General features: G+C 65.2%; 54 protein-coding genes. 31 read left to right on the top strand and 23 right to left on the bottom strand.

Annotated elements, in window-relative coordinates; all coding sequences use genetic code 11:
* The first annotated feature begins 42 nt into the window (after positions 1-42).
* The 8 genes from folD to N5D45_RS10520 all read left to right on the top strand — a co-directional run bounded on the left by folD (position 43) and on the right by N5D45_RS10520 (position 9,807).
* A complete protein-coding gene (gene folD, locus N5D45_RS10485) occupies positions 43-918 on the top strand; it encodes a bifunctional methylenetetrahydrofolate dehydrogenase/methenyltetrahydrofolate cyclohydrolase FolD (RefSeq protein ID WP_111098732.1) in 876 nt (291 codons plus the stop codon).
* A 473-nt stretch (positions 919-1,391) separates the two neighbouring features.
* The gene (gene guaB, locus N5D45_RS10490; RefSeq protein ID WP_005416248.1) at positions 1,392-2,849 is read left to right on the top strand and encodes an IMP dehydrogenase; all 1,458 of its coding nucleotides are present in this window, start codon (positions 1,392-1,394) and stop codon (positions 2,847-2,849) included.
* A 107-nt stretch (positions 2,850-2,956) separates the two neighbouring features.
* On the top strand, positions 2,957-3,436 hold the full coding sequence (locus tag N5D45_RS10495; RefSeq protein WP_345782126.1) for a hypothetical protein: 480 nt from the start codon (positions 2,957-2,959) through the stop codon (positions 3,434-3,436).
* Positions 3,433-4,998 carry a glutamine-hydrolyzing GMP synthase gene (gene guaA, locus N5D45_RS10500; protein WP_005413109.1) on the top strand — a complete coding sequence of 522 codons (1,566 nt, stop codon included), beginning with the start codon at positions 3,433-3,435 and terminating at the stop codon, positions 4,996-4,998. Before N5D45_RS10495 ends, guaA begins: the two co-directional genes overlap by 4 nt.
* Before the next feature lie 95 nt (positions 4,999-5,093).
* The gene (locus tag N5D45_RS10505; RefSeq protein ID WP_279938862.1) at positions 5,094-6,035 is read left to right on the top strand and encodes a DUF5655 domain-containing protein; all 942 of its coding nucleotides are present in this window, start codon (positions 5,094-5,096) and stop codon (positions 6,033-6,035) included.
* Between the two features lie 340 nt (positions 6,036-6,375).
* Complete coding sequence (locus tag N5D45_RS10510) at positions 6,376-8,154, top strand: Eco57I restriction-modification methylase domain-containing protein (RefSeq protein WP_279938864.1); 1,779 nt, start codon at positions 6,376-6,378, stop codon at positions 8,152-8,154.
* 4 nt (positions 8,155-8,158) lie between these two features.
* A complete protein-coding gene (locus N5D45_RS10515) occupies positions 8,159-9,250 on the top strand; it encodes a BsuBI/PstI family type II restriction endonuclease (protein ID WP_279938865.1) in 1,092 nt (363 codons plus the stop codon).
* Between the two features lie 20 nt (positions 9,251-9,270).
* Positions 9,271-9,807, top strand: a complete 537-nt coding sequence (locus N5D45_RS10520; protein WP_279938866.1) for a hypothetical protein — start codon at positions 9,271-9,273, stop codon at positions 9,805-9,807.
* Between the two features lie 186 nt (positions 9,808-9,993).
* Here the strand turns inward: N5D45_RS10520 and N5D45_RS10525 are convergent, their stop codons facing one another.
* Positions 9,994-10,350, bottom strand: a complete 357-nt coding sequence (locus N5D45_RS10525; protein WP_279938867.1) for a hypothetical protein — start codon at positions 10,348-10,350, stop codon at positions 9,994-9,996.
* A 554-nt stretch (positions 10,351-10,904) separates the two neighbouring features.
* Entirely contained in the window at positions 10,905-11,822 is a 918-nt protein-coding gene (locus N5D45_RS10530) for a LysR family transcriptional regulator (protein WP_164194222.1), read from the bottom strand.
* Positions 11,823-11,918: 96 nt separating this feature from the next.
* Here N5D45_RS10530 and N5D45_RS10535 point away from each other — a divergent pair, with 96 nt between their 5' ends.
* From N5D45_RS10535 to N5D45_RS10550, 4 genes are all read left to right on the top strand, one after another.
* On the top strand, positions 11,919-12,758 hold the full coding sequence (locus N5D45_RS10535) for a type 1 glutamine amidotransferase domain-containing protein (protein ID WP_164194219.1): 840 nt from the start codon (positions 11,919-11,921) through the stop codon (positions 12,756-12,758).
* Between the two features lie 99 nt (positions 12,759-12,857).
* Entirely contained in the window at positions 12,858-13,589 is a 732-nt protein-coding gene (locus tag N5D45_RS10540) for a hypothetical protein (protein WP_164194217.1), read from the top strand.
* Between the two features lie 85 nt (positions 13,590-13,674).
* A complete protein-coding gene (locus tag N5D45_RS10545; RefSeq protein ID WP_239519209.1) occupies positions 13,675-14,154 on the top strand; it encodes a hypothetical protein in 480 nt (159 codons plus the stop codon).
* Between the two features lie 84 nt (positions 14,155-14,238).
* A complete protein-coding gene (locus N5D45_RS10550; protein WP_164194215.1) occupies positions 14,239-15,021 on the top strand; it encodes a 3-hydroxybutyrate dehydrogenase in 783 nt (260 codons plus the stop codon).
* Here the strand turns inward: N5D45_RS10550 and N5D45_RS10555 are convergent.
* From N5D45_RS10555 to N5D45_RS10580, 6 genes are all read right to left on the bottom strand, one after another.
* Positions 15,018-15,389, bottom strand: a complete 372-nt coding sequence (locus N5D45_RS10555; RefSeq protein ID WP_164194212.1) for a DUF4180 domain-containing protein — start codon at positions 15,387-15,389, stop codon at positions 15,018-15,020. The two genes, N5D45_RS10550 and N5D45_RS10555, sit on opposite strands and share 4 nt — an antisense overlap.
* A complete protein-coding gene (locus N5D45_RS10560; protein WP_164194210.1) occupies positions 15,382-16,248 on the bottom strand; it encodes an alpha/beta fold hydrolase in 867 nt (288 codons plus the stop codon). Before N5D45_RS10560 ends, N5D45_RS10555 begins: the two co-directional genes overlap by 8 nt.
* On the bottom strand, positions 16,245-16,664 hold the full coding sequence (locus N5D45_RS10565) for a helix-turn-helix domain-containing protein (RefSeq protein ID WP_164194208.1): 420 nt from the start codon (positions 16,662-16,664) through the stop codon (positions 16,245-16,247). Before N5D45_RS10565 ends, N5D45_RS10560 begins: the two co-directional genes overlap by 4 nt.
* 134 nt (positions 16,665-16,798) lie before the next feature.
* Positions 16,799-17,257: an SRPBCC family protein gene (locus tag N5D45_RS10570; RefSeq protein ID WP_164194206.1), complete on the bottom strand. Its 459-nt coding sequence runs from the start codon at positions 17,255-17,257 to the stop codon at positions 16,799-16,801.
* Positions 17,258-17,259: 2 nt separating this feature from the next.
* A complete protein-coding gene (locus N5D45_RS10575; protein WP_010484635.1) occupies positions 17,260-17,574 on the bottom strand; it encodes a metalloregulator ArsR/SmtB family transcription factor in 315 nt (104 codons plus the stop codon).
* A gap of 11 nt (positions 17,575-17,585) precedes the next feature.
* The gene (locus tag N5D45_RS10580; RefSeq protein ID WP_134958263.1) at positions 17,586-18,041 is read right to left on the bottom strand and encodes an SRPBCC domain-containing protein; all 456 of its coding nucleotides are present in this window, start codon (positions 18,039-18,041) and stop codon (positions 17,586-17,588) included.
* Positions 18,042-18,204: 163 nt separating this feature from the next.
* On the opposite strand from N5D45_RS10580, the gene N5D45_RS10585 reads away from it, so the two are divergent.
* The 4 genes from N5D45_RS10585 (at position 18,205) to N5D45_RS10600 (ending at position 21,900) form a co-directional block, all read left to right on the top strand.
* Positions 18,205-18,729: a GNAT family N-acetyltransferase gene (locus N5D45_RS10585; protein WP_010484639.1), complete on the top strand. Its 525-nt coding sequence runs from the start codon at positions 18,205-18,207 to the stop codon at positions 18,727-18,729.
* 141 nt (positions 18,730-18,870) lie between these two features.
* Positions 18,871-20,640 carry an oleate hydratase gene (locus tag N5D45_RS10590; RefSeq protein WP_164194204.1) on the top strand — a complete coding sequence of 590 codons (1,770 nt, stop codon included), beginning with the start codon at positions 18,871-18,873 and terminating at the stop codon, positions 20,638-20,640.
* Positions 20,641-20,726: 86 nt separating this feature from the next.
* The gene (locus tag N5D45_RS10595) at positions 20,727-21,314 is read left to right on the top strand and encodes a TetR/AcrR family transcriptional regulator (protein WP_043397084.1); all 588 of its coding nucleotides are present in this window, start codon (positions 20,727-20,729) and stop codon (positions 21,312-21,314) included.
* A gap of 91 nt (positions 21,315-21,405) precedes the next feature.
* On the top strand, positions 21,406-21,900 hold the full coding sequence (locus N5D45_RS10600) for a hypothetical protein (protein ID WP_057502644.1): 495 nt from the start codon (positions 21,406-21,408) through the stop codon (positions 21,898-21,900).
* Positions 21,901-21,934: 34 nt separating this feature from the next.
* Here N5D45_RS10600 and ftrA read toward each other — a convergent pair whose 3' ends face one another.
* Positions 21,935-22,936 (bottom strand): transcriptional regulator FtrA, encoded by a 1,002-nt coding sequence (gene ftrA, locus N5D45_RS10605; RefSeq protein ID WP_010484649.1) that lies wholly within the window; start codon positions 22,934-22,936, stop codon positions 21,935-21,937.
* Positions 22,937-23,275: 339 nt separating this feature from the next.
* Here ftrA and N5D45_RS10610 point away from each other — a divergent pair, with 339 nt between their 5' ends.
* The 9 genes from N5D45_RS10610 to N5D45_RS10650 all read left to right on the top strand — a co-directional run bounded on the left by N5D45_RS10610 (position 23,276) and on the right by N5D45_RS10650 (position 33,898).
* Positions 23,276-25,852 (top strand): TonB-dependent receptor, encoded by a 2,577-nt coding sequence (locus N5D45_RS10610; RefSeq protein ID WP_279938870.1) that lies wholly within the window; start codon positions 23,276-23,278, stop codon positions 25,850-25,852.
* Positions 25,853-25,933: 81 nt separating this feature from the next.
* Positions 25,934-26,515, top strand: a complete 582-nt coding sequence (msuE, locus tag N5D45_RS10615) for an FMN reductase (RefSeq protein WP_029379957.1) — start codon at positions 25,934-25,936, stop codon at positions 26,513-26,515.
* 157 nt (positions 26,516-26,672) lie between these two features.
* Positions 26,673-27,035, top strand: coding sequence for a DUF3088 family protein (locus tag N5D45_RS10620; RefSeq protein ID WP_010484654.1), 363 nt, complete (start codon positions 26,673-26,675; stop codon positions 27,033-27,035).
* A gap of 14 nt (positions 27,036-27,049) precedes the next feature.
* Positions 27,050-28,027: an MsnO8 family LLM class oxidoreductase gene (locus N5D45_RS10625; RefSeq protein WP_279938871.1), complete on the top strand. Its 978-nt coding sequence runs from the start codon at positions 27,050-27,052 to the stop codon at positions 28,025-28,027.
* An 18-nt stretch (positions 28,028-28,045) separates the two neighbouring features.
* A complete protein-coding gene (locus N5D45_RS10630) occupies positions 28,046-29,389 on the top strand; it encodes an LLM class flavin-dependent oxidoreductase (RefSeq protein WP_279938872.1) in 1,344 nt (447 codons plus the stop codon).
* 4 nt (positions 29,390-29,393) lie between these two features.
* Complete coding sequence (locus N5D45_RS10635) at positions 29,394-30,614, top strand: M20 family metallopeptidase (RefSeq protein WP_279938873.1); 1,221 nt, start codon at positions 29,394-29,396, stop codon at positions 30,612-30,614.
* On the top strand, positions 30,611-31,162 hold the full coding sequence (locus N5D45_RS10640; protein ID WP_019338454.1) for a GNAT family N-acetyltransferase: 552 nt from the start codon (positions 30,611-30,613) through the stop codon (positions 31,160-31,162). The genes N5D45_RS10635 and N5D45_RS10640 overlap by 4 nt, the downstream gene beginning before the upstream one ends.
* Complete coding sequence (locus N5D45_RS10645) at positions 31,159-32,904, top strand: amino acid ABC transporter permease/ATP-binding protein (protein ID WP_279938874.1); 1,746 nt, start codon at positions 31,159-31,161, stop codon at positions 32,902-32,904. The genes N5D45_RS10640 and N5D45_RS10645 overlap by 4 nt, the downstream gene beginning before the upstream one ends.
* Positions 32,905-32,920: 16 nt before the next feature.
* Complete coding sequence (locus N5D45_RS10650) at positions 32,921-33,898, top strand: ABC transporter substrate-binding protein (RefSeq protein WP_279938875.1); 978 nt, start codon at positions 32,921-32,923, stop codon at positions 33,896-33,898.
* 59 nt (positions 33,899-33,957) lie between these two features.
* On the opposite strand, the gene N5D45_RS10655 is transcribed toward N5D45_RS10650, so the two are convergent.
* Both N5D45_RS10655 and N5D45_RS10660 read right to left on the bottom strand, forming a co-directional pair.
* The gene (locus tag N5D45_RS10655) at positions 33,958-37,077 is read right to left on the bottom strand and encodes a discoidin domain-containing protein (protein ID WP_279938876.1); all 3,120 of its coding nucleotides are present in this window, start codon (positions 37,075-37,077) and stop codon (positions 33,958-33,960) included.
* 165 nt (positions 37,078-37,242) lie between these two features.
* The gene (locus tag N5D45_RS10660) at positions 37,243-38,319 is read right to left on the bottom strand and encodes an MBL fold metallo-hydrolase (RefSeq protein ID WP_279938878.1); all 1,077 of its coding nucleotides are present in this window, start codon (positions 38,317-38,319) and stop codon (positions 37,243-37,245) included.
* A gap of 104 nt (positions 38,320-38,423) precedes the next feature.
* On the opposite strand from N5D45_RS10660, the gene N5D45_RS10665 reads away from it, so the two are divergent.
* On the top strand, positions 38,424-39,035 hold the full coding sequence (locus N5D45_RS10665; RefSeq protein ID WP_279938879.1) for a TetR/AcrR family transcriptional regulator: 612 nt from the start codon (positions 38,424-38,426) through the stop codon (positions 39,033-39,035).
* Here N5D45_RS10665 and N5D45_RS10670 read toward each other — a convergent pair.
* Together N5D45_RS10670 and N5D45_RS10675 are read right to left on the bottom strand one after the other, a co-directional pair.
* Complete coding sequence (locus N5D45_RS10670) at positions 39,032-40,978, bottom strand: EAL domain-containing protein (protein ID WP_279938880.1); 1,947 nt, start codon at positions 40,976-40,978, stop codon at positions 39,032-39,034. The two genes, N5D45_RS10665 and N5D45_RS10670, sit on opposite strands and share 4 nt — an antisense overlap.
* Before the next feature lie 63 nt (positions 40,979-41,041).
* Positions 41,042-41,944: a LysR substrate-binding domain-containing protein gene (locus tag N5D45_RS10675; protein WP_057503530.1), complete on the bottom strand. Its 903-nt coding sequence runs from the start codon at positions 41,942-41,944 to the stop codon at positions 41,042-41,044.
* A gap of 120 nt (positions 41,945-42,064) precedes the next feature.
* On the opposite strand from N5D45_RS10675, the gene N5D45_RS10680 reads away from it, so the two are divergent.
* Positions 42,065-43,576 (top strand): MFS transporter, encoded by a 1,512-nt coding sequence (locus tag N5D45_RS10680; RefSeq protein WP_057503531.1) that lies wholly within the window; start codon positions 42,065-42,067, stop codon positions 43,574-43,576.
* On the opposite strand, the gene N5D45_RS10685 is transcribed toward N5D45_RS10680, so the two are convergent.
* Both N5D45_RS10685 and N5D45_RS10690 read right to left on the bottom strand, forming a co-directional pair.
* Positions 43,570-44,286, bottom strand: coding sequence for an SDR family oxidoreductase (locus N5D45_RS10685; protein ID WP_057503532.1), 717 nt, complete (start codon positions 44,284-44,286; stop codon positions 43,570-43,572). The genes N5D45_RS10680 and N5D45_RS10685 overlap by 7 nt on opposite strands.
* Positions 44,287-44,314: 28 nt before the next feature.
* The gene (locus N5D45_RS10690) at positions 44,315-44,497 is read right to left on the bottom strand and encodes a hypothetical protein (protein WP_057503533.1); all 183 of its coding nucleotides are present in this window, start codon (positions 44,495-44,497) and stop codon (positions 44,315-44,317) included.
* Between the two features lie 75 nt (positions 44,498-44,572).
* Between N5D45_RS10690 and N5D45_RS10695 the strand changes: the two genes are divergently transcribed.
* On the top strand, positions 44,573-45,376 hold the full coding sequence (locus N5D45_RS10695; RefSeq protein WP_057503534.1) for an APH(3')-II family aminoglycoside O-phosphotransferase: 804 nt from the start codon (positions 44,573-44,575) through the stop codon (positions 45,374-45,376).
* Here the strand turns inward: N5D45_RS10695 and N5D45_RS10700 are convergent.
* Positions 45,349-45,774 carry a DoxX family protein gene (locus N5D45_RS10700; protein WP_049436298.1) on the bottom strand — a complete coding sequence of 142 codons (426 nt, stop codon included), beginning with the start codon at positions 45,772-45,774 and terminating at the stop codon, positions 45,349-45,351. The genes N5D45_RS10695 and N5D45_RS10700 overlap by 28 nt on opposite strands.
* A gap of 143 nt (positions 45,775-45,917) precedes the next feature.
* Between N5D45_RS10700 and N5D45_RS10705 the strand changes: the two genes are divergently transcribed.
* The 3 genes from N5D45_RS10705 to N5D45_RS10715 all read left to right on the top strand — a co-directional run bounded on the left by N5D45_RS10705 (position 45,918) and on the right by N5D45_RS10715 (position 48,643).
* The gene (locus N5D45_RS10705; protein WP_057503535.1) at positions 45,918-46,508 is read left to right on the top strand and encodes a TetR/AcrR family transcriptional regulator; all 591 of its coding nucleotides are present in this window, start codon (positions 45,918-45,920) and stop codon (positions 46,506-46,508) included.
* Positions 46,505-47,539: a heparan-alpha-glucosaminide N-acetyltransferase domain-containing protein gene (locus N5D45_RS10710; RefSeq protein WP_057503536.1), complete on the top strand. Its 1,035-nt coding sequence runs from the start codon at positions 46,505-46,507 to the stop codon at positions 47,537-47,539. Before N5D45_RS10705 ends, N5D45_RS10710 begins: the two co-directional genes overlap by 4 nt.
* Positions 47,540-47,638: 99 nt before the next feature.
* Complete coding sequence (locus N5D45_RS10715) at positions 47,639-48,643, top strand: aminoglycoside phosphotransferase family protein (RefSeq protein WP_057503537.1); 1,005 nt, start codon at positions 47,639-47,641, stop codon at positions 48,641-48,643.
* A gap of 118 nt (positions 48,644-48,761) precedes the next feature.
* Here N5D45_RS10715 and N5D45_RS10720 read toward each other — a convergent pair whose 3' ends face one another.
* The 7 genes from N5D45_RS10720 to N5D45_RS10750 all read right to left on the bottom strand — a co-directional run bounded on the left by N5D45_RS10720 (position 48,762) and on the right by N5D45_RS10750 (position 55,425).
* A complete protein-coding gene (locus N5D45_RS10720; protein ID WP_019338467.1) occupies positions 48,762-49,649 on the bottom strand; it encodes a DMT family transporter in 888 nt (295 codons plus the stop codon).
* 32 nt (positions 49,650-49,681) lie between these two features.
* Positions 49,682-50,743 (bottom strand): UDP-N-acetylmuramate dehydrogenase, encoded by a 1,062-nt coding sequence (gene murB, locus N5D45_RS10725; protein WP_057503562.1) that lies wholly within the window; start codon positions 50,741-50,743, stop codon positions 49,682-49,684.
* An 8-nt stretch (positions 50,744-50,751) separates the two neighbouring features.
* Entirely contained in the window at positions 50,752-51,807 is a 1,056-nt protein-coding gene (locus N5D45_RS10730; protein ID WP_019338469.1) for a quinone-dependent dihydroorotate dehydrogenase, read from the bottom strand.
* An 8-nt stretch (positions 51,808-51,815) separates the two neighbouring features.
* Positions 51,816-52,586, bottom strand: a complete 771-nt coding sequence (locus N5D45_RS10735; protein ID WP_099589761.1) for a class I SAM-dependent methyltransferase — start codon at positions 52,584-52,586, stop codon at positions 51,816-51,818.
* A gap of 5 nt (positions 52,587-52,591) precedes the next feature.
* The gene (locus tag N5D45_RS10740) at positions 52,592-52,876 is read right to left on the bottom strand and encodes a DUF4190 domain-containing protein (protein ID WP_010484694.1); all 285 of its coding nucleotides are present in this window, start codon (positions 52,874-52,876) and stop codon (positions 52,592-52,594) included.
* A 166-nt stretch (positions 52,877-53,042) separates the two neighbouring features.
* Positions 53,043-53,852 carry an SDR family NAD(P)-dependent oxidoreductase gene (locus N5D45_RS10745; RefSeq protein WP_279938884.1) on the bottom strand — a complete coding sequence of 270 codons (810 nt, stop codon included), beginning with the start codon at positions 53,850-53,852 and terminating at the stop codon, positions 53,043-53,045.
* A gap of 40 nt (positions 53,853-53,892) precedes the next feature.
* Complete coding sequence (locus tag N5D45_RS10750) at positions 53,893-55,425, bottom strand: aldehyde dehydrogenase family protein (RefSeq protein ID WP_005413146.1); 1,533 nt, start codon at positions 55,423-55,425, stop codon at positions 53,893-53,895.
* Positions 55,426-55,894: the final 469 nt, after the last annotated feature.

The raw sequence follows: 55,894 nt of genomic DNA on the forward strand, positions 1-55,894 counted from the left end.
ATCAGGGACAATAGCGTCCCCGCCGCCCCACGCCTGCTCCCGATGACTGATTCCGCCGCCCCGCATCCTGCCCGCATCCTCGATGGCCGCCGTATCGCCGAGGACCTGCTCGACAGCCTGAAGGTGCGCGTCGACGCCCGCGTGGCCGCCGGTGGCAGCCGTCCGGGCCTGGCCGTGGTGCTGGTCGGTGGCGACCCGGCCTCGACCGTGTACGTGCGCAACAAGCGCCGTGCCGCCGAGAAGGTCGGCATCGAGGCGCATGACTACGATCTGCCGGCCGGTACCACCGAGGCCGAGCTGCTCGACCTCATCGACCAGCTCAACGCCGATCCGAAGATCAACGGCATCCTGATCCAGCTGCCGCTGCCGGGCATCCCCGACGCGCGCCGGTTGATCCAGCGCATCGACCCGCGCAAGGACGTGGACGGCTTCCACCCGGAAAACGTCGGCCACCTGGCCCTGCGCGAGTTCGGCCTGCGCCCGTGCACCCCGCGCGGCATCACCACGCTGCTGGGCCACACCGACCAGCCGGTGCGCGGCCGCAACGCCACCATCGTGGGCGTGAGCAACCACGTCGGCCGCCCGATGGGCCTGGAGCTGCTGATTGCCGGCTGCACCGTGACCAGCTGCCACAAGTTCACCCCGAAGGACGTGCTGGAACAGGCCGTGCGCAACGCCGACATCCTGGTGGTGGCGGTAGGCCGCCCGGGCATCGTGCCGGGCGAGTGGGTGAAGCCGGGCGCGGTGGTGATCGACGTGGGCATCAACCGCTTGGATGACGGCCGGTTGGTGGGCGATGTTGGGTTTGAAGCGGCAGCCCAGCGGGCCAGCTGGATTACCCCAGTGCCGGGTGGTGTGGGCCCGATGACCGTGGCTACGTTGATGCAGAACACCCTGGAAGCGGCGGAAGCCTCCTGAGGGTAGCGCCGGGCCATGCCCGGCGGATGTTTGCGGCGCCGCTGCGCTCGCCGGGCATGGCCCGGCGCTACCGGGGTTGCATTGATGCCCCGCGATTCCCGCCGACCCGCTCCTGGTAGGTGCCAACCTTGGTTGGCACACATCCATCGGGGCCATCGGCCCATCTGGGGTACCGGTGCCGGACGGGTTGTGCCAACCAAGGTTGGCACCCACCCAAGCCCCCTGAACCAATCACCGCCCGCGCGACGCTGCGGCACCGCTTGGTGGTACCGGGCCTCGGGCCTCCTGTAGAGCCGAGCCCATGCTCGGCTCATCGCGGTCTGGCGGAAAGCAGCCGAGCATGGGCTCGGCTCTACAGGTGAGCGGGTGCGACACTGTGTCGCGCGAAGTTCCAATTCTGGCTACCAAAAATGCTGTTCTTGGCCTCTGAAAAGGGGTAAAATGTCGCGCTTCCCCACATCTCGGGTATGCCGATGCTGCGCATCCAGGCTGAAGCACTCACTTACGACGACGTCTCGCTCGTCCCCGCCCACTCGACCATCCTGCCCAAGGACGTCAACCTCGAAACGCGGTTGACTCGCGACCTGAAGCTGAAGCTTCCGATCCTGTCCGCCGCCATGGATACCGTCACCGAAGCCCGCCTGGCCATCGCCATGGCCCAGCTGGGTGGCATGGGCATCATCCACAAGAATCTCAGCCTGGAACAGCAGGCCGCGGAAGTGGCCAAGGTCAAGAAGTTCGAGGCCGGCGTCATCCGCGACCCGATCACCGTCGGTCCGGAAACCACCATCCGCGACGTGCTGGCCCTGACCCAGGCGCACAACATCTCCGGCGTGCCGGTGGTGGGCAGCGACGGCCAGCTGGCCGGCATCGTGACCCACCGCGACATGCGCTTCGAGACCGAGCTGGACGATCCGGTCCGCCACATCATGACCAAGAAGGATCGCCTGATCACGGTCAAGGAAGGCGCCGCGTCTGACGAAGTGCTGCAGCTGCTGCACCGCAACCGCATCGAGAAGGTGCTGGTGGTCAATGATTCGTTCGAACTGCGTGGCCTGATCACCGTCAAGGACATCCAGAAGAACACCGACTTCCCCAACGCTGCCAAGGATCTGTCGACCCGCCTGCTGGTCGGCGCTGCCGTCGGTGTGGGTGGCGATACCGATCGCCGCGTGGAAGCGCTGGTCGCCGCCGGCGTGGACGTGATCGTGGTCGATACCGCGCACGGCCACTCGCAGGGCGTGCTGGACCGCGTCAGCTGGGTCAAGAAGAACTTCCCGAACGTGCAGGTCATCGGTGGCAACATCTGCACCGGCGAAGCCGCACTGGCGCTGCTGGACAGCGGCGCGGACGCGGTGAAGGTCGGCATCGGCCCGGGCTCGATCTGCACCACCCGCGTCGTCGCCGGTGTCGGCGTGCCGCAGGTCACCGCCATCGACCTGGTGGCCGAAGCGCTGCAGGACCGCATCCCGCTGATCGCCGACGGTGGCATCCGCTACTCGGGCGATATCGGCAAGGCGCTGGCCGCTGGTGCCTCGACCATCATGGTCGGTGGCCTGCTGGCCGGTACCGAGGAATCGCCGGGCGAGACCGAGCTGTACCAGGGCCGTTCGTACAAGAGCTACCGCGGCATGGGTTCGCTGGCTGCCATGGAGAAGGGGTCGAAGGACCGCTACTTCCAGGACGCCGCCACCGCCGACAAGCTGGTGCCGGAAGGCATCGAAGGCCGCGTGCCGTATCGCGGCCCGGTGGGCGGCATCATCCACCAGCTGATGGGCGGCCTGCGCGCCACCATGGGCTACGTGGGCTGCGCCACCATCGAAGACATGCGCAGCAAGCCCAAGTTCGTGAAGATCAGCGGCGCCGGCCAGCGTGAGAGCCACGTCCACGACGTGACCATCACCAAAGAGCCGCCGAACTACCGCGCCTGATGCGCTTGCGAACTGCTCTTGCGATTACGGGCAGCCTGCTGATGGCAGGCTGTTCGGTGTCCGAACCGCCGCCGCGCTCCGGGTCTCCGGGCGCGGCGGTTTCGCAATTGCAGGACGTGCAGAAGTGCCAGAATTCATTCTCCCTGCCGGAAGGCTGGCACATGGAGGCCGCCGGTGAGCAGCGCTGGCTGCTGAAGGGCACGGGTGTGCGCCCGCTGCAGGTGATCCTGCAGTGCGTTACCGGACTGGGCCACCTCTTTGAAGATCCCAGGGTGGTCGCAGAGCTGGGGCCGCTGGAGCCGAGCCGGATGAACGTGCGCTTCGTCGCATGGGGCGACCCCGAACAATCCGGCTACCCCATGCGCGCCCTGCAACGGCGTTTCGTGCCCGGCACCGAAGTGCAGGAAGTCGCGGATCTGCCGCGCGCTGACCCCAACAACCGGCAGGCGCCACAGGGCCTGCTGATGCTGCGCTGGGACGAGGAAGACCACTCACATATTCAACAACGCGAGGCGTTCATCGTCACGCTGACGCAGAGCCTTGAAGCGCCGGGCGCTGCGAAAAACACCACTGGAACGGCACCATGACCAACATCCATAACGACAAGATCCTCATCCTCGATTTCGGCGCGCAGTACACGCAGCTGATCGCCCGCCGCATCCGCGAGCTGGGCGTCTACTGCGAAATCTGGGCGTGGGACCACAACCCGGCCGAGATCGCCGCGTTCGGCGCCAAGGGCATCATCCTGTCCGGTGGCCCGGAATCGACCACGCTGCCGGGTGCTCCGGCCGCGCCGCAGGAAGTGTTCGACAGCGGCCTGCCGATCTTCGGCATCTGCTACGGCATGCAGACCCTGGCCGCGCAGCTGGGTGGTGCGACCGAAGCCGCTGACCAGCGCGAATTCGGCCATGCCGAAGTGAACGTGATCAACCCGGATGCACTGTTCAAGGGCCTGAGCGACCACGGCGGCGAGCCGAAGCTGAATGTCTGGATGAGCCACGGCGACCACGTCTCCGTTGCACCGCCGGGCTTCACCATCACCGCCACCACCGACCGCATTCCGGTGGCCGCCATGGCCAACGAAGAAAAGCGCTGGTACGGCGTGCAGTTCCACCCGGAAGTGACCCACACCCTGCAGGGCCAGGCGCTGCTGCGCCGCTTCGTGGTGGACGTGTGCGGCTGCCAGACCCTGTGGACCGCCGCCAACATCATCGACGACCAGATCGCCCGTGTGCGCGAACAGGTGGGCGATGACGAAGTGATCCTGGGCCTGTCCGGTGGCGTCGATTCGTCTGTCGTGGCTGCGCTGCTGCACAAGGCCATCGGCGAGAAGCTGACCTGCGTGTTCGTGGATACCGGCCTGCTGCGCTGGCAGGAAGGCGACCAGGTGATGGCGATGTTCGCCGAGCACATGGGCGTAAAGGTGGTGCGCGTGAATGCCGCCGACCGTTACTTCGCCGCGCTGGAAGGCGTGAGCGACCCGGAAGCCAAGCGCAAGATCATCGGCAACCTGTTCGTTGAGATCTTCGACGAAGAGTCCAACAAGCTGAAGAACGCCAAGTGGCTGGCGCAGGGCACCATCTACCCGGACGTGATCGAGTCGGCCGGCAGCAAGACCGGCAAGGCGCATGTGATCAAGAGCCACCACAACGTGGGCGGCCTGCCGGAGCACATGAAGCTGGGCCTGGTGGAGCCGCTGCGCGAGCTGTTCAAGGACGAAGTGCGCCGCCTGGGCGTTGAGCTGGGCCTGCCGCGCACCATGGTGTACCGCCATCCGTTCCCGGGCCCGGGCCTGGGCGTGCGTATCCTGGGCGAAGTGAAGCGTGAATACGCCGAGCTGCTGGCCAAGGCCGATGCCATCTTCATTGATGAGCTGCGCAAGGCCGACCTGTACGACAAGACCAGCCAGGCGTTTGCCGTGTTCCTGCCGGTGAAGTCGGTGGGCGTGGTGGGTGACGCGCGGGCTTATGAGTGGGTGATTGCGCTAAGGGCCGTGGAAACGATTGACTTCATGACGGCGCATTGGGCGCACCTGCCGTATGAGTTCCTGGGGACGGTGAGCAACCGGATCATCAATGAGTTGCGGGGGGTTTCAAGGGTTGTCTATGACATCTCGGGGAAGCCGCCGGCTACTATTGAGTGGGAATGAGTTGAGAGAACGAGGGCGCCGAGAGGCGCCCTTGTTGCATGGGATGGGCTGTTTGCCGGTACGCTAAGGCACAGAGTTGAAGGGAATCGGACGGAATGAGTGACATCAAGCTTTTCAGGTTGGTTGACGGCAAAGCGACTGAATTGCAGGGAAGGGCTTCAGATCTGGAGAAGCCGCTCCAGACGCTGATTGAGGCCAATTTGCTGCCTATGCTTGGGATTCGATTTGTTGCGACCGAGTACGTGACCGGAAAGACCCATGGTGGTCGCATTGACTCCTTGGGTCTGGATGAAAATAACAGTCCCGTCATTATTGAGTACAAGCGCTCAATCGGTGAGAACGTCATTAACCAAGGGCTCTATTACCTTGATTGGCTGATGGACCATAAGGCCGAGTTCAAGCTACAAGTAATGGATGCCTTGGGTAGTGCTGCTGCCTCGCAAATTGACTGGAGTTCTCCGCGAGTTGTCTGCATTGCGGCGGATTTCACGAAGTTCGATGCGCACGCTGTCCAGCAGATCAACCAGAGTGTGGAGCTCATTCGGTACAGGCGATTTGGAAATGATCTGCTGTTGTTTGAGCAGGTCAACACCGCAACTACTGGTCGCGGGAAGGCTAGGGCACGCGAACTAGTAGTGGGCGTGCCGTTCGCCAGTGCTCCAAGGTCTTCAAGTTCCACTGGCGATAAGACATATTCCGAATGGATGGCCTTGTATGGGCCTGATATGGCGGCGTTGATTGGCTCGCTGGATGACTTCATCGGGTCTCTTGGCGACGATGTCCAGCGCAAAGAGCTCAAGCTATACATGGCATTCAAGCGTCTTAAGAACTTCGCAACTGTCGTGCCGCAGAAGAGTCGCTTACTCCTCTTTTTGCACATCGATCCCGATTCGATTGCCCACTTAGCGCCCAACATGCGCGATGCGCGAACGTTCGGCCATTGGGGTACCGGAGACTTGGAGGTTGCGATCTCGACCCTCGATGATCTGGAGCGGGCCAAGCCTCTTATTGTGGATGCCTATGAAGGGAGGACTTAGTTGCAGCGTTTTGCCTCCTCTCTGCGGGCTGCTCCATTACCCAAGAGAGGAATACGTGCCAATGCACACACTGTCCCTTGGACATGCGGATCATCACTTCCGGAGATTGGCCGGCAGGTGACTCCGGGTGTCACCTACCGATCACTGGGCTACATGCAAGACATGCGCCCTCTTGGCTTCTCAAGGATGAGCCGCGGATCTCAATCCGTGAGAGCCCTCTGCTTCAAGCTACTGGGAACCCTGCCGCTGCTGTGACGGCCGCTGGGTGCTAACCTTTGCCCCTTCTAAGGCCAAGGTGCAGCTCTACCTGGGTCCTTATTGTGGATTTTAACCTATCTATATGAATCTACAGAGTTTTTTCTCAATTTCTGATGCCGGCCAGCCGTTGCTGCAGCGCTACTACGCCTGCAAGGCCATGGCTCGGGGTTTCGCAGAGTCAAAGAAGACGGACAAGACCCGTTTGTCTCACGGGCGGTCCTTCTGTGCTGCGGTCATCGAGGCGTACTGGGCAGAGCTCGCCTCTCGGCATAAGACGGCCATCAAGCCCAAGGACTGTCCGATTGCCCTGCCTAAGCTCCCATTGGACGTGGAGCAGGTGGCTGAATCCATCGGTCGCCTGATCGTAGAGTTCCCTGTCGAGGATGCCGGCTATCTTATCGGGTCCATCTATACCGTGACCCTGCCCCCCGCATTGAGATCGGAGACGGGCGCTTTCTATACGCCTCCTCCTCTCGTTGCTCGCTTGCTAGATCTGGCAGAAGAAGCCGGCTTCGACTTTTCTGAAGGAAGGGTGATTGATCCCGCATGTGGCGGTGGAGCGTTCCTGGCGCCGGTGGCTCTGCGTATGATTGCCAGTTCCGGCGACGCCTCGCCAGACTGGATCATCAAGAGCCTGGGCAAGCGGCTCCAAGGTATTGAGTTGGACCCATTTGCAGCTTGGATGACTCGGGTTCTTCTTGAAGCTGCCGTCATGCCGTTGTGCGTCTCTGCAAAGCGGAGGCTTGCGGATGTTGTTCTCGTGGGGGATGCCTTGCAGCCCCGCGACCTTGGGGAGTTTGATCTCGTCATTGGCAATCCGCCGTATGGACGGCTCAAGCTCTCGGCAGAGATGCGGGAGCACTATGCGCGATCCCTTTACGGACATGCCAACCTATATGGACTGTTCACGGACCTGGCTTTGAGGCTGGTGAAATCCGAGGGTGTAATCGCCTATCTGACCCCTACGTCCTTTTTGGGGGGGCAGTACTTCAAAGCACTTCGAAGCCTTATGACGCAGCAGGCGCGGCCCATTGCGTTTGACTTTGTCGCAGACAGAGACGGCGTTTTTGATGATGTCTTGCAGGAGACGCTGCTCGCGACCTACTGCCGAACCGAGTCTGATGGTACTGCATCTGTTTCCGTACTTGTTCCCCAAGGCCTCAATGCTGCAAGGGTGGAGGCGCTTGGCGAGGTCAACCTTGGTTCTTCAGGAGCTCCATGGATCATTCCAAGGAGTGCTCAGGACGCCTCGCTCCTGTCTGCACTGGCGGCGATGCCGAATCGCTTGATGGATATCGGCTATTCAGTGAGCACGGGTCCTTTGGTGTGGAACCGACACAAAGACCAGTTGCGAGCTCACGCAGTAAATGGGGCATACCCTTTGATTTGGGCGGAGTCTGTTACAAGCCAGGGCTTTAGCCTCAGCGCGAAGCGCAGAAACCATGTGCCCTTCATTGAGGTCAGCCCGGAACAGCGCCATCTAGTGACGTCAAAGTCTTGCGTGTTGCTTCAGCGCACAACCTCAAAGGAGCAAGATCGTCGCCTACTTGCGGCGGTGCTTCCGGAGGACTTGCTGAGCCGTTCAGAGGGTGTGGTGATCGAAAATCACCTCAACATTGTTCAGTGCTTGGACCATTCAGATGGGGCAATATCGCCCGACACTATCGCGGCTTTGTTGAACAGTGAAGTAGTTGATCGTGCTTTCCGATGCATCAGCGGAAGCGTTGCTGTGTCTGCTTACGAGCTAAACTCGGTTCCGGTTCCTTGCTTGGCAGACATGCGGCGTATCGAATTTTTGGTGCGCAATGGTGCAAGCAAGGCGTTGATTGATAAGGAAATTAGCAGCTGCTATGGAGTCTAATTACGTGACGTTGCCCGAAGTCCCGACCTTGCACGTGATTCGCGAGCGACTGCCGCTCATTTTTCCAGAAGGCATTGAACATCGAAGTTATGCCACGCGGGAGGTCGCGGCACGCGTCGTCTACACGATGTTCTATGTTGGAGCTATAGAGGGCACGAACTCTTGGCTGAGGCCTAGCCAGGTTACGGACATGTCTGTGGCCCAGGCAGATATGCTTGATGAAGAGAGTCGTGTCGGTTGGACTAAGAAGTCTTTATCCAGCCAGAAGGTGCGAGATCCGCAGCCTTGGTATGCCAACAATTCTCGCGAGCAGGTCCGTGACGAGACCATTCGTACGGCTTTTGTTCCCATGGGCGCCGTAGTCGAACGGGCAGGGCTGGCTCCTACGTCGCCGAAGCCGCGATATGCGCTTGCCGCCGATTTTGCGGATCTCTTTTCAGGCGAACTTCAGATCGATGAGTTGGGAGAGAAGATCTCCGCTTGGCAAGCCCGTCATCTATCGAAGGCTGCTCTTGCTCGCGTTCATTTTGTGAAACATGGTGTTGCTACTGCGGCCGATGCAGTACCCGTGACTTTCCCGGGTCAGATGGAAGTCCGGTCGCTGAAGCCGGGTCCGTCTAGCATTATTGCAAAGTCTGTCATTGAGGTCTTTGCTCCCAAGTTTCTGAAGCAACCAGCAGTGCTCTGGATAAGCGAATCAGGTAACAAAGTGGTCGCCCGGGACGATGCCTTGATGAGAGCACTTGGTTTGAAGATCGATCCTTCAAAGATGCTTCCTGACATCATCTTGGTGGACATGGCCCCTAGCTCTTCCGGCTCTGCCGATCTGCTCGTTGTCTTCGTTGAGGTGGTTGCAACGGACGGTCCTATCACTCATGAACGAAAGGCGGCGTTGACCTCCCTGGCATTGGAAGCCGGTTTCAGCGAAAAGGGTTTGGCCTTTCTCACTGCCTACCATGACCGAGCGACCACAATTTTCAGAAGGAACGTGTCTCAGCTTGCTTGGGGGTCCTATGCGTGGTGCGCATCTGAACCCAATCACCTGATCGAGTTTCGCGACGGTGAGCCGTGGAAGCTGGCTGACAGAGTAGGGTGATTTCATTGAATGGCAGATCTTTGAAGTGGATAAATGTCACGGAAGAACAGGAAGCTCAAGCAAAGGAAATTCGCCATAAGCGCGACGGCCGCTACAGTAACCTTTACAGCGTGTCTGCAAGCGATGAGCGATGGGTTGGTGACCTAGGGGAAATCGTCTTCGATGCTTGGAGCCGTGGGCAAGCAGGTGAGCGATTCACTTGGATTTTGGAGGACGCTGCCGGCAAGGCGGATTTCATTTCGCATGCAGGCATGAGCATCGGTGTGAAGACCGTCAAGAGGAAGGGGCCGCCACTCATGAATTATGAGGCGCAGATTAGCGTCAAGCATGCATCTGAGCCTGTTGATCAGTTCTTTTTCATGAGTTATGAAATTGCCTTGCGAAGGATGTGGTTGCTCGGGGGGATTGGTCGTATTGAGTTCCTCCGTGAGGCGCGCCACTACCGCTCGGGCGAGGCTGTTCATTCCAATTATGTAATCCGGCCTGGGCACGAGATTTACAATATTGGAATCCGGCACTTGAATGATCCTTGGCTTTGGATGAGGTCTGTTGTGTAGACGTTGAAGGTTGCATTTGGGGGCGGCTAGTTATCGTCCGGTCCTGCTCATTTGGGATTGCAACTGTTCAATTCGCTCTTTCGGAGTAGGATACTGTTAGAGCCCTTCAGGCTCTTTAGGGGTTTTGCGCTGTCTCGTGTAGGTTGAACTCTACGTGTGGATAAATGAGAGCGCCTGATCCGGGAATTACTCAGGCCTAACCTCCCGACAGGCCCACTCAGCCAACCCTCGGCAAGCCAAAAACAGCCCATCAACAACCCCCTCATCAAGATGCCGCTCTGGCTCCGCTGCCACTCGGCAGCGGTCTGCCGCGTGCAGCACCTCCAGCACCGTCAACAGGCCCACCAACGCTCGCTCGCTCCTGGCCAGGCTCACGCGACGGCCAGGTGACACATCGTTCTCCGGCCACGGCTGCCCATCAGCTCCTTCACAGCCACGCATGCGCTTGAGGATGCCGAGCAGGGAGTTCAGATCGGGCAGGGGAGTGTCGTCGTTGATGGGCTCAACAACGGTGTACGAGGAGAAGGTGTCGGATTCGTTCATGGCGTCGGCTTCCGTGGCTGTGCTTAACAGCGCCACCGCGTTGCGGGGTGGCGGGCGATGCGTGGCTGCAAACCGGGACGAAGTAGTGCCATGACCGGTGGGCCCGAAGACCCCCACGCACCGCCCGCCAGATAGGCCGACGGGTTGCCCGCCGGCACCGGTTAAGGACGGTGCCGACGGGCAAGCGTAAACAACAGGCACAGCAATCGTCGCGGGTTTGCAGACCCGGAGCCACCCGTTGTCGGTGGCGCGCCATGGTGTTTACGCCGCCGCTTCGAATACCAATAGAAATTCGCGAAGGAATCGCAGAATTCGAGAGCGAAGAACTATTGTTGCACGCACCATTCGTGCAGCGCGCGACACCGCCGGACGCATTCGCGCAGCTGCTCTGCTGATGGCGAATCAAACTGGCGCAATCGCCCACGCCACAAGCGAATAGCGCGACGGTCTTCTTTGCAACAGTTCTTAGTCTGCTTCGGCAGGCAGTGGCACCCGACAGACCGCACACCCCGAAAATCGGTTTAAACCCGACACCGCCAGCGAGCCTTGCGGCTTCAACCAGCGCGATCCTCACCCGCATTCCCCACCAGCAACTCAATCATCGCCCGCGCCGCCGCCGACTGCCGCCGATGCGGCGCATAGATCACCGAGAACGGCCGCGACCGCCCCCGCAGCTGCGGCAGCACTTCCACCAGCTGCCCACGCAGCAACCGCTCGCGCACGATGAACGCATAGCTCTGGCAGATGCCGATGCCCTGTTCGGCCAGCGACACCACGCCCAGCACATCGTCGGAGGTCTCGATGGACGAACGCGGCAGCCAGTCCACGTCGCGCCCGCCGTCGCGGAAGATCCACGGCGCCAACCGCCCGGTGCGCGGCATCACGAACGGCAGGCACAGGTGCTGCTGCAGGTCGTCCAGCGTCTGCGGCGTACCCCGGCGCTGCAGGTACTCCGGTGCGGCCACCAGCAGCAGTGGCGCGTCTTCCAGCTTTCGCGCCACCAGCCCGCTATCCGGCAGCTGGCCCAGGCGGATGGCCAAGTCGAAGCCTTCGGCCACCAGGTCCACGTTGCGGTTGGTGATGTTCAGTTCCACCTGCACCTGCGGGTACTGCTGCGCAAAGCGCGCCAGCACGGGCGGCAGCCGGTAGTGGCCATAGGTGGTGGGCACGCTCAGGCGCACGCGGCCGGCCAGTGCACCGTCCTGGGCCAGTACGTCGCGCTCGGCGTCGTCCAGCAGGCCGAAGGCGGTGCGCACCTGTTCCAGATACAGCCGCCCGGCGTCGGTCAGGCCCAGGCGGCGGGTGGTCCGCTGCAGCAGCTGCCGGCCCAGCCGCGCTTCCAGGCGGGTGACCGCGCGGCTCAGCACCGAGGGCGTGGTGGACAGCGCCACCGCGCCGGCGGTGAACGAGCCGTGCTCGACCACCGCCAGGAACACCTCCACATCGCCCAGGTAGTCGAACTTGCGGCTCATTTGGCTCTCCGGGGAACAGATGTTTTGCGATGGGGCAAATTTATCGCCGCTGGGGCGATGAATAAAGTGGCCGCCATTCCCCGATAGGAGCTCCCCATGAACCTGATGACCCGGCTGGCCGCAGCGCTGGCCCTGACCCTGGCCGCCAGCGGCGCGCAGGCCGCCAACGTGCTGGTGGTGCTGTCCGACGAAAACCACCTGGACCTGAAGGACGGCAAGGTGCTGTCTACCGGCTTCTATCTCAACGAGCTGATGCAGCCGGTCAAGCTGCTGCTGGACGCGGGCCACGAGGTGACCTTCGCCACACCGCAGGGGCGGGCGCCGACGGTGGATGCGTCCTCGGTGACGCCGGCGTACTTCGGCAACGACGCCGCGCAGCTGACGCTGCACAAAGACCTGCTGGAGAAACTGGCGCTGACCTCGCCGACGGCCTCGCCGGTGGTCAGCCTGGCGCGCGTCGAGCAGCAGGGCTACGCGCGTTTCGATGCGGTCTACATTCCCGGTGGCCACGCGCCGATGCAGGACCTGCTGAAGAGCCCGGCGCTGGGCCGGCTGCTGGCCGACTTCCACCAGCGCAACAAGACCACCGCCCTGGTCTGCCACGGGCCGATCGCGCTGCTGTCCACGTTGCCGGATGCGGCGGGTTTCGTGGCGACGCTGGAGGCCGGTGCGATGCCGGCTACGCCGAAGTGGATCTACAGCGGCTACCAGATGACGGTGATCAGCAATCAGGAAGAAGAGCAGGCCAAGCCGATGCTGGGCGGTGGCGAGATGAAGTTCTACCCGCAGACCGCGTTGCAGCGGGCGGGTGCGAAGTTCAGCAGCAACACCGCGCCGTGGACGGGACATGTGGTGGTGGATCGGGAGCTGATCACCGGGCAGAACCCGGCTTCGGCGCTGGAGGTGGGGCAGCGGTTGGTGGAGCGGTTGAAGTAAGGCGGGGCTCTGCATCGCGTGCGGTGCCGTGGCAACATGGTGGGCTGGCCTCGTCCTTCCGGGCGGGGCCGGTTTTCCACGGAAGCTCTAGAACACGACATGCGAACGTCTTTTTTCATTCTCTCCGCCTTGTGCCTTGGCCTGCTGTCCGGCTGTGCCAGTGGCCCGGAAGAGCACGCCTCAAGCCGCGAGATCACCAGTGCGTTCGTGGCCGACGACGGCCAGTTGTACCTGCTGCCGCGCTATGACGAGCCGATGCGCTTCAATGCCGCGCCGTTCCGCGAGTACCGGGCGCTGATGGACAGCCCGCTGCGCGAGGCGGTGGCCTGCGCGCAGATGTACTTCCATGAGGATTGGCGCGACCCGGCCAACAAGGCCAAGGTGCACGGCAGCTATGCGCTGCTGCTGCGGCCGGAGCAGGTAACGGCGGAGCAGGCCGCGCGGTTCAAGCTGGAGCGGATTGAGGTCCCCCCGCGTGAAGCCAAGGCCGTGGAGGAGCGGGCGCGCTACTACCTGCCGATGGACCGGACCCGTTACGCGCTGGCGTTTGATCGCGCCTGCAATCTTTCAAGGAAGGGCGGCAGCTATTACAGCGCGCTGTTCGAGGGCGACGGCGAGCGGGTGAAGTTGCCGGATGCTGCGGCGCTGGCGGAGAAAGGGAAGCTGGCACAGCCGATCAGTGCACGGGCGCAGCGGATCCTGCCGGAGAGGGAGGACAAGCCGGGTGTGGGTTCGGCGGCGGGCAAGGTGCTCGGCGCGGCGTTGATCCCTGTGGCGGTGCCGGTGTTTGTGTTGAGCCTGCCGTTCCTGGGGCCGGATCATTGGAAGTGATGGGGCGTTGAAGCCAGAGCATCCTCGCGTGGCGTGGATCTATTCGGGCCTTGCAAGTGCCTGAACGTTCATCCTGGAGATCTGTGTGCCCAGCACGCTGGAAACTGTTTTGAAGACCGTAGGTTTCATTGTCCTCGCGGCACTTCCGTTGGTGATCCTCTGGTTCACCCTTCGGCGAATGTCAGTAACTGCTCGCTCGTCCGTGAGGTCGGGGCTGCGTTTGCATGCCCCGCGCCGGATTTCCGGTACGTCCATGACCCTGGTGATGGTGGATGGCAAAGAGGATCGCGAGCACTACTTCTTTGATGCGGAGTCCTTCTACCTGCGACGTGGGCCGGTGCCTACGGCGGTTCCGCTCTCGCAGATCACCTCAGTCACACGAACGTCCGACAAGATCTACGGGCGCTATGTCTGGCAGGTGTGCTTCAGCAAAGCATCGGGCAGAAAGTGCGTGACGTTCACCAACAACCTGACGCTGTTCAACCGCGACTTCCTGCTTTTCCTGGAGGCGGTGCGGAAGGCTAATCCGCTCGCGACCGTTGATCGAGCGAGCGTTATCTTCTAACCATAGGCCGACATCGGTCATTCCATTCAAAAGGGTTGGCCCGTGGAGCTACACTGCTGGCCTACCCCCGATGGATGCTCGCCCATGTTCTCTGGAAAGGTTGCGGTGGTCACCGGCTCCACCAGCGGTATCGGTCTTGGCATTGCCACGGCACTGGCGCGGCAGGGCGCGGACATCGTGTTGAATGGCTTTGGCGATGCGGCAGAGATCGAGCGCATCCGTACCGGCCTGGAGGCTGAGTTCGGCGTACGGGTAGCACACGATGGCGCCGATCTGTCGCGGGGCGAGGCAGTGCGCGAGATGATCGACCGCGCCGTCGCGATGATGGGGCGCATCGATATCCTGGTGAACAACGCGGGTATCCAGCACACCGCATCGATCGAGGAATTTCCGGTTGAGAAGTGGGATGCGATCCTGGCGCTGAATCTGTCGGCGGTGTTCCATGCAACGGCGGCGGCGTTGCCGCACATGAAGCAGCAGGGCGCCGGCCGCATCATCAACATCGCGTCGGTGCACGGGTTGGTAGGCTCGGTGAACAAGTCGGCCTATGTGGCGGCCAAGCATGGCGTGGTCGGCTTCACCAAGGTGACCGCGCTTGAGAATGCGGGCACCGGCATCACCGCAAACGCGATCTGCCCAGGCTGGGTGCGAACGGCGCTGGTCGAGCAGCAGATCACCGCGTTGGCCGAGCGCGAAGGCACGGATCAGGAGGCCGCCGCCCGCGCGCTGCTGGCTGAAAAGCAGCCGTCGTTGCAGTTCGTGACGCCCGATCAGCTGGGCGAGATGGTGGTGTTCATGGCCTCGGACGCTGCGGCGCAGATCACCGGCACGGCGCTGCCGGTGGATGGGGGCTGGACGGCGCGCTAGCTGGCCGACACGGGAAGACGTGCCAGCAGGGCATCCCAGTCGGCAACGAAGCAACCGTTGTGGCCGCGGTTGCACTCAATGATCCACGCGTCCAGCGATTCGCTCTGTGCGCGGTAGTAGCTGACATCGCCCAGCACGGCGAAGTGCAGGCGGTAGTTCACCAGCATCTGCAGCCATTGCCCGGCCATGCCGGAGCGCAGCTCGAAGAAGTCTGCCGAAAGGCGCTGCACCGGCACGGCAATCCACTCGGCCTGATGCCCGAGGGCATCGCCGACCAGATCGCGCAGGCCGTTGGCATCGAGTGCGGGGCCCTGCGGCGCGATGCGCAGGAGGCGGGTGGTGCCGAAGTGTTCAATGGAATCATTCATGCTGGAGGTTCTGCAGTTGACGCAGCCGGGCGAGGATGTCTTCGCGCAGGCCGGGGATGTAGTGATAGGCGTCTGCGAGCAGGGTGACGTCCGCCGTCGGGACGAGCCGCTTCATGCGTTCGGCGGCGGCAGGGGTGTCGATGAGGGCATCACGCGCGCCCATGACAAGGGCTACCGGCGGATGCAACGCAGCCAGGCGCTCGTCGCTGATGCGGGGAATGCGCAGCGGACGTGGCCGAACCTCGGCACGGATCAATGCCAACAGGTCGAGCAGCGGCTGCGCACGTGCAGGTGCATGCAGTGGCGCGGGACCCATGACCGCGCGGCGCAGGCGCTCGCGTCCCCATCGGCCAAGCAGCAACAGTGGCAGCGCCTTGAGCAGGAATGCACGCTGGCGCCCGATACCCGAGGGGCTGACCAGGACCAGTGCGTTGACCCGGGCAGGCCTTCGCAGCGCGTAGTCCAGTGCCAGGAAGCCGCCGAACGACAGGCCCACGAATGCTGCGCTTTCCACGCCAAGTGCGTCGAGGACATCATCCAGCCATTGCGCATGCGCGTCGCTGTCCAGCGCAGGTTGCGTGCCTTCGCTGAGGCCCGGTTCGCCAATGATGTCGACGGCATGCACGCGGTAGTACTCGCTCCAGCGTTCGGCATCGAACATCCAGCTGGCGGCATTGCTGAGGGTGCCATTCAGCAGCACCAGGGCAGGGCCGTGTTCCGGGCCGCAGCTGACCACAAATGTCGAACCGGCGCGGGTGGCGAGATGGTGCGATTCGTGGGGTCCCGGCCAGTCCGAAAGCACCTGGCGGTAGGCGGCAAGTACGTGCTGCGTGGGAATGCCGGGGCGCTGCCGCTTCATGCGCTGCGGTCCTGCAGCAGACGCTGCAGGCTGACCAGCAGCGCCGTGGAACCTGCCAGGCCACCGATCACGATCAGCTTGAGCACATCGTGCTCAGGCGAATAGATCGTCTCCATGCGCAGCGGCTCATCGTCGGCCTCGCGGCCGGTGACGCGCGCATGCAGGGCACGCACCAGGTCGGCGGCACGTGCCGCACCGCATCCGGGAATATCCACCACCGTGGTCAGCTGTGGGCGCGCAGCGGAGGGCTCACGCACGGTGCCGGTGAACACGTCGAGGTCTTCGGCGGTGATGCGATAGGACTTGCCGATGCGGGTCGCGCGCAGTTGGCCGCTTCGGATATGCCGCAGGACGGTTTTCGGGTGCAGGCGGAGCTGCTGGGCAGCCTGATCGACGGTTAGCAACGCGGGGGACATATCGGAACTCGAGAACCATGTGCTCCCTATTGTTCCATAAAATGCAATGTTAGGGAGCGATTGGGGATTGTGCGGCGGCGGCGACAGGGGGCCATCTGCCCGGTGCCGCTCGCGCGGCCCAACCCTCCCGACGACTACGCCGGCTTCGCAAACACATCCAGCCCCTTGCCCGTCTCCAGCAGCGACTTCAGGCTCGACAGCACGATCGGCCAGCCCTGGCGGATGCCGGTATCCATGCCGCTGCCGGGTTCCAGCTCCTCGTGGGTAACGGTCAGCCGCACCATGTCCTGGTAGGGCACGATCTCGAAGGTGACCCGGCTATAGGCGTCCGGGTTGTCGGCCTGCGAGGCGGCGGCCCAGGTGATGACCAGCCGCGAGGGCGGGGTGCTTTCCACCACCTCGCCGACCAGCTCGACCGAGCGCGTTTCGTTGGCGCGCACGTGCTGCCAGCGCGAGCCGGGCTTCCAGTCCGAGACGTTCTCATGGCCCCAGTAGCGGCTGGCGATCTCGGGGCGGGTGATGGCCTCGAACACCTTCTGTGGCGTGGAGGCGATATAGATCACGTGGATGAAGCGGGTGGTCTCTGCGGACATCGTCATTCTCCTTCCAGTTCTCGTTTCAGGTCATGCAGCAGGCTCAGGCGCTGCTGCTCGAACTTGCGTACCCAGCGCTCGTAGACTTCATGCAGCGGCACCGGGTTGATGAAGTGCAGCTTTTCGCGACCACGACGCACGGTGCTGATCAGGTTCGCGTCTTCCAGCAGGCCCAGGTGCTGGGTGACCGATTGCCGGGCCATGTCCAGGTGCTCGCAGAGCTGGCCCAGGGTCTGGCCGTTGTCTGCGCAGAGCAGGTCCAGCAGCGTTCTGCGCGTGGGGTCGGCCAGGGCCTTGAACACCTTGTCTGCATTCATGAGGGGCGTCTTCAGTTCCAGTTGTCGATCCTGACGTCGTGCGGGTTGGGCTGGCCCTTGCCGGTTTCCAGCAGGGCTTTGAGGCTCAACAGGAACACCGCCCACTTGGTGCTGCAGTGGGAGGTGAACTCGACGCGTTCCTTCCAGCCTTCGTGGGTGAACAGCACGATGCAGTAGTCGCCTTCCTGTTTCAGTGCGAAGCGTGCATGCGTGCCGATCCATTCGGCGGGGCCGACCAGGAACTTCCAGAGCACCAGCTCGCCGGGAATCAGCTGTTCCAGTTGCATTTCCATGGCGCCGATTTCCTGGCCGTTGTTCGTGAAGCGCACCCTGACCGTACCGCCGGTCTCGCGGTCGCCGTGGGTGTCTTCAGCCCACCAGGCGGCGACGCCTTCGGGGGTGGCCAGGGCTTGATACACCTGGCTTGCGGGGGCCTTGATGCCGACCCGATGTGCGATATCCACCATTGCAGGTTCCTCGCGTGGGCGGGCAGGCGCCGCCGTCGAGTGGACTATATGCAGGTAAATGCCTGCATGTCAAATCCGGCCCACGGACGTCCGGCCCTGGTAGTGCCGGCCGCTGGCCGGCATCCTCGGTGCAGCCGATTGATGCGTTGAAAGGAGTACGTGCATGACTGAAGCTGGAAAGGACACCTTGACCATCCGCCGCGCCAGCGTGGCCGATGCCCCTGCTGTGCTGCGGCTCTTCGACGAGGTGATCGAATGGTTCGTGTCGATCGGTAATCTGCAGCAGTGGGGCAGCGAGCCGTGGTCGACGGTGCCGCGTCGAATCACCCAGGTGACTGATGCCTGCGCGTTGCCCGGCGCGTGGGTGGCGCAGAACGCACTGGGTGAGGTGCGTGCGTTCCTGGCGCTGGGTGAGGCGATGCCCTATGTACCGGCGCCCGATGGGCCAGAGCTGTACGTACGCGTGCTGGTGGCTTCGCGCGATGGCCGCGTGCGCGGCATTGGCCGCCGCTTGATGGCGTTTGCCGATGAGCAGGCGCGCGCTGCCGGACTCGACCATCTGCGCGTGGACTGCTACGGCGGTGGCAATGGGGATCTGGTGCGCTTCTATGAGTCCTGTGGCTACACACGCATCGCACCGTTCAACGTGGACGGTTGGCCTGGCATGCTGCTGGGCCGGCAGCTCTGACGCGGCTGCGTCATTCGGTCGCAGCGTGTGTGCAGGAAACGGTACATCGGTTCGGCGCTAGAGTAGGGCCATGACCTGCACGGGATGGCTGTGTCATCCCGCTGCGGGTTCCTGATGACCCCCTCCAGGAAGGAGCAGCGCATGTACTACAGCAGTGGCAACTACGAAGCCTTCGCGCGCCCGCGCAAGCCGGCCGGTGTCGATGGCAAGAGCGCCTGGTTTGTCGGTTCGGGCCTGGCCTCGCTGGCGGGAGCCGCGTTCCTGGTGCGCGATGGGCGCATGGCCGGTGAACACATCACCATCCTTGAACAGCAGCAGATTGCCGGCGGCGCGCTGGATGGCCTGAAGGTACCGGAAAAGGGTTTCGTGATCCGTGGTGGCCGCGAGATGGAGAACCATTTCGAGTGCCTGTGGGACCTGTTCCGCTCGATCCCCTCGCTGGAGATCGATGACGCCAGCGTGCTGGACGAGTTCTACTGGTTGAACAAGGACGACCCGAACTATTCATTGCAGCGCGCCACCATCAATCGCGGCGAGGATGCGCACACCGATGGCCTGTTCACGCTGACCGAGCAGGCGCAGAAGGACATCATCGCGCTGTTCCTGGCCACCCGGCAGGAGATGGAGAACAAGCGCATCAACGAAGTGCTGGGCCGTGATTTCCTGGACAGCAATTTCTGGCTGTACTGGCGCACCATGTTCGCATTCGAGGAGTGGCATTCGGCGCTGGAGATGAAGCTGTACCTGCATCGCTTCATCCATCATATCGGCGGCCTGCCGGACTTTTCGGCACTGAAGTTCACCAAGTACAACCAGTACGAATCGCTGGTGCTGCCGCTGATGAAGTGGCTGCAGGACCATGGCGTGGTGTTCCAGTACGGCACCGAGGTGACCGACGTCGACTTCGATCTGCAGCCGGGCCGCAAGCAGGCCACGCGCATCCACTGGATGCGTGATGGTGTAGCCGGTGGCGTGGATCTGGGCGCGGACGATCTTCTGTTCATGACCATCGGCTCGCTGACTGAGAACTCGGACAATGGCGACCACCACACTGCGGCACGCCTGAATGAAGGCCCGGCGCCGGCCTGGGACCTGTGGCGGCGCATTGCCGCGAAGGATGCAGCGTTCGGGCGCCCGGACGTGTTCGGCGCGCACATTCCGGAAACCAAGTGGGAATCGGCGACGGTGACCACGCTGGATGCGCGCATTCCGGCCTACATCCAGAAGATCGCCAAGCGCGATCCCTTCAGCGGCAAGGTGGTGACCGGCGGCATCGTCAGCGTGCGCGACTCGCGCTGGCTGATGAGCTGGACGGTGAACCGGCAGCCACATTTCAAGAACCAGCCCAAGGACCAGATCGTGGTCTGGGTGTATTCGCTGTTTGTGGATACGCCCGGCGACTACGTGAAAAAGCCGATGCAGGACTGCACCGGCGAGGAGATCACCCGCGAGTGGCTGTACCACCTGGGCGTGCCGGTGGACGAGATCGACGAGCTGGCCGCGACCGGTGCCAAGACGGTGCCGGTGATGATGCCGTACATCACCGCGTTCTTCATGCCGCGCCAGGCCGGTGATCGCCCGGACGTGGTGCCGGACGGTGCGGTGAACTTCGCCTTCATCGGCCAGTTCGCCGAATCGAAGCAGCGCGACTGCATTTTCACCACCGAGTATTCGGTGCGTACGCCGATGGAAGCGGTGTACACGTTGCTGGATATCGAACGCGGCGTGCCGGAGGTGTTCAATTCCACCTACGACGTGCGCTCGCTGCTGGCCGCCGCCGGTCGTCTGCGCGATGGCAAGGAACTGGATATTCCCGGGCCTGCGTTCCTGCGCAACCTGCTGATGAACAAGCTGGACAAGACCCAGATCGGTGGCCTGCTGCGCGAGTTCAAGCTGGTACAGGAGGACTGAGCGGGGCGTGGGTAGCGCCGGGCGACGCCCGGCGAGTCCAACAGGGGGGAGTTGACGGCGCCTCAACCTACTAGTAGGTTGGCGGCATGAAAGAGTCGCTCTCGCCCAAGGCCCAGGAGATCCTGGCCCACGCCCGTTCGCTGCTGGAGGCCGGTGGCTACAACGGCTTCAGCTACGCCGACGTGTCGGCGCGGGTGAACATCAGCAAGGCCAGCATCCACCACCATTTCCCCAGCAAGGCGGATCTGGTGCGCACGGTGGTTGAGCTGTACCGGGCCGAGGCGCGTGAGGGCCTGGCGCTGCTGGACCGGCAGCTGGGCGACCCGTTGCAGGAGCTCAACGCCTATGTGGACTACTGGTCCAGTTGCATTGCTGGCGGCACGTCGTCGTTCTGTATCTGCGCGATGCTGGCGGCAGAGGCACCGATGATCCCTGCGGAGATTGCCGAAGAAGTACGCGGGCATTTCGAGGATCTGAGCGGGTGGCTGACCGCGACGCTGGAAAAGGGCGCGGCACTGGGTCAACTGCGCCTGCAGGGTTCGGCGACGGACGAGGCGAGGGCCTTCATGTCGTCGGTACATGGCGCGATGCTGGCTGCGCGCGGTTTCGGCGATGCGGCGACGTTCGCGGCACTGGCGCGGTTGGCCATTGCGCGGGTGAGCGCGACTGCCTGACATGACTGTGGTGGGGCCCGCGGCGACGCGGGTCATTTTTTGAATCATGCACCTACCTACTAGTAGGTTTATTTAACTCTGGAGATGTTCCATGTCGCACTCTCTGTCCACGCTGGGCGTGTTCCATACCGTTGTCAGCCTGATCCCGGTTCTCAGCGGCCTGTATGCCTTCATTCGCCATCGCGCAATCGACCCTGCAACACGCTCGGGCAAGCTGTACCTGGCGGGACTGGTGCTGTCTGTCGCTACCTCATTCACCGTCTCCAGCACGGGCGGGATCAACCCGGGCCACGTATTCGGGGTGATCGTGCTGCTGGTGGCATTCGGCGGCGTGCTGGCCGCGCGGCTGCGCTGGCTGGGGCGCGCAGCGCGTTACCTGTCGACCTTCGCGCTGTCGTTCAGTTTCCTGTTGTCGCTGGTGCCCGGCGTCAATGAAACGCTGACCCGCTTGCCGGCAGCGCATCCGATTGCTGCGGCGCCGATGGCCCCGGTGGTGCTGCAGACGCTGCTGGGATTGGCTGTGGTGTTTGTGATGGGCTTTGCCGCGCAGTGCTGGCGGATCCATCGGCGCACCACCACGTTGTAAGCGATGCAGGCCCGCAGCACGAAGTACCGCAGAATCAGCAGCCCACCAGCCGATCTGCGCCAATCCCGCCGCGATGCTGGCTGCGGTACTCGGTAGGGCTCGCATCGACCTGACCCCGGAAGTGCCGACGGAACGATTCCTGTGAACCAAAGCCGGCCTGCTCGGCGACCCACTGCAGCGGCCGGTCGGTGGTTTCCAGCAGTTCGCGCGCGAAGGCCACGCGCTCGCGGATCAGCCAGTCGATCGGCGACAGGCCGGTGGCTTCCAGGAACTGCCGCTGCAGGGTGCGCTGGCTGAGTGCAGCCTGCTCGGCGAGACTGCCAAGGGAATGTGGCTCGCGCAGGTTGCGGCGCATCCATTCCATCAGCTTTGCCAAGCGCGTGGGCTCGCCATGGGGAATGGCCCGGCTGACGCGCTGGCTGCGGCCGGCGTCGCGCCACGGCGCCAGCACCAGCCGCTCGGCCACCAGGTTGGCTACACGCGCGCCGTAGTCCTTGCGCACCATGTGCAGCATCATGTCCATGCCGGTGGCCGAGCCGGCCGAGGTGATGATGCTGCCGGTATCCACATACAGCGCATCTTCGCGCACATCGATGCGTGGGAACTCACGTGCGAGCGCTTCGGTGAGGCGCCAATGGGTGGTGGCCTGGCGGCCATCGAGCAGCCCGGCCCAAGCCAGCACGAACGCACCGGAGCAGATCGAGGCGATGCGCGCGCCGCGTGCGTGGGCACGGTTGAGCGCATCGAGCAGTGCCTGCGGCGGGCGTTCGCTGGGTTCGCGCCAACCGGGGATGACGATGATGTCGGCGTCATCAACCGTGCTGAGATCGCAGGGCAGCTGCACCTGCGCATTGCCGAGCATGCGCAGTGCGCCGGGCTCGCCTGCGCATAGCTGGGTGCGGTACCAGGCCACGCCGAGCTCGGGTCTTATCGGCGCGAACAGGCCCACCGCACAGCCGAATTCGAACAGCCCCTGGCCGTGGCAGGCGACGATGGCAACGAGCGGCGCGGCGGGATCGGCGGGTGGGCTGGGCATGGCTTGATGCTACGGGTGCAGATGCATGGCGCTGAGTGGTGCGCGGGCATGAGGTGATGCCGGCCAGGCATATGGAGCGGTCGCTCCCCTCTTGTAGAGCCGAGCCCACGCCCGGCTCAATACCGGCAGGGGGGGATGCATCTGACGCCGTCGCGAATAGCAGCCGAGCGTGGGCTCGGCTCTACAGAATGCAGGGCACCGGTGCTGCGGCCTAACGTCATTACCAGCGGTCATGTGGGTGGCCGGATATGACGGTTGGGTGACGTGATCCCGCCTGTCGCGCCAGGTGAACAGGCCCTTGAATGGAAGCGTGTTTCCGGCCCACCCCCACGAGCCCCCATGCCTGCCGCCCACGCCCCTGTCCTGAGCACTCTCGCTGTTCTGATCACTGCTATCCTCGCCGCGTCGCCCACCCATGCGGCGGAAGCCGATGCCGATCCTGCCGCCACCGCCGCGACTGCCAACGTGGCAGCGTCCACGCTGGATGCAGTGGTAGTGACCGGTTCGCGCACCAGCACGCGCACGGTGAAGAACAGCTCCACGCCCATCGATGTGATCTCCGCCGAGGACCTTGCCGCTACCGGGCAGGGCAACCTGCTGGAAGCGTTGCAGCGCAGCCTGCCGTCGCTCAGCCAGATCGGTGGTTACCAGAGCGACCAGGAAAGCCTGATCCGCGGCTACCAGCTGCGCAACCTGTCGCCGGGCTACACGCTGGTGCTGGTGAACGGCAAGCGCCGCAATGCCAGTGCCTACGTGAGCGGGGCCAACGGTGGCGGCTTTCCAGGCCACGCCTGGGCCGATCTGGCGTTGATTCCGGTCTCGGCCATCGACCATGTCGAAGTACTGCGCGATGGTGCATCGGCCATCTACGGCTCGGATGCGATCACCGGCGTGGTCAACGTGATCCTGAAGTCGCAGGCCCACGGTGGTGAACTTGCCGTGGAGAGCGGGCAGAGCATCGATGGCGATGGCTCGCGCACCAGCGTGCGCGCCAACGTCGGCCTGCCGTGGGGCGCCGATGGCTTCGTCAATCTGTCCGGCGAGACCACCCGCCAGCATCATGCGATTCGCACCCGCCGCTACATCGATGGCTATCTGAGCTACCCGGCGGTGGATGGCAGCGGCAATCTGGTGGCGCTGCGGCCGAACAATCGATTGCCGGCCGGCGCATCGCCGAACCCGACCGAAGCCAACCGCGATGCCGAGGCCAACACCATCCTCAGCTCGCCGTCGTATGCGCTGAAGGCCTTCGCGGTGAACGTAGGCCATGGCCTGGGCGAAAGTGCGCAGTTCTACGCCAATGCCACGGCCAGTGATCGCACCGCGCAGGCAATCCAGAACTTCCGACTGCCGGCGACCATCTTCACCACCTACGAGGCACCCGGCGTGCTGAGTGTGTTCCCTGATGGCTTCCTGCCGGTACTGGAAACCAAGGAGAAACAGTACACCGGCACCGCAGGCGTGAAAGGCCAGATCGCGGGCTGGGACTACGACGCCAGCCTGACCGGCAACCGCAGCACGGTGCGCACCTACACCCGTAACTCGGTGAACTACTCGCTGCCGTATCCCGGCTCGCCCACGGACTTCTATGACGGCAAGCTGGACTACCAGCAGGGTATCGCCAACCTCGATCTGCGCCGTGGCTTCGAGGTGGCGGCATTCGCCTCGCCGCTGGAAGTGAGCGCAGGCGCCGAATACCAGCATGAACAGTATGAACGCGGGGCCGGGCAGTGGGAGTCGTATACCGGCTTTGGTGCTGCGGCGTTCGTCGGCTATTCGACTGCCGATGCGGTGAAGGCTACCCGCAACAGCAAGGCGGTGTACGTCGGTGCGGCCACCAACATCACCTCGCGCTGGTATCTGGATGCGGCCGCGCGCTGGGAAGATCACTCCGACTTCGGCAGTGTCTCCACCGGCCGCCTGACCACGCGCTTCGACGTCACCGATGCGCTGGGCGTGCGCGCGACGGTCAGCAATGGTTTCCATGCACCCAGCCTGGGCGCGCAGTTCTACCAGGCCACGGGCAGCTGCCCCTGCGGCACCACGCTGGTGGCGCAGGTGTCTTCGCCGGCGGCGATCGCACTGGGTGCCACGCCGCTGAAGCCCGAGAAAGCCACCAACTACAGCCTGGGCGTGACTTGGGACCCGAGCCCGGCGTTCCACCTGGCCGTGGATGCGTACCAGATCGATATCCGTGGCCAGCTCGGGCAGTCCAGCCAGATCGGCTACAACGCACAGGATCCGGCGCGCATCACCGACAACAGCGGCACGGTGCTGAGCGCAGCGCAGAAGAACACCATCGATGCACTGCTGGGGTCAGCCGGCATCAGCATCCTGCCGGGTGATGCGTTCTACGCGAGCTACTTCACCAACGTGGGCAATACCCGCACACGCGGCGTCGAGCTGACCCTGGAAGCGAACCAGGAGACTGCGTGGGGCAAGCTGCGCTGGAGCTACGCGGCCAACGTGGGGCGCACCACCATCCAGAAGGTCAGCGACATTCCAGGGGCGCTGCAGGGGCTGCCGAACATCAACCTGCTGACCAGGACCAGCGAATACGCACTGCGCTTCCGCACGCCGAGCTATACGCAGGTGGCCGGCCTGGGGTGGCAGAACGGGCGCTGGCGCTCGAATGTCGACTTCACGTACTACGGCCCGATCAAGCGCCTGAACAACGGCCTGGAGTACAAGCAGCCGCCCGTGCTGGTGACCAACCTGTCCGGTGGCGTGGAACTGGGGGCGGGCTGGAGTGCGGCGCTGGGCATCAACAATGTGTTCGACAAGCGCACCCGCAAGGTGCCCGAGTACGCACGCAGTGCCACCGATGTGGCGAGCATCGAGACGACGTGGGATTCGGGCGACGTGCTGAGCCGCATCGGGGCGTTCTGGTACGGGCGGATCAATTACCGGTTCTGATCTGGAGCAGTCGAGCATGGCTCGGCTATACACAAGGCGAAAGGCGGCCGGCGGTAGTTCGGCATCATCGAGGAGCAGTTCATGTCTTCTGCATTGAGGGTGGTTGCAGTGGTGGGGTCGCCGACCAGTTCGGCGACGTCGCGCACGTTGCTGCTGGTGCGGCATCTGCTGGCGTCGCTGCAGCAGCGGGTGCATGCCAGTGTGGATCTGGTGGAGCTGGCGCCAATCGCGCGCTCGCTGGGGCAGTCGTTGTCGCGCGATGAAGTGGAACCCGCCGTGGAGCAGGCGCTGCAGACGATCGAGGCGGCCGGGCTGCTGGTAGTGGCTGCGCCGGTCTATCGGGGATCGTATCCGGGGCTGTTCAAGCATCTGGTCGACTTCATCGGGCTTGAAGCGCTGGTGGATACGCCGGTATTGCTGGCAGCGACCGGCGGCAGCGAGCGCCATGCGCTGGTGATCGACCACCAGTTGCGGCCGTTGTTCAGTTTCCTGCAGGCGCACACGCTGCCGATCGGGGTGTATGCCACGCCTGCCGACTTCGATGGCGAGCACATCAACAGTGCCGCTTTGCAGGCGCGGATCGCGCTGGCGACCGAGCGTGCGGCCGGCCATCTGGCTACGCAGGCGCTGGCGGTAGCGGCGCCGCTGCGACGCATCGCCTGACGGCATAACCGGCGGCGCTTTGCTTATGGCCAAGGCGCATCTGCGTGGCCGGATCCGACCGCCGATTGTCGTCTGGCATCGCCGTGCCGACCCCCGTCATCTCTAGCATCGATATCGAAGCGGCATCGCATTGCCGCCCCCCGATGAGGACGACCCCGTGAGTCTGGACGCAACCGACAAGCCCATCCTGTTCCTGCTCGACCGTGAGTTCGAGGACGGACAGATTCCCGGCCAGCGCTTCTTCTGTCGGCACAGCCTGCTGCTGGAAGGGGCGCTGTCGAGTATCGACGGCCTGGACGCGCAGCTGGACGTGCGCCGCATCGGCTTCGCGCGGCCGCGCCGCGAGGTGATCGCCGAGATCGGCGAGCAGGACCAGTCGCTGCCCAAGCTGGTGCTGCCGCAGGGCGTGCACAGCGAGCTGGCCAGTGGCGCGCACCAGAACCGCCAGTACATCTCCGGCGCCGAGCCGATCCTGGCCGCGCTGAACGGGTTGCTCGGCATCCCCGTGGCCCATCCCTGAGCGAGGACGCGACGATGAGCTATCAGATCAGCGTGTTGGACAAGAGCCCGGTGGCCGAGGGCGCCTCGCCGGAACAGGCGCTGCGCAACAGCCTGCAGTTGGCCCAGCGCGCCGAACAGCTGGGTTATCACCGTTACTGGTTTGCCGAGCACCATGCCGCGCCGACGTTGGCAAGTCCCGCACCGGAGGTGCTTGCGGCGTGGGTGCTGGCGCAGACCCGGCGCATCCGTATCGGCAGCGGCGGGGTGATGCTGCGCCACTACGCGCCGTACAAGGTGGCGGAGAACTTCAACCTGCTGGCAGCGTTGGCGCCAGGGCGCGTGGATCTGGGCGTGGGCAAGGCGCCGGGTGGCCTGCCAGCGTCGACTGCCGCGCTGGCGGCCGGGCGCCCGGCGTTCGCCGACTTCGACCAGCAACTGCGCGACCTTGAGGGCTATCTGTCCGGCGCCGAAGCCGATGTGCTGGCGCGGCCGATTCCGCAGCATGCGCCGGAGCGCTTCCTGCTCGGTGCCAGCCCGCAGAGTGCGAAGCAGGCGGCCGAGCTGGGCTGGCGCTTCGTCTACGCCGCGCACTTCGATGGTGATCCGAAGCACATCGAGGCCGCATTCGACGCCTACCGCAGCGTCTCCTCGCAGCCCCCGCTGCTGGCCACGGTGGCCTTCGCCGCACCTACGGCCGAAGCGGCTGCGCGGCATATCGGTGCGCTACGCGTCTACAAGCTGCACCTTGGTCCCGGGCAGGCGGTGAACCTGCCCAGCCCCGAGGCGGCTGCCGAGTACGCACGCCAGGTGGGCGTGGCGGACTTCCGCATCGAGGAAACGCGCCCCAGCGTGCTGTCCGGCGATGCGCAGCATGTGCGTGACGAACTGGACGCGTTGCACCGGCGCTTCGGCGTGGGTGAGTTCATTCTCGATGCGCCGGTGGCCGACCTCGACGCACGCCTGACCTCCCTTGAACTGCTGTCGCCCGCGCCGCGCGCGGCGGTGGCCTGACCTGCAGGAGCGATTCCCATGAGCACCACCCCGCGCCACATTCCGTTCGGCATCATGCTGCAGGGCCCCGGCAGCCACATGCATGCCTGGAAGCATCCGTCCAATCCGGCCGATGCCAGCGTCAACCTGCAGTTCTACATCGACATTGCGCGCACCGCCGAGGACAACGGCATTGCCTTCGGTTTCGTGGCCGATGGCCTGTACATCAACGAGAAGTCGATCCCGCATTTCCTCAACCGCTTCGAGCCGATCTCGCTGCTGTCGGCGCTGGCCACGGCAACGAACAAGATCGGCCTGGCGGGCACGCTGTCGACGTCCTACAGCGATCCGTTCACGGTGGCACGGCAGTTTGCTTCACTGGATCTGCTCAGTGGCGGCCGCGCCGGCTGGAACGTGGTGACGTCGCCGTTGGAAGGTTCGGGCCGCAACTATGGCCGGCCACACCCGGAGCATGCGCTGCGCTACCAGATCGCCGATGAGTACCTGGACGTCGTGCAGGGGCTGTGGGATTCGTGGGATGACGACGCATTCGTGCGTGAGCGCGACAGCGGCACCTTCTTCGCACCGGAGAAATTCCGCCGCCTCGACCACAAGGGCCGCTTCTTCCAGGTGGAAGGCCCGCTCAACATCCAGCGTTCGCCGCAGGGACAGCCGGTAATCTTCCAGGCCGGTTCGTCTGACGATGGCATCGCACTGGCCGGCAAGTACGCCGATGCGGTGTTCACCCATTCGCCTTCGCTGGAAGAAACCCGTGCATTCACCCAGAAGGTGAAGAACTCGGCGATCGCGCACGGCCGCAGCGGCAACGATGTGAAGATCTTCCCGGGCATCGGCCCCATCGTCGGCCGCACCGCCGAGGAGGCCGAAGCCAAGTATCAGGCGATTGCCGCGTTGGCCACGCTGGAGGATGCACTGGCGTACCTGGGGCGCTTCTTCGATCACCACGATTTCAGCCAGTACGACCCGGATGCACCGTTCCCGGAGCTGGGTGACATCGGCAGCAACGCGTTCCGTTCCACCACCGACCGCATCAAGCAGGATGCGCGTGAGAAGGGTCTGAGCCTGCGCCAGGTGGCACTGGAAGCAGTGAGCCCACGGCCGAACTTCATCGGCACACCGGAGCATGTGGCTGATGAGCTGATCCGCTGGTTCGATGCCGGTGCCAGCGATGGCTTCATTCTCGGCTTCGCCGCGCAGCGCGAGGGCCTGGACGATTTCGTGACCCAGGTGCTGCCGATCCTGCAGGCGCGCGGCTACCACCAGCGCGAGCTGGAAGGACAGACCCTGCGCGAGCATCTGGGTCTGCCGTACAAGGCCAGCCGCTATTCGACCGACGCCGAACCGGCGCGGAAGGTGGGGTAGGGCGATGAGCGGAGAAACTGCGGCAGCACCGGGCCACGCCCGGCGGAGTTCCCCAGCGATTGGCGTGTTGCCGGAGATCGCGGCACGCGCCGAGGCTGCCATCGCGATTCGCCACGATCTGCATCGGCACCCGGAGTTGGCCTTCGAGGAGCATCGCACCAGTGCACGTGTGGCCGAGCTGCTGCAGCAGTGGGGTTATGAGGTGACCACCGGGCTCGGCGGCACCGGTGTGGTCGGCACGCTGCAGCGCGGGCAGGGCAGCCGTCGTCTCGGCCTGCGCGCCGACATCGACGCACTGCCGATCCATGAGGACTCCGGCCTGGCCTACGCCAGCCAGACCGAGGGGCTGATGCATGCCTGCGGCCACGATGGGCATACCGCCATCCTGCTGTCCGCTGCACACTACCTGGCCCACCACGGGCGCATCGACGGCACCCTGCAGCTGGTGTTCCAGCCTGCTGAGGAGACGGGTTCGGGTGCTTCGAAGATGATTGCCGATGGCTTGTTCGAGCGTTTCCCGGTGGATGCGATCTATGGGCTGCACAACTGGCCGGGCGTGCCGGTGGGCCACTTCGGTTTCGTCGACGGCCCGGCGATGGCATCGGTGGATTGGGCACGGCTGAGGGTGATCGGCAAGGGCGGACATGGTGCCGAGCCACAGGGCAGCGTGGATCCGATTCTGGTCGCCGCGCACATCATCACTGCGCTGCAGAGCGTGGTGTCGCGCAATGTCGATCCGCGGCAGATGGGCGTGGTCACCGTGGGCTCGATCCACGGCGGGCAGGCCGCCAACGTGATTCCGGACGTGGTCGAGCTGAAGCTGACCGTGCGCGCCTATCTACCGGAGGTGCGCGATACCCTGCGGCGCCGGGTCACCGAGATTGCCGAGCAGACCGCCGCCGCGTTTGGTGCGCGCGCCGAGATCGAATTTCCGCGCGGCTTCCCCAGCGTGATCAATCACCCTCAGCAGACCGCCTACATCCGCGAGGTAGCGGTGCAGGGCTTCGGTGCCGAACAGATCGTTCCCGAGTTTGCGCCGCGCACGGCCAGCGAGGATTTCGCCTTCCTGCTGCAGGCGCGACCCGGCAGCTTCGTGTTCGTCGGCAACGGCGACAGCGCGCCGCTGCACAGCCCGCGCTATGTGTTCAACGACGCCGCCATTGCCCCCGCCGCCAGCCTGTGGGCGCGACTGGCCGAAGACTATCTGGTGAAGGACGTGGCATGAGCAGCAACGAACGCTTCCTCTATACCTCGGTGGATGATCCGCTGGCGCGACCCCTGTTCGACGGTCTTGAACAGGAGTACGACAGCCGCTACGCCGACGTGCGCCGACGCATCGGTGGCAGCGCTCGCGAGGAGCTGCAGCGCTACCCGGCGCAGGCCTTTGCGGCCCCGGTAGGTGCCTTCGTGCTGCTGCTGCGCGACGGTGTGGCGATTTCAGGTGGTGCCTTCATGCCGCACCGCGATCCGGATACCGCCGAATTCAAGCGCATCTGGACACTGCCCGGGCTGCGTCGCCAGGGCATTGCGCGGCGCGTGTTGCAGGAGCTGGAAGAGCAGGCAGCGCGGCAAGGGTACCGGAGGGTGTTCCTGACGACCGGCTTCCGCCAGCCTGAAGCTGTTGGCCTGTACCTGAGCCACGGCTACACCGCGCTGTTCGATCTGGAGGCCGACCCGGAAACGGTTGCGCATCTGCCGTTCGAGAAGCACCTGCGGGCGACGACGCCTGTCGTTACCCCTGCACAGGCACTGCTGCACGGAGCCCACGCATGAGCACACCGTCGACCGCGCTGGAGGGCATCGCCGCTCGTCCGGCGCCCGGACAGGCACTGAAGATCGTGCCGGCCCGGCATCCGCTGCAGGTCTTCGGCACGGTGCTGGCACTGGCGCTGATCCTGATCGGGCTGCAGTCCGTGCTGGGCAATCCGCGCTGGGGTTGGGGCACCTTCGCCGAGTGGTTCTTCGCACGCCCGGTGCTGGAAGGCCTGGGTCGCACGCTGCTGCTGACCGCGCTTGGCACCGGCCTCGGTTTCGCGCTGGGTACGCTGCTCGCGCTGGCACGCGTCTCCGGTTCGCCGCTGCTGTCGGCGGTGTCGTGGGGCTATGTGTGGCTGTTCCGCTCGATCCCGCTGCTGGTGCTGTTGCTGCTGCTGAACAACCTGGGCTATCTGTACAGCACCATCGAGCTGGGCGTGCCGTTCACCAGCATCAGCCTGTTCTCGTACCCGACCACACAGCTGATCGGTGTGTTCACCGCCGCGGTGCTGGGCCTGACCCTGAACCAGGCAGCGTTCTCGGCCGAGGTGATCCGCGGTGGCATCCTCTCGGTCGACCACGGCCAGTACGAGGCCGCGGCCGCGCTCGGCCTGCCGCGTGGCCGCCAGGTGCGCCGCATCATCCTGCCGCAGGCGATGCGTTCGATCCTGCCGGCGGCGTTCAACGATGTGATCGGCCTGGCCAAGAGCACCTCGGTGGTCTACGTGCTGGCGCTGCCGGAGCTGTTCTACACCGTGCAGGTGATCTATCGGCGCAACCTGGAAGTGGTGCCGCTGCTGATGGTGGCCACGGTCTGGTACCTGGTGATCCTGACCGTGTTGTCGCTGCTGCAGCGGCGCGTGGAACAGCGCTTCGCGCGCGGCCAGCTGCAGCGCGAGCGCTCGGTGTCGCGGGTGTCGTCACCGGTACGGACATCCAGTGATGCTGCGCCGCGCGTGGCCAACCGCCCGCGCATCGCCACCCAGGTGGAAGCGGGCGAGGGTGCGGCGGTATCGCTGCATGGCGTGGGTAAGGTGTTCGGCGATCAGCCGGTGCTGGAAGACGTGAACCTGGACCTGCGCGCCGGCAGCGTGACGGTGCTGATCGGCCCGTCCGGTGCCGGGAAATCCACGCTGCTGCGGTTGATCAACCACCTGGAACGCGCGGACAGTGGTTACGTGACTGTCGGCGGCCAGCTGATCGGTTACCGCCGCGAGGGTGACACGTTGTACGAACTTCCCGAGCGCGAGATCCGCCGCCGTCGTTCCGAGGTGGGCATGGTGTTCCAGGGCTTCAACCTGTTCCCGCATCTGACCGCGCTGGAGAACATTATCGAGGCACCGATCGCGGTACGTGGTGTATCGCGCGCGCAGGCCGAGCAGCAGGCGCGCACACTGCTGGAGCGGGTCGGCCTGGCCGACAAGGCCGATGCCTTCCCACGCCAGCTGTCCGGTGGCCAGCAGCAGCGCATCGCGATCGCCCGCGCACTGGCGCTGCAACCGAAGGTGCTGCTGTTCGATGAACCGACCTCGGCACTGGACCCGGAACTGGTGGCGGAGGTACTCAGCGTGATCGAGGAGCTGGCCAGTTCCGGCACCACACTGGTGATCGTCACCCATGAGCTGAGTTTCGCCCGCCGCGTGGCCGACCACGTGGTGATGATGGACCAGGGGCGGGTGATCGAGCAGGGCACGCCCGAGGCGTTGTTCGAGCGCCCGCGCCAGCAGCGCACGGCCGATTTCCTGGCCAAGACCCTATAGCCCTGGAAGGAACACCATGAGCCCTGCAGCACCGCGTCGCCCCTCGCGCAGCACCCTGTTGATCGTGGGCGTGCTGGTCATCGGCATCGCCGGCATCGTCTATTCGCGCGTACGCCAGGCACCGGATGCCGGCGCCGTGGCCGCGACCAGCCTGGCCGGTGCGAACACGGCCGTGCTGAAGGGTACGTTTGACCCGAAGGCTCGGGCGTTGATCCCGGCCGACTATCGCTTCGTCACCCCCGGCACATTCACCGTTGCCACTCATCCGGGGCAGCTGCCGCTGGCCGACTATGGTGCCGACAGCAAGGACGTGGTCGGCATCGAGCCGGACATCGCGCGGCTGATCGCCGATGGGCTGGGCCTGAAGCTGGTGATCGTACCGGTGGCCTGGCCTGACTGGCCGCTGGGGCTGGAATCGGGCAAGTACGATGCGGTGCTCTCCAATGTGACGGTCACCGAGGAGCGCAAGAAGAAGTTCGATTTCTCCAGTTATCGTTACGACCTGCTGGGCATCTACACGCGCACCGATGGGCCGATACAGAAGATCGAAAAGCCCGCCGACGTCGCCGGGCTGAAGGTGGTGGTGGGCGCCAGCACCAACCAGGACCAGATCCTGCGCCAGTGGGACCAGCAGAACATCGCTGCCGGCCTGAAGCCGGTGGAGTACCAGTACTTCGACGACGCGGTGGTCGGCCGCTTGGCGGTGATCACCGGCCGCGCCGATGTCTCGTTCGAGCCCAATGCCACCGGCGCTTATTCGGCACGCGATGGCAAGGTGCGGCGTGTTGGCCTGTTCCCAGGGGGATGGCCGAACGCTGCGGCGATTTCGGTGACCACGCGCAAGGGCAGCGGCCTGGCCGACGCGGTGACGCAGGCGCTGAATACCCAGATAGGCAGCGGCACCTATGCGCAGGCGCTGAAGCGATGGAATGTGGCCGAGGAAGCGGTGCCGCAGTCGCAGACCAATCCGCCGGGGTTGCCGACGCTGCAATGACGCCGGGCGTGGCCCGGCGCTACCTCCGTCTTTGTAGAGCCGAGCGATGCTCGGCTGCTCTACCAACGCGCCTCCAGTGTCCGGAAGGGTTTCACCAGCCGCACACCCTCGGCATCGAAGTCGGAAACGCTACGTCCATCCACACGCACCGTCTTCGGCATGGTGCGCTCCGGCCACCAGACCTTCACCGCCGTCCCGCTGCGCAGCCCCTCACCAAGCGCCACCGTCAGCACCCCGTCGCGTTGCCGCGCCTGCATCTGCAACGTGCCATACGCTGTCGGCAGGCGTTCGACCGCCAACCCATCGCCAGCCACCCAAGACGGTGGCGTGCCCAGCAGCAGTGAGAGGGCATCATCGTCTTCGCGCATCAGCATGCCGAACAGCGTGCGGCCGTACTCGGCACCAATCCAGGTATGCGGCATGTCGCCCAGGTAACGCGGAAAACGTAGGCGTGAGTGCACGACCTCAGCCAGCACCTGCCACTCAAGCGGGCGCCGATCATGCAGCAGGCCCTGCAGCAGTTCATCGGCTACCTGTGGCTGGCCAAGGTGCACGTAACTCAGCACGTTGCGGATCTCGTACGGCGTGTAGGCGTACAGCGCACCGGGCTGGCTGCGCTTGCGGACGTCCTCCAGGTAGCGCGCGAAGGTGGTCCGCAGCGCCTCGGCGGGCAGCACGCTCTGTGCGCCGGTCGGGTCCAGTGCGATCGAAACGCCGGTGGGATCGCCATCGCCCAGATCGGCCGAGGAGGGAATGAAGTCGATGCCCTTCCACGCCATCGTCGCCCGGATCGAGGCGTGCAGCGCGTCGTAAAGCAGTTTGTACTGTTCGCGTGCCCACGCTGCGGTCTCGTGGTCGCCCAGCGATTCGGCCAGCCACGCGCCGTCGTGCCAGCCCTTCAGGCCCCAATAGTCGTCCCAGTAGCTGTGGGTGGGAGACGGATAACCCTCATGGCTGATCGACGGCGCAAGAATGCCCGCGAAGCGCTCCGGCGCTGGCTGGTCGGCCTTGTAGCCGGGCGCCAGCGTGCGTTCGCGCAGTTCCTGCAGGAAGCGCAGCGCTGCCTTCACTTTCGGCAGATAGGCACGTACCGATTCGGGTCCGCCATCGAGGCGCGCGACATCGGCCACCAGCGCCACGTACTGGCCCTGGCTGTCGTACTCGATATCCGAACCGAAACCGGTGTTGACGCTGCCATCGTCGTTGAGGATCGGCGAGACCAGGCCGTTGGCATGCACGCCGTGTTCGCTGTACCAGCCCAGGTAGTCGCGCGCGACCTTGGCTTCGCCCATGCGCAGCAGCACCGCCGAGGTGGCCATGCCGTCGCGGATGAAGGAGCGGTTGTAGTTGCGCGGGCCGGGCTGCATGGCCGGGCCGGTCTGGTTGATCAGCATGTAGGCGGCCTGCGCACGCAGCATGTCGACCAGTGAGGGATCGGGCAGGCGCAGGCCGACCTGGCCCAGCCGTGCCTGCCAGTCCGCGGAGGCCTGCGTGGCCAGGGAATCGAACGCCGCATTGGCATCGCGGGGCAGCGTGGCTAGATCGAGCGCAGGCGCTTCGGGCAGTGCGCCCTTGGTATCGGCGGCGGTAGTACCCAGCGGGAACGCGACCACGATGGCATCGCTGGCCCCCGGTGCCAGTGATACGCGGTAGTTCAACGCAGCCGAGGCAAGACCCTCGTCGTCGCGCGCCTGTTGCGTGGAGGGCAGCTGGCCGGCAGCGAGGGTCGCGGTGATTTCCGTTGCGCCATCCTTGCCGAACGGCGCCGCGCCGGACGCAGCCACCGGCGTGAGCGACTGCAGCAGCGTGCGTCCATTGATGCGCACCGCCTGCCCATCGATGGTCACATCGCGGATCGGTGACAGCCCGCCGTTCTGCCACGGCGGATTCATCTGCATCGGGCGCACGACCAGGCTGAGCGTGCCTTCGATCCTGGCGCTGCCCGTGTTGTGCAGGCGATGCCGCAAGAACGTTACCGGCTGGCCGTCGCGCTCGATGGCGAATACCTCGCTGCGCAGCTCCAGGCCGGGCTGCGGTGACCAGGTGGCGGAGGGCATCGGCTTCCAGCCATCCCGCAACGCGTGCTGTATCGGCTGTCCTGCCGCGCCAGCGGCACGCCCGTCAGCGCCACGCCAGATCGGCTGCACCAGCGGCGCGCCCTTGAAGGCTTCCAGATTGCCGTATTCGTCGAAGATCGATTTCTGTCGTCCTGCGTGCACACCGACGGCGGTCCAGTAGGTCTGCTGCATCTGCAGCGATGCCGGGAACAACGCGCGCTGAGCGCCGCTGGCGGTGATCTGGTATCGCTTCATCGGCGTCATTACCGCCTTTGGCCCGAGCAGGCGCAGTCGCGCGACCTGCGGTGCGGGGCCGTCCACGCTCAGCCGGAACGCACGCAGGGGTTGTGCCGTGTCAGCAGCCAGCCAGCTTTGCCGATGATTGGCCGCCTGTGCATCGTGTGCGAGGTCCTGCCAACGGCCCTGTGCATCCTGCGCCTGCAGTCGTGCAGCGCCGCGCGCGCCATCGGCCCAGTCGACCACCAGGCCAGCCGTGGATTGAGCCTGCGGCAGCGTGATCTCGAGCGCATGGGATCCACCTTTTCCGGTCGGAACCGCAACGGTGCCGCCGCCTTGCCAGAGCGCGGCTGCCTGTGTTGCATCGACATCGGCGATGCGTGCGCTGAGCGTGCTGTCCAGCGGCTCCATTTCGAAGATCGACACACCCCAGTCGGAGGTGCGCTGCGGACTGGCCAGTCGTAGATAGCGCGCCTGCCGCGGCGCGAAGTACAGCGTTTCCACATCGCCCAGTGAATCGGCCATCGTGTACGCGGTCTGCCACTGCGTACCATCCATTGAGGTCTGCAGTGAATAGCCTTCCGGGTTGGAGACATCCCAGGTGAGTCGTGCGCCAGCCAGCCGGGTTGGCGTGCCCAGATCGATCTGGAACCAGTGGCCTGGGCTGAAGGCGCCGCCGGTGACGGTCTTCGGGTCGCCGTCGATCAGGTGGCTGATCGCCATCGCCGGCACCTGCTGCGAGGAACTGCTGGCCTGCCATTGGCTGCGCGGGGGAAGGGGCTGTGCCTGTGCGGCGGCGGCGAGGGCGGCCAGTATCAGGGTGGCGGCAGTACGCCACGGAATGGCTGAGCGGGAGACCTTGGAGCGTTCGGCGCGCAATGTCATTACGTACAGCCTCGCAGGTTCGGCCGGTGTCGGGCGAGCGCGACGCTAGCAAGGGATGTAATCGGTTACATGACGCACTGCAGCGTCGCAGGCCGCTTCTGTGGTTGACGCAGCCGAGCATGGCTCGGCTCTACATGGTTTCCGGCAGGTCAAGCGCACCGCACGCTACAGCTCCACCGTCTCCCACCAGCGCGTACCCGCCTGCGGCGCCTGCATGTCCAGCGCTTCGCCCATCATCGGCGTAGCCACCGGCACGTTCTTCGCGGCCGCCAATGCGGTGATGCGCTCGAACGGCTGCTGCCACTCGTGCAGGGCCAGGTCGAAGGTGCCGTTGTGGATCGGCAGCAGCCACTTGCCGCGCAGGTCCAGGTGCGCCTGCAGCGTCTGTTCCGGCTGCATGTGCACGAACGCCCAGCGCGGATCATAGGCGCCGGTCTCGATCATGGTCAGGTCGAACGGGCCGTACTTCTCGCCGATGGCCTTGAAGCCGTCGAAGTAGCCGGTGTCGCCGCTGAAGAAGATGCGGAAGTCGTCGTCCTGGATCACCCACGACGCCCACAGGCTGCGGTCGCTGTCGCCCAGGCCGCGGCCGGAGAAGTGCTGGCCCGGGGTGGCGGTCAGGCGCAGGCCGCTGGCCTCGGTCGATTGCCACCAGTCCAGCTGTTCGACCTTGCTGGCGTCCACACCCCAGGCAATCAGCTGGTCGCCGACGCCGAGCGGGGCGATGAAGCGCGCGGTCTTGCCTGCCAGCTGTATCACGGCGGCATGGTCCAGGTGGTCGTAGTGGTTGTGCGAGAGGATCACGCCAGCGATCGGCGGCAGCTCTTCGATGCTGATCGGCGGTGCGTGGAAGCGGGCCGGGCCCATCCACTGCACTGGCGAGGCGCGCTCGGAGAAGACCGGGTCGGTCAGCCAGTACTGGCCACGCAGCTTCAGCAGGATCGTGGAGTGCCCAAGCCGGAACAGGCTGCGGTCCGGCGCGGCGTCGAGGGTGGCGCGGTCCAGCGGCAGCACCGGAATCGGGTGCGCAGGCACGGTGCCCTTGGGTTTGTTGAAGAGAAACGTCCACCAGATCTCCGCACCGTCGCGCAGGCCCATCGCAGGACGGGGCAGGGCATTGTGGAACTTGCCGTCGCGGTACTGCGGCGAATCGGGGAAGTCGGGGAGGGACCAGGATTTGCAGAAGGTGTAGGCGGTCACGGCGAGGATTCCAAGCAAAAGGACAAGGAGCAGGCGCTTCATGGGTGACGTCCGCTGGGTACACTGCACAGTGTAGTTTCGTGTTTTTCAAAAGTACACTCTCCGGTGTAAAATGTGCGCATCCGTTCAGTTATCCGGTTTCTGCCATGCCCCGTGCCGCGCAACGCCTGACCGACCGTAAACGCGATGCCATCGTGCGCGCGGCGGTAGAGGAGTTCCGTGCCTCGGGCTACGAGGCCACCAGCATGGACCGCATCGCCGAGGCGGCCGGGGTCTCCAAGCGCACCGTCTACAACCACTTTCCCAGCAAGGAAGCGTTGTTCTCGATGATCCTGGAGGAGCTCTGGGAACGCAGCGTGGCCAGCGACGCGTTACCGTACCGCGCCGACCAGCCGCTGCAGGCGCAGCTGCTGCAGTTGCTGGGCCAGAAGCTGGAACTGCTCAGCGATGCCAACTTCATTGACCTGGCGCGGGTGGCGATGGCCGAGATCATCCACTCACCGGAGCGCGCGCAGGCCATCGTCTGCCGCATGGGCGAAAAGGAAAGCGGCGAGAGTGCCTGGATCCGCGCGGCCATCGCTGATGGCCGGCTGCGCGAGGTCGATCCGGAATTTGCTGGCCACCAGCTGCACGGGCTGGTGAAGAGCTTTGCGTTCTGGCCACAGGTGACGATGGGGCAGGCACCGTTGAGCACACAGGAGCGTGCACGCGTTGCCGAATCGGCGGTGGCGATGTTCCTGGGTTTCTACGCGGTCTAGCTGGTAGCGAAGCGGCGGAACTCGTCGGCCGGCAGCGCCGCCGAGTACAGATAGCCCTGGCCGACATCCACACCCAGTGCGCGCAGTTGCTGTTCCTGCGCCAGGGTCTCGGTACCTTCGGCCACCACGATTGCACCGCAGCGGTGCGCGACTTCGACGATGAAGCGCACGATCGACTGCGACTTGGCGTCGGACAGGGTGGCGATCAGGGCCTGCTCGATCTTGACCTCGGCGATGGCCAGCTGCGAGAGCAGGATCAGGGTTGAATAGCCAGCGCCGAAATCATCCAGTGACAACGTGACCTCCGCCGCCAGCAGCTGTGCGATGTTGGCATCGACCACGTCGCGCTCGACGATCTCGGTCCATTCGACGATCTCCAGGCGCAGCATCACGCCGGGCACATCGTGCAGCTGCAGCAGTTCCTGTAGGCGCAGGCCGAAGCCGGGCAGGCGCAGTGACTCGGCCGAAACATTCACGGCGATTTTCAGCTGCGTGCCATCGCGTCGGCACTGCTGCAGGAAGTGGATGGCCGACTGCAGCGTGGCCCATTCCAGTTCAGCCAGCCGCCCCTGCCGGCGCAGCAGCGAGATCACCCGCATGGGCGCGATCAGCCGACCCTCGCCGTCGCGCATGCGCAGCAGTGCTTCGGCGCCGACCAGCTGGCGATCCTGCAGGCGATGCTTGGGCTGGTAGCACAGCGGGGCGTCGCCCTGCTGCAGCCAGCGATCAAGGGCGACTTCAATCAGGGCGTCGATCTCGCTGTCGCGCTGGATCGGGTCGTCGAAGAACACGACGCCGGATTCGATCGCACTCAGCGCCACGGTGATTGCCCGGAAGGGCAGGTGGCCATCGTCTGCCGCGCCCGGTGGCTTCAGTTCGACCACCGCGCAGCGGAACAGCGGCCGGAAGCCGGGCCAATCGCGGCCGACCCGATCGGCCAGGTTGCTGGCCAGCTCGGTGATCTGCGGCTGCGTGCGCAGTTCGGACAAGGTCAGGTCGCGCACCAGGATCGCCAGCGCGGCATCGCCGAACTGGTAGATCTCCAGCTGGCCGGCCGGCAGCGAGGGCAGCAGGCGATGCACCTCTTCGGTGCTGTCGCGCTGCCACAGTCCGTTGTCCTGCAGCGGACCGTAGCGCAGGCGCAGGTCGCGCAGGTTGCCCATCTCGGCCACGATCAGGCAGGCCTTGCCGATACCGTCGTTGTCGCGCCAGTAATGCTGCAGGCGTTCGCCGAGCGCACGCATGTTGGGCAGGCCACTGATCGGATCGATGCGCAGCCAGGCGTGTTCGCGCTGACGCTGTGCATCGATCTGCGCATCGTTGTAGACCAGTGCGAACACCGCGCCCAGCATCAGCAGCGATAGTGGCAGTGCCAGCAGGCGCTGGATTGCCAACTCCTCCACGGGTAGCTGATTGGCGCCGATGATTGCGACGCCCAGTGCCAGGCCCAACGCAGTGACGACGATACGCACGCCCCAGGCCTGCAGGATCATGCGCAGCGAGAGTTCATTGAGCATGCGCGGGTGCAGGCGCCTGCGCAGCCAGACGCCGGCCAGCATCTGCAGCGTGGCCTCGAGGCCGGCTGGCAGAAAATACTGGGTGCCGGCGAACTGGTATCGGGCCAGCAGGCTGGCACCCAGGCAGGCCAGGCCGCCGCGCCAGCCGCCGAGCAGTCCGCTGACCAGCAGGATGTCGAAGCCGAGGTGCAGCTTGACCACGCCTTGGGTATAGCGGGCCACGAACCAGGCGTTGAACAGGTAGATCAGGCCCAGCGCCACGCCCACGTGCAGGCGGCGGCCTTCAATGGCATGGCCAGCGCGACGGGTGGCGATCAGCAGCACGCCGATCATGCCGATCACCGCCGTGGCCTGCAGCAGGTACAGCGGCAGGCTGGGCAGGGCGCTGTCCAGGACCTGGGCCGAGACCCGTGAAAGCGCATCCATAGCAGGTTCCCGCCTGTGACCGACGGCCAGTGAACCGCAGCGTAGTCGCAGCAGGGCGCAGGTTCAATTGCACTGGCTGCGTTCGGGCAGGAGGTGTTCGGCCATGAAATCCACGAACGCGCGTACACGTGGCTGCTGATGGCGATGGCTTGGCCAGAGGGCCCAGAAGGTGCTTCGCTCGGTGCTCCATGGGTCCAGAACGCTGACGAGCGCACCGCGGTCCAGCGCATCACGCGTGGCGAAGTCGGGCAGGCAGGCAATGCCATGGCCATCGATGGCCATGTGCAGGATCGTCTCAAGATGATTGGCGGTCATTGCGGCAGTCAGCCGCGGCTCAGTGCCTCCCTGCTGCGCGGGCAGTGGCCAGCGTTCGAGCAGGCCGGTGCCGGGAAAGCGATGGAGAAGGCAGGCGTGGCCGCTCAGGTCATCCGGGTGCTGCGGCGTGCCGCGCTGGGCGAAGTAGGCAGGCGCGCCCACGCACAACAGGCGGGTGCTGCCGAGGTTGCGGCCGTGCAGCCGGGAGTCGGCGGGGCTGCCGGTGCGGACAACGGCATCGAAGCCTTCCTCGATGACATCGACCAGGCGGTCGCTGAAGTGCAGGTCGAGTTCGATGGCAGGGAAGCGGTGCGCAAACGCTGAAAGCACCGGCAGCATCAGCCCGCTGGCGAGTGGAAGACTGACCTTCAGGCGACCGCTGGGCGCGGCGTGGGCGTCGGTCAGTTCGCGCTCCGCCGCAGCAACCTCGAGCATGATGCGACGGCAGCGTTCAAGGAACTGCTCACCTTCGGCAGTCAGGCTGACACTGCGGGTATTGCGATTCAGCAGGCGGGCGCCCAGGCGCTCTTCCAGCCGGGCGACGGTCTTGCTGGCTGCCGAAGGGGTGATGCCACGCTGTCGTGCTGCGGCCGCGAAGCTGCGTGCCTCGGCAACCAGAACGAAGAGGCTGAGACCGGCAAAGCTGTCCATGACCTGGCCATTGATGACGTTAGTGTCATTAAAGCATGGACAGAATGATGGATTCTTCCGCAATAACGTCGTCGATAGCATCAATGCGGTGGCGCTTGGCCACGCTGGAGCTTCATCGACATGTCTGTTGCCTCTGCTGAGACGGCCGGATCATCACGCTTTGGCGTGGTGCTGGCGGGCTGTCTGACGGCGCTCACGATTCCCTTGAGCATTGCCAGCCCCGCCGTGGGCATTCCTGCCATCCGGGATGCACTGGGCGGTTCCCCTTCGGCGTTGTCCTGGATCATCAACGCCTACCTGTTGACCTACGGCTGCACCACGTTGGTGGCTGGTGGGCTGGCCGATCTGCATGGCAGGCGCCGGATCTGGATTCTGGGCGGCGCGTTGTTTGCGCTCGTCACCGGCCTGATTCCCTTGATGCCCAATGTGGCGTGGATCAATGCCCTGCGACTGCTTCAGGGGATGGCCGCGTCGGCAGCGTTTGCTGGTGCGATGGCGTCGTTGGCGCAGGTGTTCGACGGCCAGGCGCGGGCAAGGGTTTTCAGCCTGATCGGCACCACCTTTGGTGCAGGGGCCGCAGGCGGTCCGCTGCTGGCGGGCGGGTTGATCGATGCGCTGGGCTGGGAATGGGTGTTCTTCCTGCCTGCGTTGCTGGCGGCGCTGACCGTACCGCTGGTCGCCATGTCATCCGTGGAATCGAGAAACGCCGGTTCGCCGCGCCTGGATTGGCTGGGGGCCATCACTTTCATGCTGGCGCTGGGCTCACTCACCTACGCCATGATCGTGCTGCCGGAACGTGGCATGTTGCATCCGCAGACGCTGGTGCTGCTGGCGCTCACGGTGGTGTTGCTGGGCGTGTTCATTGCCGTCGAGCGCTCCCATCGAACGCCGCTGCTGGATCTCGGGCTGTTCCGCAACCGGCGTTTTGTTGGGGTGCAGATTCTGGCCGCCGCCCCTGCGTTCTCCTACGTCGTCCTTCTGGTCGTGCTACCGGCTGGCTTCATCGGTGTTGAAGGACTGCGACCCACCGAGGCTGGACTGGCGATGGCAGCACTGTCTGCGCCATTGCTGGTTGTTCCCCTGGTTGCCGGTTACCTGCTGCGGTGGATACCGGCGCGGACGCTGTGCTGTGCGGGCCTGCTGATCAGTGCACTTGGGCTGGCATGGTTGGCGCAGGTGTTCCAGATCCCGTCGGTGCGCTGGATGCCGATGCTGGTCATCGGAATCGGCATCGGCTTGCCCTGGGGGATCATGGATGGCCTGGCGGTCAGCGTGGTCGGCAAGGAGCAGGCAGGCATGGCTGCTGGCATCTTCAATGCGATGCGACTGGCAGGCGATTCCATTGCCCTCGCACTTGTCGGCATCATGCTCTCGGCCCGGATCGGCGGGAGCGTAGCGCTGGAGGCCGACATCGTGGCCCGGTCCGCCGTGCACAGGCTGTCCATGGGCGACTTGGGGGGAGCGGTGGAGGCGTTGCCCGGCGTTTCGAGAACGGTGCTGGCCCAAGCGTACATGGAGGCCGTCCGTGGCCAGCTGTGTGTCCTGGCGATGGCAACTGTGCTGACCGCCATCGTGCTTGGGTACCTGTTGCGCGAGGAGGTTGAGTCCGGCGCACGCAGGAGCGGTCAGTAGCGCGGGTCGGCGATGGCCGGCAGCACCAGTTCGCGCACGAAGCCGGACGGTGACAACCGCAACAACGCGCGCACCATCGCAACGACGTCATGCACGGGCACTAATTCGCCGTCGCCGCGCGCTGCAGCCTCTGCAACCGGCACCGACAGTGCATCGTCGGTGTTGAGGTAGCCCAGCTGCAGGCTGGTCACCGCCAGGCGGCGATCGCGGAAGCCCTCGCGCAGTGCATCGGCGATGCCGTTGAGTGCGAACTTGGATGCGCCGAACGCCACTTCCGGGCGGCCACTGCGCGGCAGTGCCGAGGTTGATCCGGTCAGCACCAGCTGCGGGCGTGGTGCGCCGAGCACTCGCGGCAGCAGGCGCTGCAGCAGCACCAAGGTGGCGGTGATGTTGACGTCGACCAGTTGGGTGAGCGCGGCATCGCTCTCTTCGAGGAAGGCGTACTCGTCGCTGAAGGCGGTCTCTTCCCAGATGCCCAGGTTGTGGATCAGCACATCCAGATCGGCCGGTGCCTGCGCTGCGATGTGATTGGCAGCCAAGGTGGGTTGGGACAGATCGGCCTCGATCCACTGCAGAGTGACACCCTCGGGGCATTCAAGATCGCGTGGACGCTTGCGCGAAACGCCGATGACGGTGTCGCCCGCACTGCACAGGCCTTCCACGAACGCCCGACCCAGGCCCCTGCTGGCGCCGATGACCATCAATTTCATGTTGCTTCCTTGTTGTACTGCGGCAGCCTCAATCGACTGCCAGAACGGTGTCCCAGTCGGCGAACGCACGCAGGTTGCTGCGTTCAGCGGTAATGATCGAGGCGATCTTGTCGAGCTGGCAACGGTACTGTGGTAGTAGCCGTCGCAGCTGCTGCAGGTGCTGGGATGTACTGACCACTGACAGCCAGGTCAGTTTGGTCAGGCCTCCCATTGCGCGCTCTGCTGGGCGGTGTGCTTCGGGATCGGCGAGAATCCGTAGGGTCCCCAGCAACAGGAGCATCCCGACATGGGAGCACCCGATCCCTTCACTGATGGCCTGCCGCTGCCGCGGGCGTGGCAGGAAGCGTTGGCCGATGCGCGCATCGAGCGGCAGTCGATCGGCGTGTCGCGTGCGGATGTTGCCCGTGTGCAGCAGCCAGGCCAGCCCGATGCCTTCCTGAAGTCGGAAGTGATCGACGCCTTCAGTGAGCTGGGCGATGAGATCGCGCGCCTGCGCTGGCTGCAGGCACAGGGACTGCCGGCGCCAACGGTGATTGCCACCGCCGAAGAAGCGGGCCGGCGCTGGTTGCTGATGAGCGCGCTGCCCGGCCGCGACCTGGCCTCGTCGCCGGAACTTGCGCCGCAGCAGTTGGTGGAACTGCTGGCTGACGCGCTGCGCAGGCTGCATGTGTTGCCGGTGGCAGCCTGTCCGTTCGACCAGCGATTGGCCTCGCGCTTGCAGGCTGCCGCCGCCCGCGTCGAGGCGGGTCTGGTCGACGCCGATGACTTCGATGACGAGCGCCTGGGGCAGAGCGCACAGCAGGTGTTCGCCGAACTGTGCAGCACCCGGCCCGACCATGAAGATCTGGTGGTCAGCCATGGCGATGCGTGCCTGCCGAACCTGATGGCGGTCGAGGGGCGTTTCAGTGGTTTCATCGACTGTGGGCGGCTGGGCGTGGCCGACCGCTACCAGGACCTGGCGCTGGCCGCGCGCAGCCTGGTTCACAACTTCGGCGACACGCGTTGGGTGGCGCCGTTGTTCCAGCGCTACGGCGCGTTGGTCGACGAGCGTCGGCTGGCGTTCTACCGGTTGCTCGACGAGTTCTTCTGAGCCCGCGCATGGCTGGCGATGGCCGCGCAGATCAGGCCACCGACCACGCTCAGGTGTTCCAGCGCGAAGAACAGCGCCAGCTGCTGTTCCGCGCCGTGCTTGGTCCAGAAGGTATGCACGATGACGATGGTCAGCAGCATGAACACCGCCAGCGCGCCGCTGCCCAGCCATAGCAGGCGATCGAGCAGCAGGCACAGTGAGCCACCCAGCAGCACCACGGCGCTGGCGATGTTGAACAGCGCGGGCGGTTGCAGCCCGGCCGCCTGCATTTCGGCCACGCTGTTGTCCCACGCCAGCAGCTTGGCTAGACCCGAGGACAGGAACACCACGGCCAGCAGCAGTCGGGCGAGGAACCACAGCACGCGGCTGTCGAGCAGGGTGGAGATCATCCGTGGCATGCAGCAACTCCGGGTTGAGCGTTGGGCGGGGCGGGCAGCATCGGGCCTCAACAGCGGTTGAGGTCAAGGCTGCCTGAACGAAGCCCGGTGGTGGCCGGGTTACCCTCTTCAAAATGGACGAACGTTCGTTCACTATTTGTGGCATGAGCAGAATCGACCGCAATGAGCAGCGCATGATCCTGATCCTGCAGGCGGCACTGCAGTGCTTCGTCGCAAGGGGATTCCACCAGACCAGCATGCGTGACATCGCGCAGGCGGCCGGTGTCAGCCTTGGCAATCTCTACAACCACTTCCCGGGCAAGGAAGCGATCATCCTTGCAGTGGCGGTGGCCGAGAGCGAAGAACTGGCACCGTTGCTGCAGCGACTGGCCGCGTCCGATGGCGAGCGTGCACAGGTACTGGTTTTCCTTCAGGACTTCCATGCACTGTGCCGCCAGCCGGAATGGGCGACGCTTGCCGTCGAAGTGCTGGCCGAGAGCGCACGCAATCCGGCCGTGGCCGAGGCATTTGCGGCCAATCGCAGGCAATTGCAGGCGACGCTGGCCGAAGCCCTGCAGCAGGTGGCGCAACGCGAGCGGCGGCGCCCCGTGCTGGCAGCGGCACTGCAGGCGCAGGTGCTGCTGGATGCCATCGAAAGCGATGCGCTGCGTCGGGGGCTGGGCGAAGCCGATGGCACCGAGGAGGCATCGCTGGATCTTGGCCTGCTCGCGCTGCTGCTCGGGGCACGCGCATGAGCGCCGTTGACCGGCGATTGCACGGCCTTGATCTGGCGCGCTACCTGGCCTTGGCCGGCATGGTGCTGGTCAACTTCCGCCTGGCGATGGCCGTGCCGGCAGAGGGTGAGGGCTGGTTGGCAGGGTTCTTCCATCTGCTGGAAGGCAAAGCCTCGGCGACATTCGTCACCCTGGCCGGTCTTGGCCTGGTGCTGGCCACGCAGCGGCAGGGGTGGTGGCCGGCCAGTGTGCAGACCTGGCGGCGCGCACTGTTCCTGATGGTGCTGGGCCTGCTCAACCTGACCCTGTTCCCAGCCGATATCCTGCACTACTACGCGGTGTATTTCGCGTTGGCCGTGCTGTGGCTGCGTGCCTCGCCGCAGGTGTTGCTGGCCAGCATCGTGGGCCTGGCGGCCTGTTCGTTCTGGGCGTTGCTGCACTGGGACTACAGCCAGGGATGGAACTGGCAGGCGCTGGAATACACCGGTCTGTGGCAATGGCCGGGCGCGGCCCGCAACCTGCTGTTCAACGGCTTCCATCCGCTGCTGCCGTGGCTGTGCTTCTTCCTGCTGGGGATGCTGCTGGCACGCCTGCAGCTGTCGCAGCCGCGGGTCCAGCGCGCGCTGCTGGTGCTGGGCCTGCTGCTGATCGCGGCTGGACATGGCGTGCAGCAGCTTGGGCAGGGAACGCTCTGGCAGGCGTGGCTGGGAACGCAGCCGATGCCGCCGGGACCGGCCTACGTACTCACGGGTGCGGGCGCGGCGTGCAGTGTCATTGCCGCCTGCCTGTGGCTGACGCGTGTGCGACCGGGGGACTGGCTGGAGCCGTTCACCGCGGCCGGGCGCATGACCCTGACCCTGTATGTCGGCCATATCCTGCTGGGCATGGGCACGCTGGAAAGCCTGGACCTGCTTGATGGCCGTGCATCGCTGGCGTCGGTGCTGCTGTGGGCACTGCTGTTCCTGATGCTGGCGACCGGCGCGGCATGGCTGTGGTCGTGGCAGTTCGCACGCGGCCCGCTGGAGGCGGTGATGCGGCGCATCGCAGGCTAGTTCTCTGGTTGTGCCGAGGCGATGTTGTGACGGACATGTCTGTGTCGTGGCGAGTGCATCTGCGATAGTGGCGGCAGGTAACACTTTCCGCTTGCATCCATGTCATTCGCTTCGGCGCAGCATCTCGGCGAAGTCCTGCAACAATCCTATGGCATCACCCCCACCGCCGTGGTACCACGCCCGGTGGGTGCCGACGCCAATGCCAGCGTGTATCGCGTCGATGCGCGGCACGGGCAGTGGTGGTTGAAATGCCGCACCTACCAGGTTGACCCCGCAGTGTGGGACAGCCTGCATTGGATGCGCGGCACGCTGGGCATCGATGAGATCGTCGCGCCGTGGCCGGCATTGACCGGTGGTGCGTCGGTGCAGCGTTGGGGATTGCAGTTCACCCTGTTCCCTTATGTGGAAGGCCAGTCCGGGTTCGAGGCGGCGTTGAGCCGCACGCAGTGGAAACGGCTGGGGGAGGTGCTGCGGCGCCTGCACGGCGCGCAGCTGCCAGCGGACCTGCAGCAGGCGCTGCCGATCGTACGGCTGGAAACCGCGGCGCTGGAAACCGTTGGGCAATGGCTGGCTGGCGAGGGCCTGGCGGCCGCGAAGGACGGGCTGGGCCGCGCCTTCGTTTCGGTATGGGACCGGCAGCATGCGCGCATCGCGGCGCTGCATGCGCAGGCACGGGAGCTGCTCGCGGCATTGCAGGACGTGCCGGTAGAGCTGCATCTGTGCCACACCGATCTGCATGCCGGCAACCTGCTGATGGGCAATGACGGGGGCCTGCACCTGATTGACTGGGATGGCCTGTCGCTGGCACCGCGCGAGCGCGACTTGATGTTCATCGGTGCGGCTGTTGGCGGGCGCTGGGGGCGCGAGAGTCCGCTGGGCTTCGAGGACGGCTACGGCAGCGACCGCGGCGACCCGCGCTGGATCGCCTGGTACCGGCACTGGCGCATTCTCCAGGACCTGATCGAGTTCCAGCAGGTGCTGCTGGGCAGCGACGGTGAGGAGCGTTCGCCGCAGTTGCGCAGGCAGTCGCTGCACTACCTGGGCGAGCAGTTCGCACCGGGCAATGTGTTCGATGCGGCGGAGCGGGTGTATCGCGCGCTGTAGATCCACGCCATGCGTGGATGAACCCTGCGCGCTCAGTCAACGGTGGAGGCGCGAAGAGCAGCCGAGCGTAGGCTCGGCTCTACAGAGGAGTGCAGCGTCATCCACGTGTGGCGTGGATCTACTCGGCGGGCTTGGCCGCTGCCGAGGCCGCTGCACTTGCGGCACGCCGCGACAGTACGGCTTCGCGGTGGGCGATGTAGGCATTCGCGGCAAGGATGATGCCGGCGCCGATGATCGTCCAGCGGTCCACCGTTTCGTTGAACAGCAGCCAGCCGCACAGCGTCACCAGCGGCAGCTGCAGGAAGCTGATCGGGGTCAGCGCCGAGACTTCGCCCAGGCGCAGCGCCCGCGTCCACAGCAGCTGGCCGACCGTGCCGAGCACGCCGGTGGCCAACAGCCACAGCCACGCCACGCCGGTGGGCCAGACCCAGACGAACAGGGCAGGCAGCAGCGACAGCGGCACCCAGAACACGTAGGTATAGAGCACCACGGTATCGGCGCTGTCGATACGGGTCAGCTGCTTGATCTGGATCGCCACCAGCGAGCTGAGCACGGCGGCAGCCACCGCTACCAGGCTGCCCGCGGTGAAGCCGGCGGTACCGGGGCGCACGATCACCAGCACGCCGATGAAGCCGACCACCACTGCAGCCCAGCGCCGTACGCGCACGGTCTCGCCCAGCCACAGCACGGCAGCGATGGTGACGAACAACGGCGTGGAGTACGACAGCGAAACCGCCTGCGCCAACGGCAGGTGGCCCAGTGCCCAGAACGCGCACAGCATCGAGCCCAGCCCGATCGCACTGCGCACGAAATAGCGTGGCAGCTGCTGGGTCTTCAGCGGCGCGTGGCCGGGGCGCAGCAGCATCGGCAGCAACGCGAGCAGGCCGAACGCATTGCGGAAGAACGCTACTTCCTGGGTCGGCACGTAGCGCGTGGCATAGCGGATGGCCACCGCCATCAGGCCAAATGCCATGGTGCTGCCGAGCATCAGCAGCGCCGCCCGCATCGGGGTGGCGCTGGGGGAGAGGGCGGGGCTGTTCACCACTGTGCGCCGAGCAGGCGGGGCTCCGGTTCGATCGGTACGCCGAACTTCTCCAGCACCGAAGCGGAAATACGTCGCGCCAGCGCCAGCAGTTCAGCACCGGTGGCGTTGCCGTGGTTGACCAGCACCAGTGCGTGGCTCGGCGCCACGCCGGCATCACCTTCGCGGAAGCCCTTCCAGCCGCAGGACTCGATCATCCATGCCGCCGAGACCTTGCGCTTGCCGTCCTGGTCGGACGGGAACACCGGCAGTTCGGGGAAGTGCTGCAGCAGCACGTCGACCTGTTCCAGCGGCAGCACCGGGTTCTTGAAGAAGCTGCCGGCGTTGCCCAGTACATCCGGGTCGGGCAGCTTGCGGCGGCGGATCGCGATCACCGCATTGGCCACGTCCACCGCGCTCGGCAATTCCACGCCCTGCGCCTGCAGTTCCTCGCGGATGCCGGCGTAGTCCATGCGCAGATCGTGCAGCAGCGGCAGCTTGAGCTCGACGGCGGTGATCAGGTAGCGATCAGGCTGCTGCTTGAATACGCTGTCGCGGTAGGCGAAGCCACACTGTTCGTTGTCCAGCCGCACCCAGGCCCGCTCCTGGCAGTCCCAGGCCTCGACGGCCTGGATGAATTCGCCGACCTGCGCGCCGTAGGCGCCGATGTTCTGGATCGGCGCGGCACCGGCGGTGCCGGGAATCAGCGCCAGGTTCTCCAGGCCGGACAGGCCCTCCTGCAGGGACCACATCACCAGCCCGTGCCAGGGCACGCCGGCACCGGCGCGGATCACCGCATGGTCGGCGCGGTGTTCAAGGAAACTGATGTCACGGTTGCCGAACACCAGTACCGTGCCAGGCAGGTCCTCGGCGATCAGTACGTTGCTGCCGCTGCCCAGCACCAGCAGCGGGCCGTTGGCCACCTCGGGCAGCGCGAGCACGTCCGGCAGCAGCACGGGATCGTGCAGCTCCAGCAGCTGCGCTGCGCTGGCCTGCACATGGAAGGTGTTCAGCGCCTGCAGCGGCGCATTGCGGGTGAGCGTCCAGCGCAGCGGTGCGTTGCCGTCGACGGTATCCATGGGCGCGCTCACAGTGGGGCCACCGCGCCGCGGCTCGGTGCTTCGCGGCGGCGACGGATCGCCTCCACGCATTCGGAGACCAGCGCCGGGCCACGGAAGATCAGGCCGCTGTAGCACTGCACCAGCGCCGCGCCGGCGGCCATCTTGGCCACCGCATCGGCACCGGACAGGATGCCGCCGACACCGATCAGCGGTACCGATTCGGGCAGGCGCGAACGCAGGCGGCGCAGCACCAGCGTGGACTGCTCCAGCACCGGCGCACCGGACAGGCCGCCGGCCTCGTTGGCCAGCGGGTCGCCGGCCACCTTGCTGTGGTCGATGGTGGTGTTGGTGGCGATCACGCCGTCCACCTGCAGCTCGCCCAGTACGCGGGCGGCGGCATCGATGTCGCGCTCGCTCAGGTCCGGCGCCACCTTCACCAGCATCGGCACGCGGCGACCATGCTGCGCAGCCAGGGCTTCCTGGCGGTCACGCAGCTGGCTGACCAGCTGTCGCAGCGCGGTTTCTTCCTGTAGTTCACGCAGGCCGGCGGTGTTGGGCGAGGAGATGTTGACCGTGATGTAGTCGGCCAGCGGATACACCTTGTCCAAGCAGGCAATGTAATCGTCCACCGCCTGTTCGTTGGGGGTGTCCTTGTTTTTGCCGATGTTGATGCCGAGCAGGCCGCGACGGTTGCGCGCGCGTTCGACGTTGCGCACCAGCGCGTCCACGCCCGCATTGTTGAAGCCCATGCGGTTGATGATTGCGTTGTGCGCCGGCAGGCGGAACAGGCGCGGCTGCGGATTGCCGGCCTGCGGACGCGGGGTGATGGTGCCGATCTCGACGAAGCCAAAACCCAGCGCGAACAATGCATCGATGTGCTCGCCATTCTTGTCCAGGCCGGCGGCCAGGCCGACCGGATTGGGGAAGGTCAGCCCGAACACGGTGCTCGGCATCGGCGCGATGCGTGCGGCCAGCAGCGGCGTGGTGCCGGTGCGATAGGCCAGGTCCAGTGCGGACAGGCCAAGGCCGTGGGCGCGCTCGGCGTCGAGCGAGAACAGGAAGGGGCGGGCAAGCGAATACATGCGTCGGTTCAGTCCAGCGTGCCGAGGAAGGCTCGGGTTCGATATTCAAAAGCAACCTGGCCGTCGACCGCGTGGGCGGCGAACAGGTCCTGCAGGGCGGCGATCATCGGCGCATGGCGCGGATGACCGGCTTGGGGTGCGTAGGAGGAGGACAGCAGGCGCCCGCGCAGGGCGTCGAAATCCAGATATTGCACGTTCGGCAGCTCCACCATGCCGCGCAGGCCGGGGCCGAACCAGGCCTGCATGGTGGCGTCGTCCTGGTAGCGCTCGGCCACCGCGGTGTAGTCGGTGCCGTAGTCCAGCAACAGCTGTTCGTAGCCGATCAGGAACGGGCTGGCGTCGAGCAGGCGCGAGTTCCAGTAGATCAGTGCCAGGCCACCCGGGCGCAGGATGCGCTGCCACTCGGCGCGCACCGCCACGGTGTCGAACCAGTGGAAGGCCTGCGCGACGCTGACCAGATCGATGCTGGCATCGTCCAGTGTGGTGGCCTCGGCGCGGCCGTCCACCGCACGGAACTGCGGGTACTGCGGTGCCAGCCATTCCTCGGCCGCGCCCCGCATGGCGGCGTTGGGTTCAACCGCGACTACTGGATGGCCGCTGGCCAGGAACAGGCGACTGGAAATACCCGTGCCGGCGCCGATGTCGGCGACCACGGCCTCGTGGCTGACGCCCATCGGGCCATGCAGCCACTCCAACAGGGCGGGCGGGTAATCGGGCCGGTAGCGGACATAGTCGGCGACGCGGCTGCTGAAGCGTTCAGTGCTGTCGGAAGTGGTCATGATGATCAGTTCGACATCGCGGCGAGCCAGGCCAGGCCGCCGAAGAACAGGATGAAGACCAGGATGGCGGCGATCACGGCGCCGACCATCACCCAGCCCAGCACCAGGCCGGTGACGGCGAGGCCATCGCCTTCCAGTTCATGCGGGCGGCGGCGGATCTCGGCGCGGGCCATGTGGCCGGTGATGATGGCCACGATGCTGGCCACGAAGGGCAGGACGGTCCAGCTGGCGATGCCCATGACCAGGCTGACCACGGCCAGGGCGCTTGTCTGTCGGGGTGCCACGCTCATCGGGGTCCTCCTTGGCAGTGTGCACATGATAGTGCCTCTGCCCGGGCAATCCCATGCCCGGCGGATGCGATGGCAGGCGTCGACCGGAATGTCAGCCATGGTAGGCGTCGACCTTGGTCGACGAAAGCCATGCCAACCAAGGTTGGCAGCGACCGGTGTGCCGGTATCAGCCCATCAACACCTGGCCGCCATCCACGTTGAGCACATGGCCGGTGATCCAGCGCGCCAGCGGCGAGCACAGGAACAGGGCGGCGTCGGCAATCTCGCGCGGGTGGCCGAAGCGGCCGAACGGGATCTTCGCCAGGGTGCCGTGGTACAGCGCGGGATCTTCGGTGCGGCGGCGATCCCACAGGCCGTCATCGAACTTGATCGAGCCCGGGGCGATGGCATTGACCCGGATCCGGTCCTTGGCCAGCGCCAGTGCCTGCGAGGTGGTGTAGTGCGACAGCGCGGCCTTGGCGGCAGCGTAGGGCGCGCCACCGGGACGCGGCTGCTGGGCGGCGATCGAGGACAGGTTGAGGATGCAGGCATCGTTGGATGCGCGCAGCCACGGCAGTGCCAGGCGCGAGGCCCGTACCGCCGCCATCAGGTCGATCTGCAGGCTGGCGGCCCAGCCGTCCTCGTCATCGGCAATGCCATAGCCGGTGGCGTTGTTGACCAGCACATCGATGCCGCCAAGTGTATCGGCGGCAGCCTGCAGCCAGGCCTGGATCTGGTTGGCCTCGCCCAGATCGGCAGGAAACGTGTGCAACTCGACGCCCCGTACCTTTGCATCGGCACGCAGGGCATCCAGGCCGACCTGGCCGCGGGCGCAGACCGAGACCCGCGCACCGGCGCCGGCAAATGCCAGCGCCATCTCACGGCCAATGCCCTTGCTGCCACCGGCGATGAGCACGCGGCGGCCGGTGAAATCAATCACCGGCTTGCCACCCTGTAGCGCCGAGCCATGCTCGGCTGCATTTCCTGCGGTGTTCATGGCACATCCTGCCGAGCATGGCCCGGCACTACAGAAAGCGTTACAGGTCGAACTTGATGCCCTGTGCCAGCGGCAGCGAATCCGAATAGTTGATGGTGTTGGTCTGGCGGCGCATGTAGACCTTCCACGCATCCGAACCGGATTCGCGGCCACCGCCGGTGTCCTTCTCGCCACCGAAGGCGCCGCCGATCTCCGCACCGGACGTGCCGATGTTGATGTTGGCGATGCCGCAGTCGCTGCCGGCGGCCGACAGGAACTTCTCGGCGGTCTTCAGGTTCTGGGTGAAGATCGAGGACGACAGGCCCTGCGGCACGCCGTTCTGCATGTCGATGGCTTCGTCGAGGGTGTCGTACGGCATCACGTACAGGATCGGCGCGAAGGTCTCGTGCTGGACCACGGCGTCGCTGTTCTTCAGGCCGGAGACGATCGCCGGCAGCACGAAGTTGCCGGCGCGGTCGATGCGGGTGCCGCCGGTTTCGATGGTGCCGCCGGCGGCCTTGGCCTGGGCGATGGCATCGAGGAACTGCTGCACGGCGCCGTCGCTGTTCAGCGGGCCCATCAGGTTGGCGGCATCGGTCGGGTCGCCGATCTTGCCTTCCACCTGCTTGTAGGCCTTGACCAGGGTGGCCAGCACGTCGGCGTAGATCGAGCGGTGCACGATCAGGCGGCGGGTGGTGGTGCAGCGCTGGCCGGCGGTACCGACGGCGCCGAACACGATGCCCGGCACGGCCAGCTTCAGGTCGGCGGTTTCGTCCAGGATGATGGCGTTGTTGCCGCCCAGCTCCAGCAGGCAGCGGCCCAGGCGGCGCGCGACCTTTTCGTTGACGGTGCGGCCGACCTGGGTCGAGCCGGTGAAGCTGATCAGCGGCACGCGGCGGTCATCGACCATCTTCTCCGACAGCGCGGTGCCGGCATCGTTGATCAGGAAGAAGATGTCCGGGAAACCGGCTTCGCGCAGGGCGTCGTTGCAGATCTTCAGCGAGGCGATGGCGGTCAGCGGCGTCTTGTTGGACGGCTTCCAGATGCACACGTCGCCACAGATGGCCGCCAGGAACGAGTTCCAGCTCCACACCGCCACCGGGAAGTTGAAGGCCGAGATGATGCCGACCAGGCCCAGCGGGTGGTACTGCTCGTACATGCGGTGGCCGGGGCGCTCGGAATGCATGGTGTAGCCGTACAGCATGCGGCTCTGGCCCACGGCGAAATCGGCGATGTCGATCATCTCCTGCACTTCGCCGTCGCCTTCCGGCTTGCTCTTGCCCATTTCCAGGGCGACCAGCGAACCCAGCGCATCCTTGTGCTTGCGCAGCGCTTCGCCGCACAGGCGCACGGCCTCACCGCGGCGCGGGGCAGGCGTGGTGCGCCAGACCTTGAAGGCTTCCTGCGCACGGGCGACGACGGTCTCGTACTCGGCCTCGGTGGTCGCGCGGACCTGTGCGATCGGCTCGCCGGTGGTCGGGTTGACCGGGGTGATCAGCTCACCACTGGTCGCGCTCGACCACTCCCCGTTGCCCAGGTACGTGCCAGCGTTGATCGCGTCCAGGCCAAGGGACTTGAGCAGCTCGGAAGACATGCAGACTCCTGTGTTTCGTTACGTTGTTTGGCGCCATCGCGGGCAGGTGGGGGACGCGATGAACAGAACCGCCGATGGTAGCAGAGGGTGGTGGTTGGGCTTTGGTGCGGTGCGGGGTGGATTGAGCGCCAGTGAACTGACATGAAGTGCGCAATGACGTTCATTTTTTGACGCTAAATGACGCATGTTGATGCAAATTGACACACTGGAAATTGTCAATATTTTCAATTGGATAGGGTGATTTCATGGCGTTCGTCCGAGCCTGTGCCCAGTCGGGATTCCTATCTTTTGGCCCAGACTTCATCCACAATTCCTCCACATTTGATTGACACAACCTCGACGATTCCGTGCTGGCTGGGGAGTCCGCGCACGTGGACGCAGACAATTCCGCGTCCCGTCGAGCCGAGAATGGAGAAGTGCGTTGCTACAGGGATCAGTAGAAGACCTTTCCGCAGAGCGGGCCCGGGCT

Source organism: Stenotrophomonas sp. GD03819, from assembly GCF_029841665.1.
GTDB lineage: Bacteria > Pseudomonadota > Gammaproteobacteria > Xanthomonadales > Xanthomonadaceae > Stenotrophomonas > Stenotrophomonas geniculata.

Excerpts from the sequence above, each read along its gene's own strand:
- folD (WP_111098732.1), top strand. The coding sequence starts at position 43 with ATGACTGATTCCGCCGCCCCGCATCCTGCCCGCATCCTCGATGGCCGC.
- guaB (WP_005416248.1), top strand. The coding sequence starts at position 1,392 with ATGCTGCGCATCCAGGCTGAAGCACTCACTTACGACGACGTCTCGCTC.
- guaA (WP_005413109.1), top strand. The coding sequence starts at position 3,433 with ATGACCAACATCCATAACGACAAGATCCTCATCCTCGATTTCGGCGCG.
- N5D45_RS10505 (WP_279938862.1), top strand. The coding sequence starts at position 5,094 with ATGAGTGACATCAAGCTTTTCAGGTTGGTTGACGGCAAAGCGACTGAA.
- N5D45_RS10510 (WP_279938864.1), top strand. The coding sequence starts at position 6,376 with ATGAATCTACAGAGTTTTTTCTCAATTTCTGATGCCGGCCAGCCGTTG.
- N5D45_RS10525 (WP_279938867.1), bottom strand. The coding sequence starts at position 10,350 with ATGAACGAATCCGACACCTTCTCCTCGTACACCGTTGTTGAGCCCATC.
- N5D45_RS10530 (WP_164194222.1), bottom strand. The coding sequence starts at position 11,822 with ATGAGCCGCAAGTTCGACTACCTGGGCGATGTGGAGGTGTTCCTGGCG.
- N5D45_RS10535 (WP_164194219.1), top strand. The coding sequence starts at position 11,919 with ATGAACCTGATGACCCGGCTGGCCGCAGCGCTGGCCCTGACCCTGGCC.
- N5D45_RS10540 (WP_164194217.1), top strand. The coding sequence starts at position 12,858 with ATGCGAACGTCTTTTTTCATTCTCTCCGCCTTGTGCCTTGGCCTGCTG.
- N5D45_RS10550 (WP_164194215.1), top strand. The coding sequence starts at position 14,239 with ATGTTCTCTGGAAAGGTTGCGGTGGTCACCGGCTCCACCAGCGGTATC.
- N5D45_RS10555 (WP_164194212.1), bottom strand. The coding sequence starts at position 15,389 with ATGAATGATTCCATTGAACACTTCGGCACCACCCGCCTCCTGCGCATC.
- N5D45_RS10560 (WP_164194210.1), bottom strand. The coding sequence starts at position 16,248 with ATGAAGCGGCAGCGCCCCGGCATTCCCACGCAGCACGTACTTGCCGCC.
- N5D45_RS10565 (WP_164194208.1), bottom strand. The coding sequence starts at position 16,664 with ATGTCCCCCGCGTTGCTAACCGTCGATCAGGCTGCCCAGCAGCTCCGC.
- N5D45_RS10570 (WP_164194206.1), bottom strand. The coding sequence starts at position 17,257 with ATGTCCGCAGAGACCACCCGCTTCATCCACGTGATCTATATCGCCTCC.
- N5D45_RS10575 (WP_010484635.1), bottom strand. The coding sequence starts at position 17,574 with ATGAATGCAGACAAGGTGTTCAAGGCCCTGGCCGACCCCACGCGCAGA.
- N5D45_RS10580 (WP_134958263.1), bottom strand. The coding sequence starts at position 18,041 with ATGGTGGATATCGCACATCGGGTCGGCATCAAGGCCCCCGCAAGCCAG.
- N5D45_RS10585 (WP_010484639.1), top strand. The coding sequence starts at position 18,205 with ATGACTGAAGCTGGAAAGGACACCTTGACCATCCGCCGCGCCAGCGTG.
- N5D45_RS10590 (WP_164194204.1), top strand. The coding sequence starts at position 18,871 with ATGTACTACAGCAGTGGCAACTACGAAGCCTTCGCGCGCCCGCGCAAG.
- N5D45_RS10595 (WP_043397084.1), top strand. The coding sequence starts at position 20,727 with ATGAAAGAGTCGCTCTCGCCCAAGGCCCAGGAGATCCTGGCCCACGCC.
- N5D45_RS10600 (WP_057502644.1), top strand. The coding sequence starts at position 21,406 with ATGTCGCACTCTCTGTCCACGCTGGGCGTGTTCCATACCGTTGTCAGC.
- ftrA (WP_010484649.1), bottom strand. The coding sequence starts at position 22,936 with ATGCCCAGCCCACCCGCCGATCCCGCCGCGCCGCTCGTTGCCATCGTC.
- N5D45_RS10610 (WP_279938870.1), top strand. The coding sequence starts at position 23,276 with ATGCCTGCCGCCCACGCCCCTGTCCTGAGCACTCTCGCTGTTCTGATC.
- msuE (WP_029379957.1), top strand. The coding sequence starts at position 25,934 with ATGTCTTCTGCATTGAGGGTGGTTGCAGTGGTGGGGTCGCCGACCAGT.
- N5D45_RS10625 (WP_279938871.1), top strand. The coding sequence starts at position 27,050 with ATGAGCTATCAGATCAGCGTGTTGGACAAGAGCCCGGTGGCCGAGGGC.
- N5D45_RS10630 (WP_279938872.1), top strand. The coding sequence starts at position 28,046 with ATGAGCACCACCCCGCGCCACATTCCGTTCGGCATCATGCTGCAGGGC.
- N5D45_RS10635 (WP_279938873.1), top strand. The coding sequence starts at position 29,394 with ATGAGCGGAGAAACTGCGGCAGCACCGGGCCACGCCCGGCGGAGTTCC.
- N5D45_RS10640 (WP_019338454.1), top strand. The coding sequence starts at position 30,611 with ATGAGCAGCAACGAACGCTTCCTCTATACCTCGGTGGATGATCCGCTG.
- N5D45_RS10645 (WP_279938874.1), top strand. The coding sequence starts at position 31,159 with ATGAGCACACCGTCGACCGCGCTGGAGGGCATCGCCGCTCGTCCGGCG.
- N5D45_RS10650 (WP_279938875.1), top strand. The coding sequence starts at position 32,921 with ATGAGCCCTGCAGCACCGCGTCGCCCCTCGCGCAGCACCCTGTTGATC.
- N5D45_RS10655 (WP_279938876.1), bottom strand. The coding sequence starts at position 37,077 with ATGACATTGCGCGCCGAACGCTCCAAGGTCTCCCGCTCAGCCATTCCG.
- N5D45_RS10660 (WP_279938878.1), bottom strand. The coding sequence starts at position 38,319 with ATGAAGCGCCTGCTCCTTGTCCTTTTGCTTGGAATCCTCGCCGTGACC.
- N5D45_RS10665 (WP_279938879.1), top strand. The coding sequence starts at position 38,424 with ATGCCCCGTGCCGCGCAACGCCTGACCGACCGTAAACGCGATGCCATC.
- N5D45_RS10670 (WP_279938880.1), bottom strand. The coding sequence starts at position 40,978 with ATGGATGCGCTTTCACGGGTCTCGGCCCAGGTCCTGGACAGCGCCCTG.
- N5D45_RS10675 (WP_057503530.1), bottom strand. The coding sequence starts at position 41,944 with ATGGACAGCTTTGCCGGTCTCAGCCTCTTCGTTCTGGTTGCCGAGGCA.
- N5D45_RS10680 (WP_057503531.1), top strand. The coding sequence starts at position 42,065 with ATGTCTGTTGCCTCTGCTGAGACGGCCGGATCATCACGCTTTGGCGTG.
- N5D45_RS10685 (WP_057503532.1), bottom strand. The coding sequence starts at position 44,286 with ATGAAATTGATGGTCATCGGCGCCAGCAGGGGCCTGGGTCGGGCGTTC.
- N5D45_RS10690 (WP_057503533.1), bottom strand. The coding sequence starts at position 44,497 with ATGGGAGGCCTGACCAAACTGACCTGGCTGTCAGTGGTCAGTACATCC.
- N5D45_RS10695 (WP_057503534.1), top strand. The coding sequence starts at position 44,573 with ATGGGAGCACCCGATCCCTTCACTGATGGCCTGCCGCTGCCGCGGGCG.
- N5D45_RS10700 (WP_049436298.1), bottom strand. The coding sequence starts at position 45,774 with ATGCCACGGATGATCTCCACCCTGCTCGACAGCCGCGTGCTGTGGTTC.
- N5D45_RS10705 (WP_057503535.1), top strand. The coding sequence starts at position 45,918 with ATGAGCAGAATCGACCGCAATGAGCAGCGCATGATCCTGATCCTGCAG.
- N5D45_RS10710 (WP_057503536.1), top strand. The coding sequence starts at position 46,505 with ATGAGCGCCGTTGACCGGCGATTGCACGGCCTTGATCTGGCGCGCTAC.
- N5D45_RS10715 (WP_057503537.1), top strand. The coding sequence starts at position 47,639 with ATGTCATTCGCTTCGGCGCAGCATCTCGGCGAAGTCCTGCAACAATCC.
- N5D45_RS10720 (WP_019338467.1), bottom strand. The coding sequence starts at position 49,649 with ATGCGGGCGGCGCTGCTGATGCTCGGCAGCACCATGGCATTTGGCCTG.
- murB (WP_057503562.1), bottom strand. The coding sequence starts at position 50,743 with ATGGATACCGTCGACGGCAACGCACCGCTGCGCTGGACGCTCACCCGC.
- N5D45_RS10730 (WP_019338469.1), bottom strand. The coding sequence starts at position 51,807 with ATGTATTCGCTTGCCCGCCCCTTCCTGTTCTCGCTCGACGCCGAGCGC.
- N5D45_RS10735 (WP_099589761.1), bottom strand. The coding sequence starts at position 52,586 with ATGACCACTTCCGACAGCACTGAACGCTTCAGCAGCCGCGTCGCCGAC.
- N5D45_RS10740 (WP_010484694.1), bottom strand. The coding sequence starts at position 52,876 with ATGAGCGTGGCACCCCGACAGACAAGCGCCCTGGCCGTGGTCAGCCTG.
- N5D45_RS10745 (WP_279938884.1), bottom strand. The coding sequence starts at position 53,852 with ATGAACACCGCAGGAAATGCAGCCGAGCATGGCTCGGCGCTACAGGGT.
- N5D45_RS10750 (WP_005413146.1), bottom strand. The coding sequence starts at position 55,425 with ATGTCTTCCGAGCTGCTCAAGTCCCTTGGCCTGGACGCGATCAACGCT.